The 43,815-nt window shown below is 50.1% G+C and carries 31 protein-coding genes and 1 tRNA gene; 9 read left to right on the top strand and 23 right to left on the bottom strand.

Annotated features, from left to right (window positions below):
* The 16 genes from leuS to V3U24_03575 form a co-directional block, all read right to left on the bottom strand.
* Positions 1 to 1,932, bottom strand: a 1,932-nt coding sequence (leuS, locus tag V3U24_03650) for a leucine--tRNA ligase (protein MEE9166544.1), incomplete at its 3' end; no start/stop codon positions are given.
* Positions 1,933 to 2,401: 469 nt separating this feature from the next.
* Positions 2,402 to 2,476 (bottom strand) — tRNA-Pro (locus V3U24_03645).
* 353 nt (positions 2,477 to 2,829) lie between these two features.
* The gene (locus V3U24_03640; GenBank protein ID MEE9166543.1) at positions 2,830 to 3,420 is read right to left on the bottom strand and encodes a VTT domain-containing protein; all 591 of its coding nucleotides are present in this window, start codon (positions 3,418 to 3,420) and stop codon (positions 2,830 to 2,832) included.
* A gap of 77 nt (positions 3,421 to 3,497) precedes the next feature.
* Complete coding sequence (locus V3U24_03635; GenBank protein MEE9166542.1) at positions 3,498 to 4,301, bottom strand: nitrilase-related carbon-nitrogen hydrolase; 804 nt, start codon at positions 4,299 to 4,301, stop codon at positions 3,498 to 3,500.
* A 7-nt stretch (positions 4,302 to 4,308) separates the two neighbouring features.
* A complete protein-coding gene (locus V3U24_03630) occupies positions 4,309 to 4,563 on the bottom strand; it encodes a hypothetical protein (protein ID MEE9166541.1) in 255 nt (84 codons plus the stop codon).
* A gap of 117 nt (positions 4,564 to 4,680) precedes the next feature.
* Positions 4,681 to 5,589, bottom strand: coding sequence for a metallophosphoesterase (locus tag V3U24_03625; GenBank protein ID MEE9166540.1), 909 nt, complete (start codon positions 5,587 to 5,589; stop codon positions 4,681 to 4,683).
* Positions 5,590 to 5,601: 12 nt separating this feature from the next.
* On the bottom strand, positions 5,602 to 6,498 hold the full coding sequence (locus V3U24_03620; protein ID MEE9166539.1) for a VIT1/CCC1 transporter family protein: 897 nt from the start codon (positions 6,496 to 6,498) through the stop codon (positions 5,602 to 5,604).
* Positions 6,488 to 7,882: a right-handed parallel beta-helix repeat-containing protein gene (locus V3U24_03615; protein ID MEE9166538.1), complete on the bottom strand. Its 1,395-nt coding sequence runs from the start codon at positions 7,880 to 7,882 to the stop codon at positions 6,488 to 6,490. Before V3U24_03615 ends, V3U24_03620 begins: the two co-directional genes overlap by 11 nt.
* Positions 7,879 to 10,095, bottom strand: a complete 2,217-nt coding sequence (locus V3U24_03610; protein MEE9166537.1) for a TonB-dependent receptor — start codon at positions 10,093 to 10,095, stop codon at positions 7,879 to 7,881. The genes V3U24_03615 and V3U24_03610 overlap by 4 nt, the downstream gene beginning before the upstream one ends.
* Positions 10,096 to 10,138: 43 nt before the next feature.
* Complete coding sequence (locus V3U24_03605) at positions 10,139 to 12,199, bottom strand: S9 family peptidase (GenBank protein MEE9166536.1); 2,061 nt, start codon at positions 12,197 to 12,199, stop codon at positions 10,139 to 10,141.
* Positions 12,200 to 12,480: 281 nt separating this feature from the next.
* Positions 12,481 to 13,500 (bottom strand): PorV/PorQ family protein, encoded by a 1,020-nt coding sequence (locus tag V3U24_03600; GenBank protein MEE9166535.1) that lies wholly within the window; start codon positions 13,498 to 13,500, stop codon positions 12,481 to 12,483.
* Between the two features lie 21 nt (positions 13,501 to 13,521).
* Positions 13,522 to 14,373 carry a hypothetical protein gene (locus V3U24_03595; protein ID MEE9166534.1) on the bottom strand — a complete coding sequence of 284 codons (852 nt, stop codon included), beginning with the start codon at positions 14,371 to 14,373 and terminating at the stop codon, positions 13,522 to 13,524.
* Positions 14,374 to 14,381: 8 nt separating this feature from the next.
* The gene (locus V3U24_03590; protein MEE9166533.1) at positions 14,382 to 17,573 is read right to left on the bottom strand and encodes a hypothetical protein; all 3,192 of its coding nucleotides are present in this window, start codon (positions 17,571 to 17,573) and stop codon (positions 14,382 to 14,384) included.
* A gap of 8 nt (positions 17,574 to 17,581) precedes the next feature.
* Positions 17,582 to 20,443 carry a TonB-dependent receptor gene (locus V3U24_03585; protein ID MEE9166532.1) on the bottom strand — a complete coding sequence of 954 codons (2,862 nt, stop codon included), beginning with the start codon at positions 20,441 to 20,443 and terminating at the stop codon, positions 17,582 to 17,584.
* Positions 20,444 to 20,620: 177 nt separating this feature from the next.
* Positions 20,621 to 21,307: a Crp/Fnr family transcriptional regulator gene (locus tag V3U24_03580; GenBank protein MEE9166531.1), complete on the bottom strand. Its 687-nt coding sequence runs from the start codon at positions 21,305 to 21,307 to the stop codon at positions 20,621 to 20,623.
* An 85-nt stretch (positions 21,308 to 21,392) separates the two neighbouring features.
* Positions 21,393 to 22,400, bottom strand: coding sequence for a CsgG/HfaB family protein (locus tag V3U24_03575; protein MEE9166530.1), 1,008 nt, complete (start codon positions 22,398 to 22,400; stop codon positions 21,393 to 21,395).
* Between the two features lie 348 nt (positions 22,401 to 22,748).
* On the opposite strand from V3U24_03575, the gene V3U24_03570 reads away from it, so the two are divergent.
* The 3 genes from V3U24_03570 (at position 22,749) to tal (ending at position 26,105) form a co-directional block, all read left to right on the top strand.
* Positions 22,749 to 23,318 carry a class I SAM-dependent methyltransferase gene (locus V3U24_03570; protein MEE9166529.1) on the top strand — a complete coding sequence of 190 codons (570 nt, stop codon included), beginning with the start codon at positions 22,749 to 22,751 and terminating at the stop codon, positions 23,316 to 23,318.
* Between the two features lie 73 nt (positions 23,319 to 23,391).
* A complete protein-coding gene (locus tag V3U24_03565; GenBank protein MEE9166528.1) occupies positions 23,392 to 24,735 on the top strand; it encodes a toxin-antitoxin system YwqK family antitoxin in 1,344 nt (447 codons plus the stop codon).
* A 410-nt stretch (positions 24,736 to 25,145) separates the two neighbouring features.
* Positions 25,146 to 26,105 carry a transaldolase gene (gene tal / locus V3U24_03560; protein MEE9166527.1) on the top strand — a complete coding sequence of 320 codons (960 nt, stop codon included), beginning with the start codon at positions 25,146 to 25,148 and terminating at the stop codon, positions 26,103 to 26,105.
* A gap of 82 nt (positions 26,106 to 26,187) precedes the next feature.
* Here the strand turns inward: tal and V3U24_03555 are convergent, their stop codons facing one another.
* A complete protein-coding gene (locus V3U24_03555) occupies positions 26,188 to 27,198 on the bottom strand; it encodes a hypothetical protein (GenBank protein MEE9166526.1) in 1,011 nt (336 codons plus the stop codon).
* A gap of 231 nt (positions 27,199 to 27,429) precedes the next feature.
* On the opposite strand from V3U24_03555, the gene V3U24_03550 reads away from it, so the two are divergent.
* The 6 genes from V3U24_03550 to V3U24_03525 all read left to right on the top strand — a co-directional run bounded on the left by V3U24_03550 (position 27,430) and on the right by V3U24_03525 (position 34,975).
* A complete protein-coding gene (locus tag V3U24_03550) occupies positions 27,430 to 28,335 on the top strand; it encodes a PP2C family protein-serine/threonine phosphatase (GenBank protein MEE9166525.1) in 906 nt (301 codons plus the stop codon).
* Positions 28,332 to 30,371, top strand: coding sequence for a glycoside hydrolase family 172 protein (locus V3U24_03545; GenBank protein MEE9166524.1), 2,040 nt, complete (start codon positions 28,332 to 28,334; stop codon positions 30,369 to 30,371). The genes V3U24_03550 and V3U24_03545 overlap by 4 nt, the downstream gene beginning before the upstream one ends.
* A 332-nt stretch (positions 30,372 to 30,703) precedes the next feature.
* Complete coding sequence (locus V3U24_03540; protein ID MEE9166523.1) at positions 30,704 to 32,344, top strand: D-aminoacylase; 1,641 nt, start codon at positions 30,704 to 30,706, stop codon at positions 32,342 to 32,344.
* A gap of 5 nt (positions 32,345 to 32,349) precedes the next feature.
* The gene (locus V3U24_03535) at positions 32,350 to 32,712 is read left to right on the top strand and encodes an Mth938-like domain-containing protein (protein ID MEE9166522.1); all 363 of its coding nucleotides are present in this window, start codon (positions 32,350 to 32,352) and stop codon (positions 32,710 to 32,712) included.
* A 242-nt stretch (positions 32,713 to 32,954) separates the two neighbouring features.
* Positions 32,955 to 33,677 carry a PPC domain-containing protein gene (locus V3U24_03530; protein ID MEE9166521.1) on the top strand — a complete coding sequence of 241 codons (723 nt, stop codon included), beginning with the start codon at positions 32,955 to 32,957 and terminating at the stop codon, positions 33,675 to 33,677.
* Positions 33,678 to 33,694: 17 nt separating this feature from the next.
* Positions 33,695 to 34,975 (top strand): CsgG/HfaB family protein, encoded by a 1,281-nt coding sequence (locus tag V3U24_03525; GenBank protein ID MEE9166520.1) that lies wholly within the window; start codon positions 33,695 to 33,697, stop codon positions 34,973 to 34,975.
* A gap of 58 nt (positions 34,976 to 35,033) precedes the next feature.
* Here V3U24_03525 and V3U24_03520 read toward each other — a convergent pair whose 3' ends face one another.
* From V3U24_03520 to V3U24_03495, 6 genes are all read right to left on the bottom strand, one after another.
* A complete protein-coding gene (locus tag V3U24_03520) occupies positions 35,034 to 35,669 on the bottom strand; it encodes a class I SAM-dependent methyltransferase (protein MEE9166519.1) in 636 nt (211 codons plus the stop codon).
* Between the two features lie 88 nt (positions 35,670 to 35,757).
* On the bottom strand, positions 35,758 to 36,279 hold the full coding sequence (locus tag V3U24_03515) for a periplasmic heavy metal sensor (protein ID MEE9166518.1): 522 nt from the start codon (positions 36,277 to 36,279) through the stop codon (positions 35,758 to 35,760).
* A gap of 129 nt (positions 36,280 to 36,408) precedes the next feature.
* Positions 36,409 to 38,556 carry a prolyl oligopeptidase family serine peptidase gene (locus V3U24_03510; GenBank protein MEE9166517.1) on the bottom strand — a complete coding sequence of 716 codons (2,148 nt, stop codon included), beginning with the start codon at positions 38,554 to 38,556 and terminating at the stop codon, positions 36,409 to 36,411.
* An 82-nt stretch (positions 38,557 to 38,638) separates the two neighbouring features.
* Complete coding sequence (locus V3U24_03505; GenBank protein ID MEE9166516.1) at positions 38,639 to 41,902, bottom strand: glycosyl hydrolase; 3,264 nt, start codon at positions 41,900 to 41,902, stop codon at positions 38,639 to 38,641.
* 499 nt (positions 41,903 to 42,401) lie between these two features.
* The gene (locus V3U24_03500; GenBank protein MEE9166515.1) at positions 42,402 to 42,935 is read right to left on the bottom strand and encodes a hypothetical protein; all 534 of its coding nucleotides are present in this window, start codon (positions 42,933 to 42,935) and stop codon (positions 42,402 to 42,404) included.
* A gap of 217 nt (positions 42,936 to 43,152) precedes the next feature.
* On the bottom strand, positions 43,153 to 43,746 hold the full coding sequence (locus tag V3U24_03495; protein MEE9166514.1) for a hypothetical protein: 594 nt from the start codon (positions 43,744 to 43,746) through the stop codon (positions 43,153 to 43,155).
* Between the last annotated feature and the right edge of the window lie 69 nt (positions 43,747 to 43,815).

Below are 43,815 nucleotides of genomic sequence, written 5' to 3'. Positions count from 1 at the left end.
CTTTTCGTCGACAAACATTTTCCAGAGGCGGTTCAGAAAACGGTAGCAGCCCTGAAGACCCGAGGTGCTCCACGGTTTTGATTTCTCCAGGGGCCCCATGAACATTTCAAAAAGCCTCATCGAGTCGGCCCCATACTCATTCACAATCTCGTCCGGATTGATCACGTTGTTCCTGGATTTGCTCATTTTTTGGCCATCTTCACCGAGAATCATTCCCTGGTTGAAAAGTTTCTTGAAAGGTTCACTCGTGGATACATATCCCAGATCATGCAGGACATGATGCCAGAATCGTGCGTAGAGCAGATGTAAAACGGCATGCTCCTGTCCGCCCACGTACAAATCAACGGGCATCCAGTATTGCTCCTTCTCTGGATCCCACCCCTTCTCACGGTTGTGAGGATCGAGATACCTGAGGTAGTACCAGCTTGACCCTGCCCACTGGGGCATGGTATTGGTTTCTCGTACACCCGGTTCTCCGTCAACGGTAATATTGACCCACTCCTCTGATGATGCCAGGGGCGACTCCCCCGTGCCAGACGGCTCATAGTTCTCGAGAGCCGGCAGCTCCACGGGTAAGTCCCCTTCGGGGATACCTCGCGCCTCACCCCCAACATGAACAATGGGAAAAGGTTCCCCCCAGTATCGCTGCCTGGAAAAAAGCCAGTCTCTAAGTTTGTAGTTGATCCGGTACTTCCCTTTCCCGGTCTTCTCCAACCAGCCGATGATTTTCTTCTTTGCCTCCTCCACGGAAAGTCCGTCAATGCTGAAGGAGCCGTCAGGGGTAGTGGAATTGACCACCTTTCCCCCCTCAATATCCTCGTACGCCTCCTTCCTGATGTCGCCTCCCTTTACCACTTCAACAATGGGAAGATGATACTTCCTGGCGAATTCCCAGTCCCTCTGGTCGTGCGCGGGAACGGCCATGATCGCCCCCGTTCCGTATGTCATGAGGACGTAGTCCGAAATCCACACGGGTACTCGGGCTCCATTCACCGGATTGATTGCATGTGACCCGAGGAAGACTCCCGTTTTCTCCTCCGCCAGATCGGTCCTCACTCTCTCTGATTTCCGGGCAGATGACTTCAGATACGCATCCACGGCCTTTTCTCTCTGACCAACCGTAAGTTTCCCTACCATCGGGTGCTCCGGCGCTAGCACCATGTATGTGGCTCCAAACAAGGTATCCGGTCGGGTGGTAAATACAATAAGAGAGTCACTTATGCTTGGAAGTTCAAAAACTACATCATCTCCCTCGGCACGTCCTATCCAATTCCGTTGAAGCTCTTTTACGCTGTCCGGCCAATCCAATTGATCCAGTCCCTCGAGTAGACTTTCTGCGTACTTTGTGATCTTCAGCATCCATTGGCGCATGGGAACTCGGTAGACGGGGTACCCACCTCGTTCCGATTTGCCGTCAATCACCTCCTCGTTTGCAAGAACGGTACCCAGTTGGGGACACCAGTTCACTGGAACCCTCGCCTCGTAGGCGAGTCCCTTCTTGAAAAGCTGAAGGAAAATCCACTGGGTCCATTTGTAGTATCCTGGATCCGTCGTATTGATTTCCCTGTCCCAGTCGTATGACAAGCCCAACATCTTGATCTGTCTTCGAAAGTTGGCGATATTCTTTGCCGTCGTTGACGATGGATGGGTTCCCGTCTGGAGGGCATACTGTTCGGCCGGCAGACCGAAGGCATCCCATCCCATAGGGTGGAGCACGTTGAGCCCGCACATTCTTTTATGTCTGGCAACAATATCAGTGGCTATATATCCGAGAGGATGGCCCACATGAAGACCTGCCGCCGATGGGTAGGGAAACATGTCAAGTACATAGTACTTCTTCTTACCTGGATCTTCAGCCGCATTGAACAGTCCGTTTTTCTCCCAGTAATCCTGCCATTTCTTTTCAATGGACTTATGATCGTATCTTGACATGATCGTTTCGGGCGTGAAACGTGCTAAAGGGCTCGGTTATATCCCATTGAAAGTGGAGAAATGTGAAGATGGAGATTTGGAGGTAGTAATGGAGTAATGCGAAAATGGAGAATTGGAGGATTGAATAACCAAGTTGTTAGAAGTCACTCCGCTCTCCACCACTCCAATACTCCATTACCCCAGTTCTCCAATACTCCATCTCTCTAACCCTCCAATACTCCAGCAAATCTATGACCGTCGGGGTGGGGAGATTCGAACTCCCGACCTTCCCGACCCGTCGGGACGCGCCAAATCCTGATAGGAAGTAGAGTAATGCGAAAATGGAGAAATGGAGAATTGAATAACCAAGTTGTTAGAAGTCACTCCGCTCTCCACCACTCCAATACTCCAATACTCCATTACTCCACTACCCCAGTTCTCCAATACTCCATCTCTCCAACCCTCCAATACTCCAACAAATCTATGACCGTCGGGGTGGGGAGATTCGAACTCCCGACCTCGTCGTCCCGAACGACGCGCGCTAACCAGGCTGCGCTACACCCCGATGAAAACTGGAGCAATGGAGGAATGGAAATTTGGAGAATCGAGTAATCCAATGCGCATACCTGGCTCCGGTTTTCCAATTCTCCAGCACTCCACTACTCACATCCTCCAATGACTCATTATGGTCCAGGTGCCTGGAGTTGAACCGGGGACCTTCCCGACCCGTCGGGACGCTACACCCCGCTTTAAAATGGAGTAATGCAAAAATGGAGAATTGGAGAATTGAATAACCAAGTTGTTAGAAATCACTCCACTCTCTACCACTCCAATAGTGCATCTCTCCAATACTCCATTACTCCAATTCTCCTCACAAAACTAATGTACAATTTAGACTGACTTGGAGACGAATGACAGTCAAAAGACCAATTTCACCACGACAAACCCGCCCAGGAGAAGGGTGGCGAAGGCGACAGCCAAGATGTTGAAATACTTTTCGATGAATTCTTTGACACGCTCACCAAGGAAGTAGATCAATGCCCCTACTGCAAAGAATCTAAGAGAGCGCCCAACGGCCGATGCCACGACGAATTCCACGAAATCTGCTTCCACGGCACCCGCTGTGATGGTGAAAACCTTATAGGGAATAGGCGTCATCGCTGCCGTCAAAACGGCGATGAAATTGTACCGGTGGAAGATTCCGCTCAATGATTCAAACTGGGCCTGGTAGCCATACAACTCAATAATCGGCGAACCCACCAATGCCATGAACTTCAGGCCTATAACGTACCCCCCTACCCCACCAAGAACAGAGAAGAGGGAGGTGTACGCGGCGTATTCAAATGACCGCCTGGGAATCGACACCGCCAGCGCAATCAACAACACGTCCGCGGGGACCGGGAAGAACGATGATTCCGCCACGGCAAGAATAATCAACGCGGGAACGGCGTATGGAGTTTCCGCCCAATGGAGCACCCAATCGTACAGTCTTCTCAACCATCTAAACATACTGAGTTACCCTTTCGTCGTACGAATTTGACAGGTGAGTTTTTGAGCCTGAATCAACGTGGAGAAAGAAACGTAGTTCAGTATATCTCAGGGCGTCTGTCTCTGAGGAACATGCGTCTCGCCGGTGAATCCGCTACGCGAGAAAGATCCAGGTCTGCGATCAATGTGTGCTCCTTCCCTGCCGGAGCGCGAGTGAGGACCGAACCCTCAGGGGAAGTAATAAAAGATTCTCCGGAAAACTCCATGTCGCCTTCCCTGCCCACGCGGTTCACTAATGCCCCGAAGTAACCGTTCTGAAAACAAGCGACCTGCAGCTCCGCTTCGAATAGACCCGACGGCCACTCGCCTGCCGTTCCCGCCTGGGGCACCACGACCAGTTCAGCCCCTTCAACTCCCAGGGCCCTCATGTACTCCGGATAATGGCGGTCGTAACAGATAGCAACGCCGACTTTCGCTGCGGAGGTATGATAGACGTGAACCCATCTGTTACCTGGCGTGTAGTAATCCTTTTCATAGAAGTTTTCGTAATCGGCAATATGAATCATTCGGGTGACACCGAGAAGCGTGCCGTCGGAGTCGATCACGGGAGAGGCATCGTAAGTCCGCTCACCGTCACTTTCAAATAGATTCAGGACAACAATGATCCCGAGCTCTCTTGCTTTCCTGGCGAAGATATCGGTGGTAGGTCCAGGAATGACCTCAGCCAGGCGAGTAACATCACCTGTCGCCGGTTTCCTGGGAAAAAAGGGATCAAAAGCAAGCTCGGCAAAGGCCACAAGATCAACCCCCTCACGTGCAGCTTCTTCCAGATGTTTCACACCCCGCCGGATGTTGTCTTCTCGGTGGGAGCCGGGAAATTTCTGAATGAGGCCGATTTTCACTCTGTCGTCAGAGAACTTTGAAAACCTTGTCTTTCTTCCTCGCTTTCTTGCTTACTTTCAATCCGATACTGTCCCCCTTTTTTGCTTTCAGAACAGTCTCATGTTCGATCTGCATCGATTCCACATCCTGTTTGAAATCCGTCGTATTGCCCTTGATGTGAATCGCGTCTCCTCCTTGAAGCTTACCTTTGGTGATTTCGACAATAGCCACAGATATTTTTGAGAAATAGTTGGAGATATAACCAATTTCTTGTTCTTCCATGATCAATTCCTCCCAGGTATCTGTTTGATAATAAGTTCAGCAGAAACAGACAACAATTCAACGAAATTCCCAGCCAAAATGTAGAATCGCCAGTACTGTCGAAACGGCTCTGTTGGCTCAATCTCCTTTCATCTTCACTTCTGTCGGCATCTCCTCGAAGGCATGGTAGTCGTGCTCAAGCCTGTCCGGGTAGACTTTCACAATGCGCAATCCCAGCGGGTCGTCGCCCAGTGCTGCCCCACAGGAGCTCGTCGTAATCAGTTCGAGCTCACCGTCTCTCAGATAGGCGTTGCGATGGTAGTGGCCGGAGAAAACCGCATCAAAGCCATATTTGTGAAAAAGACCAAGTAACTCGAAACGCATCTCTTTCGGCAGGTTGAAATAGCCCTCATCTTCATCGAGGCGATTAATACAGAGAGGGTGATGCATGAAGGCAATCTTATGGGAAAAATGGCCCTTCTCCACCCGCTTCAGCGTTTCGTGCAGCCAGGACATCTGTTCCTTCGCCAGATCAGGCGCACCGTTCGGATTCTTCATGAGGTTCGATTCGAGAACGATGAAAAAACTTCGCTTATGTTCAAAGGAATACCATGTCCGGCCAAACCTGTCCGAATACCAGGCTATGGTTTCACGTGTCGGTTCTGAAGAAACGTCATGATTCCCGGCCACATTATGAAGGGTGATCCCAGGATCTATTGTCGCGGCATTGTTGAGGTAGGCGGCGGCAAGAACGTCATATTTCTGCAGTTCCGCGGGATCATTCCACTTTGCCGGATCATTGTCAGCATGGATGAGATCCCCACAGACAACCACGAAATCCGGTCTGAGCCGGTTGACGTGCGAGATGGTCTTCCCCCAGTTAAGGTCATTCTCTTGATTGAAAAAGAGCTGAGGATCCGAGGCAACCACGAAAAAATATGGCGATGGAGCCTGGGCGAGGAGAAAAGAGTAACTCCAAAGAGCCAGGGAGGTGAAGAGAAAAAGGAGGCGACTGTGTCTTACTCTTTCAGTATTGGATGAACCCATCACGATTCGAAGCTACAGCTCCACACCCAGGATTCTCCTGATGAGGAATCCTATCCAGAACGTCAAGAATGCCACCCCGAGGCTGATGGTGGCCATTTCCACAAAACGATTTCTGAACGAGATTTCTCTCACAACAGAGACATAAAATGTAAAAACCAGGATCACAAGAATCGCATTGAAAATCGTAAAGGCAAGACAGAAAAAATAGTCGGAAAAGACCAAGTACGGGAAAATGAGAAATATCACCGTTACGATGTAGGCAAGACCGGTATAGACGGCGGCGTTCAATGGATTTCTGGCATCCTCTTCCGTTTTGGTGGAGAGGTATTCTGAGGCGGCCATCGAGAGGGACGCTGCAATCCCTGTAACCATTCCCACCATGGCAATAAGCCTCGTGTTCTGCAGGGCAAGCGTGAATCCCGCAAGAGCCCCGGTGAGTTCCACCAGTGCGTCGTTCAATCCGAGAACCATGGATCCCACATACCTGAGCCGATCCTCATCGATCAAATCTATCAATTCTCTCTCATGTTCGATTTCCTCCCGGACAAGCATCTCGGCCGACGGCATGATTTCCATCATTGCCTCATAATTCTTCTGAGCTCTCTCCTCCCCCCTTTCCATGAGCTTCAATCCGAAGGTGAGACCGAGTATTCTCGCGATGAGATAGTACTTCACGATCATCCACCTGTTGGGCTTCACATCCTCCCGGGAGTGTTCCTTGAGAAAATTGTAGTGTCTGAGCTCGTCAGAGGATATGCGATCGAGGACATCCCTGTTGTGGGCAACCATTTCCGATCGGGAGAGTTTTCCGTAAATGATATACTCAGTGATTTCAATCTTCTGAGCTTTCAGAATTCTCTGTTTCAGCGCGTCGTCTATCGGTTTATCTACCACCGCTTTACCATGCATCACCAAACAGTCCTCCGTACGCGCCCATGTCATTACTTGACCCGTCGGGATCGTTGTATTCCGGTGCGGGGTTGCCGGTATCGATGCAGGGAGAATCGTCCTTCAGATGAAAATCGGCTCCGCTGAAATCGACAAAACGTGGGTGAAGGGTATCGATGTTACCCATACCCTCTGTTTCACCGGCGATGGCGCTGTACGATGCGTTTCTCCAGAGGACACCTTCTCCACCTCCGTACCGGTAGGTCCCCCCTTTACCCACAATACTATTCATTATATAAATATTGCCTTTTCCCCGCGCCTGACTCCATTGATCATTATGAAGCCCCGATTCATTTCCAACGATCACGCAATTTACAATAGTCGGGCTGGACGTAGCATCGACGAGGATTCCTCCACCCCCGTTCAAGGCGTAGTTATTGTCTATGATACAGTTTGTCAGAGTCGGCTCACCGTGAATGGATAGACCGCCCCCTCGGTTGCCCGACCAGTTGTTAGTGATTCGGGAATTCCGGAGCCTGGCACGGTCATGAATGCTCACACCACCGCCGTTGCCGCCGCCTTCCCCCCAGAAGGGACGCTTGGTATTATCCTCAATCACGCAGTTCCTCAGCTCGGCGCTGTCACGAACCGTGACCGCCGATCGTTCGTTGTATCCATCCCCCAACGATATGTCAAACGTGTAGATCCCTGTAATGAGGCAGTCCTCCAGCCGGGCTGTGCCGTGCAGGTCTACCGAGCCCCGGGTAATGGTAAAACCGCTCAAAACTCCACGGTTCATGGAGAACACCGTGCCTCCACGCTTCAGCACAGTTTCCTCCCTTCCAGCTACACTCCTGATAAATACGTCTTTACCCAAGAATTTAAATGGATGAACGTAGGTTCCGGGGTTGACATAAATGGTATCTCCATCGTCGATAAAAGGTGTATTGTACGCTTCCTGCAGCGCCTGGTATTCATCAGGGACCACGATATGCGTCGTCCGGAGCTTAATGAGGTCTGTTTCAACCTCTCTGTAGTTTCCGCTGTTATCCTCAATTCGAACCTTGTACTGAAATGTCTCATCATCATCAATGGTATCTGTATAACTCACCACCAGTGGATTCACAATCTCTCTCCTTACTACCCAGTACTCTTTGGCGCTACCAACCGCAGTCCGGTAGACCGTAAAACTTTTGAAATCCGGAATGGTGACTTCCGTCCAGGTGAGCGTGATAGGAACGTCATTCAAAATCCGCGGACCTCCCTCAAAATCGTGATCGAGCTCGAAAAAATCCTCATCTTTCGACAGTTCCGGCATAAACGGATTATCACACGAGACCATGAGAACGCCCAGTCCCGACATCACCGCAAGAAGGCCGAATACCACTCGATGTCGTCGGGTCATAGTCTAGCCCTCAGCGTGAGTATCTGCCTGTATTCGTCGTAGTAGTTGAAGAAGAGAATGTCCAGTTCGGAGCTCTGGCCTTTTTTTTTCATTGACAGCAGGTTTCGTAACGTATAAGACAAGCTCAGATGCACACTCCCAATATTCCGGTTCACAGTAACATTGAGATTGGCATTCTTCCTCGGTTCTATGAGGCGTGAAAATCCTTTGCCGATGACAAATCTCTCTCCTTCCCTGAAGTGATCAAAGCTCACTGAAAGCCAGTCCAGATTCCAGTCCGCGGCCACCACATATCGATGATCAGGTTTATTGGGAAACAGGGTCAGATTTTCAATATTGAGCCTTATGGCACTCGCCTGCAGTCGAAACTTTCCGCCCCAGGCTGATGCTGCAAGACTAAGCTCAAATCCGTTGATATCTGCATTAGCTTCATTATATGGCACAGGGGGTTCCTCGAACCTCCCCTTCAGATCCTTGTAGCCGATCTTGTTATCATAGTTGTTTTTGAAATAGGCCCCCTTGGCTTCAAGCGCAAACAGAATGGGAATTGTTGGAATATCCACCAGAGCAACTTCAAGATTTATTTCGGAGGTGTTCAAGTATTCCGCTGCTAGAGGGGCGTTGCGCAGTGAATCCGAACTCGTATTTGCCTGGATGAAGAGATCGTTCAGAGTGGGCGGCCTGTGATTGCTTCCCTGCCCTGCAAACAGAGCATAACGAAACCTGTCGCTAAGACCTTCCATCCGAAAGCCAATCCGTTTGTTGAGAAACTTAGAAACTCCCCGCGCGGAATTTTGTTCGGGACTGCCACGAACACCGGACGCAGAAGAGGTCACCTGCTGCTGCCGACGATGGGTCACGATCCTGTCGAACCGGCCGCTTACCTCCACGTGAAAGCGAAGAAGCGCGGCCTCTTCGTTTTGATTCATCCAACGTGTCGCGAGAACTAATCCATCCGACAGACGTGACAGTTCGTTGTCGCTGTCCGTGTATGTGTTCCGGTCAGGGTTTCTGAACGTCCTGTCTGCCGTGAATGTCTGATCTTCCCTCTCTATCTGAAAACTGGCCTCCAGAATCCGGAGATGCAAGGACTTGCCAATCCTGTAAGAAACGGTTTTGTCGTCCAATTCCTGGTTCATGTTGACAAAAAAATTGTTCACCTCAAACCAGCTGCGATTCCCGGAGAACAGCTCCCAGCCACTGGTGCCAAGTATGTTACCGGTGTAATGGACACTTCCCACCGTTTGTTGATCTCCGGATGCAACTTTGCCCGAAGGATAGGTGAGGGCATTTTGCAGCCGATACCATCTTGCCCTTGTTTTTCCTTTCGAAAAATCCAGATCCCCTAATAGACTGCTAAAACCGGAAGCCGTGAGCGTTCGGCCTTCGTAGGCACGATATCGCCCCGAAAACCTCCCCCCAAATGCCAGAGGTCCCAAGACGCGGGAGCCGCCCACAGAAAGATCCAGATCATCGTCAAAAGAAAGTCCCTCCCCCCAGTCGAAAGAGAAATCGTTTTCAGCCAGGCTGTGGGATGACAGATTCAAGACCCCTCCGAGATTCCCCTGGCCAAATAGATAGGCATTTCCTCCTCTCAGCACCTCGATTCGGTCAATGGAATAGAGATCGATCTGTGAAAGATCCGCCACACCCGTATTTGCACTGTTGATTTTGACTCCATCTAGATAAACGGCCACTTCGTTGGCGTTACTCCCGCGAATACTCACCGTCTGCGCGCCGGAACTCGATTGATCCACATAGAGAGAGCTAATTCTCCTGAGGGCGGAGCCCACATCCCGCGCTCCCTGGCTTTCGATCGATTCAATTTCCACAACATCCATGGCCGTTGAGACTTCCCTTTGGGATCGGGTTCTCTCTCCGACTACGAAAACCTCCTCACCTCTCAGGATTTTCGACGCCAGTGAAACGGTCACTGATCCAGGAAATAGAATATCCATTTCTTTCGAATCATAGGCAATATGTGAGACTAGAAGGGTCACGGGGTATACACCTTCCCATTCAATCTTGAACCTCCCTTCCCCATCCGTCGTTCCTCCCTGATCAGTACCCAGAATCACTACGTTGGCTCCCACGATTGGCTTAGAAGTCTCACCATCCAGAACTGTACCCTCCACCGCTCCACTGGCGAAACCAGTTGTCACCATAAGGGCGGCAAAGGTTGAGAATGCCCGGATCAGTTTCGTTCTGACCAAGATTCCGCTTTTCTAGAATAGCCCAGGGTGAAAGCCTTTCACATCATTTGGTAATTTCCGCAAGATCGAGGAGGAAGGCATAGATGAACGCGGTATCCTCATAGCGCTTGTATCTACCGGTACGTCCCCCGTGTCCGGCTTGCATGTTGGTTTTTAAGAGGAGCCTATTGCCGTCTGTCTTCACTGCCCGCAGCTTGGCGACCCACTTTGCAGGCTCCCAGTATTGGACCTGGGAATCGTGCAATCCCGTCGTTACCAGAAGATTTGGATAGTCCCGGGCCACAACATTATCGTAAGGAGAGTAGGACAACATATAGTCGTAGTATTTCTTATCATTGGGATCTCCCCATTCGTCATATTCACTCGTGGTAAGAGGAATTTCCGAGTCAAGCATGGTGGTAACGATATCAACCCAAGGCACCCTGGCCACAACTCCGTTAAATAGATCTGGAGCCATATTAACAACCGCACCCATCAGCAATCCTCCCGCGCTCCCACCCATGGCATACAATTCATCTGAACTGGTGTACCCTTCCTGGATGAGATATTCTGCGCATGCGATGAAATCGGTAAACGTATTCTTTTTCTTCAACAGCTTCCCATCCTCATACCACGCACGTCCAAGCTCTTGTCCTCCCCGCACGTGGGCGATGGCATAGATGAAACCTCGATCTATAAGACTCAGTCTTGGAGAGCTGAAAGTCGCATCCATGCTTGCTCCGTATGAACCGTATCCGTACAACAGCAGTGGATTGCCGCCATTCTTCTTGCCTTTGCGGTAGACGATGGATATGGGAATCTCGATGCCATCATCCGCCGTAGCGAACAGACGCAGCGTTTCATAATTGTTGGAATCGAAACCACCCAACACCTCGTCCCGTTTCATCAGCGTCTTATCACGTGTCTCCATGTTGTAATCAAAGACGGAATTCGGTGTGGTCATCGAGGTATACCCGTACCGGAGAACAGGAGTATTCATGTCAGGATTATTAGCCACGTACGCCAGGTAGGCCGGTTCGCCGAAATCAAGATCATGTTCTTCCTCATCACTCCACGGTACGATGCGAATATGAACCAGTCCTTTCTTCCTCTCTTGGAGTACCAGGTGATCCCTGAAAAGGGTGAATCCCGACAAGAATACATCGTCCCGGTTCGGGATCAGCTCCCTCCAGTTTTCTCTGCCCGTTTTCTCCGTTGGTGTCTCCATAAGACGAAAATTCCTGGCACGGAAATTCGTTCGAATGTAAAACTTGTCCTGAAAATGATCCACATCGTACTCATGATCAGGCTCGCGTTTCAGAAACACCTTGAATTCACCTGAGGGATCGTCCGCGTCCAGGAATCTGTATTCATGACTCAGAGTCTGGAAAGAGCCTATCATCAGATACTTTTTCGACTTCGTTCTCCACACATAACTCGAAAACGTCTCGTCTTTTTCCTCGTACACCAGCTCATCCTGGGATACGTCCGTCCCCAGAGCGTGGCGGTATATCTGATACGACCGGAGGGTGAGGGAATCCTGTTTGGCGTAGAACAGAGTTTTGTTGTCGTTTGCCCACGCCAAGTTTCCGCTGACCTCTGTGATCACGTCCCCGTACGCCTCCCCGTTATCAAGGTTCTTGAAATGGATTGTGTATTTGCGCCGACCGATCGTGTCAACGGCAAAAGCGAGAATATTCTGTCCCGAACTCACTTCACGTCCTCGAACGGAACAGAATTCGTGTCCCCTGGCCACCAGATTGACATCAAGCATTATCTCCTCAGGTCCATCAAGAGAGTCCCGCTTACGGCAGTGGATAGGATACTCTTTTCCATCTTCGTACCTGTAATAATAGTAGTAATCATCCAGTCTGTATGGAACGGAAATGTCTGTCTGCTTGATTCTCCCTTTGATTTCTTCAAAGAGAAACTCCTGGAACTTCTCCGTGTGGGCCATGACGGCTTCGGTATACTCATTCTCTGCCTCAAGGTAGCTGATGACCTCTGGGTCGTCCCGTTCCTTCAGCCAGTAGTAATTGTCAATCCGGACATTCCCATGTTCTTCCAAACGTTTTGGACTGACCTTGCCAACCGGGGGTTTTTGTTTTGACGCTTCAGAGGCCATGACACTAAAGAATAGAATGACAGCGAAACTCAAACTAAAGACATGCATGATGACTCCTCCTTTTAAAGTATGTATTGGCAGGCAAACAGCGAGAGTGGATAAAACAGAAATATCGCGGCAGCTCTAACCTGTCACCGAAGGCTGCCTGTGGTGGGGTTAACCCCGCCTGTCTGACCGCCAGGCAGGCAGTTCCGAAAGTTATCGAAACATGTGGCCCGTGGAAGATTCCGCAGAATGCGGGGAAGGGTGATTAATTCACGAGTACTCATGAATTAATCAGGCTAAAACTTCACGCCCAGAGTGGTCTGGTGAACATAGCCCAATCTGGCAAAATCGACCAGGGCGTAGTCGAGCTGCAACTGGTTAGTTCCCATACTGAAGGATCCACCGAGACCGTAGGAAAGTCTTGCGGTATCGTATCCGGAGAAATATCCTGTCCTGATTGACACCATCTTGTTCCACTGGTATTCAATTCCAAAATTGCCCCTGGTCCCTGCGTCATTGACTTCTTCGTACTGGCTCAGCACCGTGACGCGGGAAACGTCACTGGAAAAGGTCTGGTTGGATCCACCAATGATGTCCACCGCCACGCCCGCCTGAAATCTCCATGGTAATGGCCAAGCTTCGGTCTTGAGTCTAGCCCCTCTGGCATCAGTAAATCCGGGCTGCTCCAGCGGTAGGAGGAGATCTTGACCTTCAAGTGTCATATCCGGTCCCAGGTTAGAGACGCTCATTCCCAGCTTCATGCCCCATATCCCTGTTTCGAGGACCGATCCGATGTCAACTGCCACTGCCTGTGCTGTCTCGTGCCAGAGGTCTTCTCTTACGTATTTGACCGTTGCACCGAGCATCAGCCACTGTGTCATGTACCTTGCATAGCTCAGACCCAGTGCATAGTTCATCACGCTGAATATTGCACCTGTCCCCTCAGGCTCATCAATCGTCGTCTCTTCAATTACCCCTGAACTGAGAACGATTGCACTGATACCAATGGCACCGCTTCCTCCCACCTTGGTGACAAAACCGAGGAAGGAATGTTTGATTCCCACGAACAAATCGAAATAGGAAACAGCCAAAGCAAACCTGTCGATTGCGGCGATCCCCGCGGGATTCCAGTGAAGGGAAGCCACATCCCCGTAGATTCCCGAATGCGTACCACCCAGGGAAGACGAGCGAGCGTCCACGGGGAACTTCAGGAATTGGGCTGCGGACGTGCCGCCCTTGGTGAATTCCCCGTCATCCTGACCGGCGAGTGGAGCCAGGACGGCAGCGGTAACGAACAGACATAACAACTTCTTCATTCTCTCGTTTTCTCCAGTTGGTTAGGGAGGCGAAATCGTGAGAAACTTGCTGGAAATGATTCTTCCGAAACGGGCTGAGTCCACCTGGGCAACAATCTCCACAGTAACCGGGTTCCCTGATACCGGAACAACATCAGAGTAGTAGAAGTCGCTGGCAATGCCCGAAACGCCAGTGGTAGCGGAGCCATAAGATAGATCCTTCTCGGGTGCTATGGACTTGAAGTAGCCATACAATCCCCCGCCGATTGCCGGGGAGCCGTTGTTCAGATTCACCTGGACGCCTTCCAGAGGCAGCTGGTCTTCATTCAGGATCGTTATGCGAACCATCGTGGAATCCGGCTTTGAAAAATGCTCCCCGGAGACCAGACTGTCTGTAGACATCCACTCCGGCTCCCCGGGATCCTTGAATTCGAGAACGATGTAATATGGAAACCCGGCAACTACGCTCACCGTTACCGTCTGGGGACCGAAGCCCTCCCCCCAGATCAATGTCTCAGAGATTCCAGGCTCCCGGGACCCATAGAAATTCAGACTTGCTTCACCATTGGCATCGGTCGTAACGGTAATGCGCCTGGCCACATCCCCGTTATCGAGGAAATATCCGTGGCGATCCGTGAGCAATTCCAGAGTATAAGCTGATTCAAAAGCAGCCATATCGTCACCGTTCGCTTGAAATAGCTTAATATCCCAATGTGATGAGTCCCTCCCTCCTGAGAGAATTGTGGATCTGTCCACGCTTATCTCCGCTTCCGCAGGCCTCAGGGTCTCCGTTGCGGGACCTGTAACGTCCTCTTCTCTTTCACAGCTCACCATCAAAAAGAGAGGAACAAACGCAAAAGCTGCAAGATATTTCAGTATCCTGTTTGAGATCACCGGACCTCCTACTTTATGAGAACGAATTTCCCAGTAGTTTTCTTTCCTCCGGGTAACTCAACGACGTACAGATACAAACCGTAGGCCACTCCTTGATTACTCTCGTTTAGCAGGTTCCAATGCTCCCTCGAGACTGATGAATTCCGACGCCTGATCTTCTTCACGAGCTCACCGGTCATGGTATAAATGTAAATGTCACATGTGGGTGGCAGATTCGTGAAGGCGAGCAGTTTCCGGTTTGCATTTAACTCCCAGTCCGCTCTCACAATGTAGGGATTGGGCACCACCCGTACCGCTTCCAACTCTTCGTCTTCGATCTGTTCCCTCATGGAAAATCCTTCAACCTCAAACTGAAACACATCTTCGGTCGTCAACGGTTTCTGCGTTCGAATCAAAAGCTCATCTCCAGGCGATGGAGGCCAGGCCGGAATATATTGATACTGGATCGTAGTGTCCGTGCCCACGACAACCGTATCTGACGGAGTCAGAGTCGTTCTCCAGGAAAGATTGTACACCCACGTGGGAACGGTTTCTCCATCTATCACCTCATTCAGCTCGAATTCAAACTCCCCTTCTTCCTCGGAAACATCGATTGAAGTGTCCAGAAGCGCCGTGGTCTTTTCTCGACCGAGAGTGACGTTGTAGATGGCAAAACTCATCATATCCGGCGACGCTGTTTCCTTGAACATCATACTGTAGTCCCAGGGTTGTCCCGACCCGGTGTCTGCCTCCACTAGGGAGCCAAACTCCAGATTGGTAGTATCCCCCTCCACGTGAAGCCACCTGTTCTCCAGGAACTCCAGAATGTCATATTCATTAATAATGAGCCGTAAACCGTTGAAGACCTCTCCCCCGTCATCTCCTTCCGTTCGATCACTTCCCTCAACGAGCAGATTGCCTTGGTCATCTGTGACGGAATAGAGAAGTCGTTCAGGGCTCGTGACGTCGTCAAATGTGAGAGTATAAGTATGGGTTTCAGAGGCGGCATCGGGATTCACTAGCAATAGGTCAATGGATCCTTTTCCGAGTGAGTCGGGATCAGGCGAAACTTCATAGACAGTTGGAGGTTCGTACCCCGGTGGTTTCCGGTCGGGCACCACTTCCTCCAGGTTTGATACGCTTTCAGGGTTGTTCCCTTTCGCATTCTCCAGATAATTTAATTCTGCCCAATTGTCCGGATTCAGTGATGTATCGTTTTCGGCACTTATGCCTCTATCGTAGGCCGTCACTGCATACCAGTATGTCACACCGTTCCTTACGTCTGTATCGGTCCATGAGTGCTGAAGGCCCGTGTTGGAACCCCGGTTCAAATAGGGATATTCGGGGTCCAATCCACTGATGGTATTGTCCAAGTCAAACTGAGCCATTGGCTCGAATCCCATTTCATTACCAAGTCCGTCCGTAATTAATTCACCCCACTTATTATTCGCCGGATGGACGGCTGTTCTGTAAATCTTATACCCTTCAAAATCTTCATACCGCGTGAGAATATCCACCGCAGATTCCGCCGCCGCATCCCAGTAGAGCCTGACCTCTCCATCGCCGGGAATGGCGGTTAGCGTTGGGGCTGGGGGCGGATCGGCTCCCAGATAGTTCAGATTGTACATAATCTGGGCCGCGCGGGCGTTGAGTTTGAGATCTTCCAGATTATCACCCATAATGAGGGCGAAGGAGAAAGTTGTGGATTCACCCGGGATTAGCGTGAAGGGTCCCGAACTCATAATGAAGACACAATCGAGGTCTGTCCACTCCTCCCTCTCCATGATACTGTAATCGTCAAAATGGGTGTTCAACTTGCCGGTCTCATCGGCGTGAAACCATGCATCATCCGCAGTGTGGAGAGAGGTCAACTCATAGACTGTCCCATCCCACATGGTGTCGGCCATGAACAGTTCGCCCTGACTCACCTTGAAATCGCCCCACTCTTCATTCTTAGTATCCCACAGAGTCGCTTTGCTACCTCCGCTGAGTAGTTTGTACTGCTCCCATTCCTGCAATTCGCTCTCAATAACACCCGGGCGATTCTCCCATCTGAACCAGTGCCAATCGGTTATACCCAGCTGCTCCCCTTCTTTAATATCAATCTCACCGTCACCATCGAGATCGATTTCCTCTGTGGCCTTAGGGGTTTCGAGCAACTTGATGCACGTATAGGCAATGGGACCGGCTCCCCCATAGGGAGCAGACTCCTGGTCGTAAATGTATCCCATATTGTACCGGTAAGTGGTATCGAGCTCGGGATCATACTCTTCCCGGAGAAACGCCATCCAGTCTTCGCGGTGGTTGATGGTTCCTCCTTCGTCGTATTCAGGGGCATCGACGTCGATATAAAATCCGAGATAGACACCTTTCAAGGTGTCTTGCCCCGTGTACACTATTTTCATGGGAAAAAAAATGAGGTCCTCCGCAAACGAGCGTCCATACCCGATGGCCTGAATGTTCATCTCAACACCGAGGGAATACCCCTGTGTTGGATCGTCATCCGCTTCGCCATACTTCAACCCCTTGTTATTCAAGTCGAAATCATTCATGACGAAGAACAACTCCTGGTCACCTGTAAACTCACCTTCAAGCTCAACATCGTCATCTGTCCGGGCGATACCATCTGGACCGGGATCCATGGCCCAATCTCCCGGCCAGCCTGTTTCAGGCCAGGTCAGCTCATTGGTGCTGGTTGCCATGAGGGGATAGTGGGGAGGAGATCCTCTGGCGGCCACTTCATCGATGAAGACATTACTTGAATGGTATTTCCCCTGGTGTCCATCAGCGGGACCCCAGTCACCCCCCACATCCGTTTCGGTAACGGTGGGACCCAAACTCATTGAATCTCCCTTGGCGGGGCTCCAGTACCTGGGTGTCCATGGGCCTTCCGGAACCCCAATCATCATGGAGAGGCTGGGGATGTAGCCATATCCTTTGTACCAGGCTCCGGGAAGGGCCAGGTAGATCTCTTTGTTCCATCCCCAAATACTCGCCAGGTTTCCACTGTTGTCGAGACCGTGCTGAATCTTTCCGGCATCGATGACGCCCACGGCATAATCGATACTGCGCGCCGCCTTTTCCAGGCGCCGCTTCTGGTCCCTCATCTTTTCCTTGCGGTTGGAGGATGCCCCCAGCTCAGAGGCATGCCAAACAAGACACATCAGGATATACAGTCCTATCCGTGCCATCCTCACGGGAAATGAGCCTCCTTTCATCATCCTAGCTCTCAAAACTCAAATCGAATTCCCATATCGATCTGTCGGCGGATATCGAAGAAATCGGGGCGATTGAACTGGGTGCTATAGCCGGAAGCGACCGGGTCGGGCTCGGTGGGACTTCCCGTCGAAGCCCAGAGCGTCAGTGGGTTGAGTAGATCAAAAAGATTCAGAATGCGGGCGAAGAGCTCAATCCTTCCCCACAGAACCGGAAACCCTTTCCGAATATCGGCGTCGACGCGTGTCCGGGGGGGAAAGCGGGCAGACATGGGTTCCCCGGCCCGGCCCCCCACCACGGGAGTGTAAGGATAACCGGTCTGATACGAAACTATGAAACTCGTTGAAAACCGCTCGAGAGGATAACGGTTGAAAAACTTGGGACCAAAATGATCTGGAAACTGGACAAAGAACCACGCGTCCATGACGTGTGTTTGATCGTACTGCATGAGAAGTTCCCGTTTCGCCTCCGTCTCCTCCGTTTCCGAGTTCCAGTACCCCGTCCAGGAATAGTACCGGTTCGCCTTTGCCACGGAATAGGTATAGTTTACTTTACCCATGAAATAGTCGCTGAACTGTTTTTCCACGGTCACGTCAACGCCTCGGGCGGTCCCGTGATCGTAGTTATCAAAATTGTAGTAGTTGTACAGACCCAGGCTGTCAGGATCAAAGCCGATAATGTTCACGGTCCCCGAAAGGCCCGTGATCGATTTCGTCCAGGCGGTGACGTCGACCGCCCAGAGTCGGCCAAACTGTTGCTTGAAACCGAATTCATACTGCATGGTCCTTTCAGCCTGCAGATGGGGATTTCCGATGAGAGGCCTTGGCGTATCCAGGTCCCGGGTGGACGCACCCACATAAAGGTCGCGATAAGAGGGAACCTGAAAGAAATGACCATAATTGAAGTGAAAAGTGGTTCTGTCAGTAACTCGGTAGCCGAAACCCAACCGGGGGCTTACCTGCCACTTGTGACGCCCACGCACCACTTTCGTGGTGGGGTCTTTTGGGTCGCTCCACAATTCACCCCGTGAGTCGGAGTAGTCAATTCGTCCCCCAATGTTCATAATAACTCGTCCCAGATCGAACTGATCCTGTAGATAGGCCGAGGCTTCCTTGGGATGCTCTAGGTAATTGTCCGCATAGGGGTTCTCGAGATAGGGGAGCTGGATTTCGCGGAAGTAGATATCGTATTGACGAAATTCAAACCCCGTCTTTATTTCGTGGCTTTTCGTAATCTGACTGGTTAGGTCACTCTTAATACCATATGACTGTTGAAAATCCCGGTGCCAGTATCGCATGAGTCCGCCGCGGTAGACGTACACGCCTCGTGAGGAATCGAATCCCACCGTGGCCAGAGGATTGTAAAATCCAGACGTGGAACTCGAGCTTGGATGATCCGGTTGATTCTCCACATAATGCCACATCTCATCCGGGTCATCCGGAGCTCCCACTCCGTCATTGTCATAGTCATTCCTGTTAAGCCCGGGACCAAATTCATCTGAGTGGAGACCAGGTATCCGGTAGGTGCGTGATTTCCAGAAACGGTTGAAGTTCAGCGTGTAGTACGTCTCGGGACTCAGCTGGTGATTCAAGGTAAGTCCTTGCTGTTCGGTTCTGTCCGACGTGATATGCCGGGATTTCATGGAATATCGATATGAATTCACGTAGTTCCGGAATTGCTTGTCGGCTTTCCGGTGAAGTATGTTGATCTTGATCGCCGGAAACGGGCTGTAGGTCAACTTTGCGGAATAATCCCACCTGTCATCAAACCCGAGCGCCTGCCAGCCGGTAGAATTGTCAAATGGATGGGACCTCCGCTCTTTTCCGTAAGCGAACGTGTAGGTCGTGTCCCCCACGCGCTCGCCAAAGTTCTTGTCAGTGGGGTCGGAGATAAGGGTGGAGTCGTAGGTAATATCATCGAACTCAAATACCGAATAACGTTTGAATCGCTGTTCACCGGAGAGAAAGAACGAGAGTCCGGGTATTCCCGGTACAGGTCCCCCGATGGAACCGAGAATATCGTGATAATCACGCAGGGCATCAGGAGTCGAAATGGGCTTGAGCCCTTTCCCCCGGCCATCGATATCCGCCCAACCGCTTGAACTCACCTCAAGGGAAGTGTGAAAGCGGCTGCGTCCCTCTTTGGTCACAATATTTACAACCGCGGCCTGGGCCTCGCCGTACTCTGCCTTGAAGCCTCCCACTTCCACCTTCATCTCCTCGATGGCAGCTCGATTGACAAAAGTGCCCATTCCCGCGTAGATGGCATCCTCAACGTACATCCCGTCAACCAGGTAGGCAATCTCCCCGCTTCGGCCACCTCGTACGTGTGTCTGGTCAATCCCCCTGTCTTCAAACCCGGCCACTTTGTTGAACGATCCTTCCACCTGGGTTACGCCTGCCTGAAGCCGGAGAATTTCCTGGGAACTCGTTACAGGCATGACCTTGATTTCCTCAGAGCGAATAGAGATAGTCTTGTTGGTCACCCGCGGCTCAATAAGAGGTCGCCTCGCCTGTACAATCACGGTCTCGAATTCAACCGCCGCTATCTCAAGCTGGACGTGTACATCCGTTGTTCTATCGATCCATACCTTGACGTTCTGAACTTCCGTGGTTCTGTATCCCACCATGGAAAGGGAAAGGGCGTACGTTCCCGGCGCGATATTCGAAATGAAGTAGTAACCGGTGAGATCAGTGGCAGCTCCGCGTTCCGTTCCCGAGACAACGACATTGACTCCAACGAGCGGATCACCGGTTTTCCTCTCCTTTACCGTCCCCTGAATCTTTCCTGTCGTCCCTGCCATGAGTGTCTCGGCGACCAGGGACACAAAAATGAGCGATACTCCGAAGACGCGCAATTTGAGAAGTGATCCCATTATGGCTCCTCCTGGTTCATGTTCTTCCCTGACCCCTGATTACGCAAGGGAAATCAGGAAGCGTTCTACCATGTCAAACGTTGCACCCCAACTGCCACAGCTTTTTTGAGGTTAACCTCAGGAGAAATATATCATATTAACGGAATTTTTTCAACCCCATTATCCAGGAGCCGGTCGCTACCCAAACGTACGCTTGAACTGAGAATAGTCGAAGATTTTCAACCTTCGTCCGCGACGCTGGATCATACCCTCTCTTTCGAACAGCTTCATCGTTCTGGACACTGTCTCCCGGGAAGTACCTGCCATATTGGCAATATCTTTGAGATAAGGAAGACCATTGACTTCAATCACCCCTTTCTGAATGACGCCGAGTTCCTCAGAAAGCCGGAGAAGCGTCATTCCGATGCGATGCGCCGCATCACTTAAGGATAATCCTTCAATCTGCGCGTCAATTTTCCTTATTCTCCCCGCCATTTCCGCAAGAAGGGAGATTGACACCCTGGGGTATTTTTCCAGGAAAGCCAGAAAATCGCCCCGCTTTAGAATCAACACCTCGGAATCCTCAAGAGCCACTGCATTGGCTGATCTCGTCTCTTCATCCAGGAGGGACATCTCCCCAAAGAATTCGCCCTCGCCCAAGATGGCAAAGACGACCTCCCTACCGTCGGCACTCAGACGATTGATTTTGACACTCCCCTTGCTGATGGTAAAAAAGGTGTCCCCCATTTCATCCTGCATCAGGATCATATTATTCTTCCGGTAGAATCGTTTGCTCATTCTGTCGAGAAGCTCTTGCAAAACTGCCATGGAAAGATCGATGAAAAGAGGGACGCTTCTAAGGAGTTCTATGTCGCTCGTGTTCACTGGAGTGAAATGAATAGAAAACGATTCAAGACTTGCTTCCGGTTACCGCCATTGACGCGGGAAAAGCCAACCTGAATAATTCAGGCTAAAAACCAATATTGATGAATGGCATGAATGGAATACCTCCACTCACGGGATTGAAGTTCAGTACGCCGATCTGAACTCCTCTCAAATGATCACTTCTGTTAATGACTCCAATTTGAACACCGTAAAGTCTTTCGCAGGTGTTCAGGAGACCCCACTGAGCACCGTACACCTTTCCGCTCTTATTGTAAACGCCGGTTTGGTAACCTATTACAGTGTCGTTGATTTCATTAATGAAGCCGTTATCGAAGCCGAACAGATTCTCATTCTTTCCGTAGAGTAGGGTGATCCTCAGACCATAGATGTCAACACGAGCAGGGACGAGTTGAAGAGGATAAAGGACGGAGAATTGAAACGGAGACCAGCTCATTCCCCACGCGGTGGTGATTTCTTCAATTTCCCCGTGGTCAGAAGTAAATGTACGTGAGATCGAGGTCGTGACTTTGTCGAAAGCCGCCTCGAGTTGATGGGAAACATCTTCAGATTCTTCATTCATGGACCGGGATGCAGTGACGGGACCCTCACCCGCCAGTTCTCTTCCGACGTCTGTGATGACCGGGAGGAGTCGGTCAATTGTTCCCTTATGATCGCGGGTGACCGCCCTCACAATTCTGGCTGTCTCCACGTCAAACAGACGCACATCAACGGCGAAGCTTTGGCCAAGCCTCCCCACCGTGCCACTCACCATTTTCATGGCACCGAGAATCAGGCCAGCCTGCACCAGACACTCTTGCGAAATACAACCCGTTTGCTGAAACCCCTGTTCTCTCATGATTTCTTGCATCTGAGACCGTTCCACCACCTGGTATCGACCATCCTGAACAAGAGTCGACCGCAATCGTTCAGTCAATATCTCTGATTCATGAGTCGATATTCCCTTACCTTCCAGGGGAAGAACGGCGATCGTGGTCAAAGAGTCCGGGGGCGGAGTGCCGGAACTCACGGTTTCTTGCCCCGAAAGAAATGAAACAAAACCTGAGAAAAGAATAGATGAGATGAGGACTTTCATGATTTCCAGTTCAAAGCTGACTCCCCTTTATTTGAACTGATTTGCATTCACTCCACAGTCTTGGTGTTTTCCTTCACCACTGGCCTATGAATCGAACACGCTTCTGTAAGGAACGCCTCACAGCGGAATATACCAAAAGTAACTATTTCTTGGCCCACAAGCAATATGAGTAGACTTTTGTATCCTGAATTAGCATTCATGGGGGAAATAGAGGAAGGGACCAGCCAAATAAGGACAGGTGAATTGCAATTTGACAGTTACCCGGCGTTTGATTACCTTCTGACAAGTGTCTGAAGAAGTCAAATCCTCCCTGTCTGAAACAAGGACATATCCGATTCTTCGTCAAACGTGAAACCGGCAGAACTCAATACCTATAGAGAAAACTTCCTTGAGAACTTTCCTCGAATTCACATGAATACGACCCCAGGAGACGCGCTGTTTCTCAGGATCCTGGTAACATTCATGAACGCCAAGCGGGGAGCGGAAATCGGTTCGGCCAACGGTTACGGTTCCATCCACATGGGAATGGCATTCGAACTGACGGGAGGTCATCTCTATACGATGGCCATCTCAGGGGACATGGTAGAGGAATGCCGCGAGAACCTCCGGAAGGTCGGCCTCGAAAAGTCCGTGACCTGCCTCGAAGGAGATGCTCTCGATGTGATTCCCACACTTGACGGAGAGTTCGACTTTGTGTTCATCGATGCGGCCAAGCGGGACTACTTCAAGTACTTCAAGCTCCTGGAACCGAAGCTCAAGCGACGTGCCGCAATCGTAGCGGACAATGTCATCATCCATGCCGAGGAGATGAGAGAGTTCATTCAGACCGTGGAAAATGATCCAGCTTATGATATGGTCGTCATACGAGCCTCCGAGGAGAAGGGGGACGGAATGGTCGTGATCCTCAAGAAAGAATGAAATCACACTCCCTCCCCGGTCTGTCTCAAGGAGATAAGGCCCATCCATTCAGTAACCTCACTCCCCTGCCGGTTTGACTTTTAAGAGAAACCGGCCCGAAATCTCCTTCTCGGCGATTGCCATTCTACTGCTTGTCTTATTGTTTTTCCAAACCGGTTGCGCACCGAAAATCATAACGACTGAAACCGTCCACGACGGGCTTCGGTCAAGTATCAGCTATGATGTAGACGACGGCGATTCTGCCGTGGTAAAGATGTTGACATTTCACAGGAACGACCGGCCATGGGAAGAGATACACTACGAGTCAGGCAATTTCCACGGCGGATATCAGTTGTGGTATGAGAACGGTCAACTGAAAACCGAACAGTACTACAAAAAGGGATTCCCTGTCAAGAGGTGGACCTGGTGGGATCAAGAGGGAAGAATGGATTCGGTGAAGCATTTCTCCAGAGGGAAACTCGACGGCGAAACGATCGCCTGGAGGAAGAATGGACGTAAAAAGAGAGTGGTGCGGTACCGCGAGGGATTCTTGAGCGGGGCGTCAAGAGCATGGTTCCCAAACGGACAGATTGAATCCCTTGAGGAGTACAAGGCAGATAAGCTCCACGGTAAATCGAGAGAGTGGGCTGAGAACGGGAGACTGCTCGAGGGAAAACTGTTCAGGAACGGGCTTCCGCACGGCAAGTGGAAATGGTGGAACGAGTTTTCCAAACTGGACTCACAAAAAGTCTATCACGCCGGACATCTTCATGGTCTGTCAAGACGCTGGTACGGAAGCGGAAACCTGCAATCTGTCGAGAGATACAGAGCAGGAAAAAGGGAAGGCAGGTCCACTCTCTGGTATGAGGATGGAACGAAAAAGCTCCAGACGGATCTTAAGGATGGCTTGAGACACGGCAAGTCTGTCAAACGGTACTCGACAGGAGTGACCGCCTCTGAATTTGAGTATGTCGAAGGCCTCAGGCACGGAGACCAAATCAGATGGTCACCCTCGGGTCAGATGCAGGAGCACGCTATTTTCCTCTCCGGAAAGCCTCATTCCGCGATTAAGTGGCATCCGACGGGTATCCTGAAGAACGTGACCGCGTTTTCGGAGGATGGACCTTTCTGGACAGTAGCATGGGATCGTCATGGAAGGAGAATCGAGCCCGGGAGAAGAAGAGACTCAACCGAAACGGTGAGAGAATGGTACCCCAATGGCCGGGTTTCGAGGGAAGTGGACTACCAGCAGGACGAGAAACATGGAGTGGAAGTTCAATTCGATGTGAGCGGAAAGGTTCAAAGTCTCACCGTATTCATCAAAGGGATTCCCGTTCAGGAAATGACGTGGTCCGAAAGGGGAGATGAACTTACTGAACGGGTCTTTCAGGACGGCAGGCCACTCTGGACACGGGAATTTGTTCAACCTAACAGGTGACCTGCTGATGACTTGTATCACTAATTCGCCTTTACTTGACAATGTCATTGTATGGCTTTTGCGATACACTTGCATAAGACAAAATCACAGATTCCAAATAACAAACAAATTCCAAATTTCAAATCCCAAATAACAAAGAAATCTCAAATCACGAACTGCAATTTTCAAAGGGTCTTTTTTTATATGAACATCATCAGCGGCAGATTTGGAATTTGGTGCTTGGATTTTGTGATTTGACATTTCTCCGTCATTTGGTGCTTTATTGCCGGTCGTTGACCTTGAAAAGGTCGTTGCAATTCCCAGTTGGAACAAAGAGAATTGGTTCGAAAATTTGACCCGGGTGTCGTTTCATTCAGAAGGTTCCAGGAAAATCTCGGACAAAGCGAGAGTATCTGAAAGGTGTCATGACTATGAACAAGCTCGATCAGTTAAGACAAATGACCACCATAGTTGCGGATACAGGCGACATTGAGTCCATCGGAAGATACAAGCCGTCCGACGCAACGACAAATCCTTCCCTCCTTCTTAGGGCGGCGCAAATGAGCCAGTATCGCAACCTTGTCACATCTGCCATCAAATACGGCAAATCAAGATCACGTATTCCGGAAGAACAACTGCGCCACTCAGTTGACCGTCTTTTCATCAATTTCGGAGCCGAAATACTCCATATCATACCGGGCCGCGTATCCACTGAAGTCGACGCGAGACTCTCCTTCGACACCGACGCCACCGTGGACCGCACACGTGAGATCATGGAGCTTTACGAAGAAGCCGGGATCGGACCGGAAAGGGTGCTCATCAAGATTGCTTCCACGTGGGAAGGGATAGAGGCTGCCAGGCGCCTCGAAAAAGATGGGATTCGCTGCAATATGACGCTGCTGTTCAGCTTTGCCCAAGCCGTCCTTTGCGCCGACGCAGGAGTTACGTTGATATCACCGTTCGTTGGAAGAATTCTTGACTGGTATCTGAAGAACTCGGGTGTGGACAACTTCCCACCCCATGAGGACCCCGGTGTTAAATCGGTTCAGACGATCTACCATTACTTCAAGAAACATGAATGCGAAACCGTTATCATGGGGGCAAGTTTCAGAAACGTGGACGAAATCCTTCAACTAGCCGGGTGTGATCTGCTGACCATCAGTCCTTCACTCATGGAGGAACTTCAGAACTCTGAGGGAAAGGTACCAAGGAAACTCAACCCTGAGTCTTCCCTAGATCTTGGGGGAGAAAAAATGAATCTGGATGAAAAAGAGTTCAGGTGGATGCTCAATGAAGATCCCATGGCAACGGAAAAACTCGCGGAAGGCATAAGAAGATTCTCGAGAGACACCGAAAAACTTGAGAAATATGTAAAAGAAATGTTTGATTAGATTCAGAAAATGGTAGATACAAGAATCACCGCAAGTTGTACTTGAGATAAACGCCTGTTCCTCAGTGATTGCGTCGGAAACGTCAACCTTCAGAATATCGAATGAAACGGAAGAAATATAGAATGACTCTCACAGATTCTCCCAGGCGAGAAATGAAGCCGAGCTTGCTCGACAGCTCCCCATGTTCATAGGCATGCGTAATCAGGAGGCTGCTGTTGTTTAACGCATCGGCCAAACGAATCGATTCAGTGAACGGGGTCATGGAATCTTCCGCTCCGTGCATAATGAAGACTCTGGTAACAATCTTGTCACACCACGTCTTCGGTGATAAGCTCTCAAGTTCGGATTTGAACTGCTCCCAGAACAGATTGGTGATCCTCACGATTTCCTGGGACGCTCGGGCATGCAGAATGCCGTCAACGAGCTCCCGTTCTTTCCCCGAAATCCTCTTGGTGTGTTCCTCCACGTCGTCCATAAGATCCTGCACGCAAAGTTGCAGGATTCTTTGAACATTGCTCGTGTTGTACCCCACATCCACCCTCCGAAGATAATTGTAGAACAGAACCACGAGTCCCCATTCATGCGGCTGGACGCGTCGCTTCTCGCCATTCGCTCTCATTTCTCCCGTCGCCAGGAATCGAAGATAAGTCTCCATGCTGTAATATGTGCTGTAGACAAAAATCGACCTGGGAGGACGCGCCTGAACACGTTTGTCGAGGCTTGCCTTCAAGCCAAGAGCACCGCTGAAACTTATGCCGCTCATTGTTATCTTATCTCCTGAAAGGCTTTTCGACCTCAAGAGCCATTCATAGAAATGTACAATCCATTCGATACCTTCCTCAGAAAGACTAATGTCCTTAAAAGGGGGGATTCTCGGGATGAAAACTTGGAAATCGGCGCCTGCCATGGCTTCGCCAACCGCTCTTAGGGCCGGATGAGCCTCCGCCATTGGAGATGCTCCCGGATAGATGATAAGCGTATGACGGGAAGGATTCCTGGAGTTGAAAATCTTTACTGGTACGTTTTCGCCGTTGGGTCCCTGGTAGAATTCGTCCGTTTCGGTCACACCTTCCGGTCTTGGCCCGTGCGACATGATTAATCCCCTGACCAGCCGAAATACTCTGTATAAATCACCAAAATAGCTCATGTCAGGTTGGCTGCATGACCGCCAAATAAGGTCTGCAGTGGCTGGAATCTAGGCACAGACGGTACTTAAGACTCCATGATTTCGGTGAATACGAGCACTCGTATTTTGCTCTTATGGGTCGTTTTTTCGCACCAGGAATCACTAAATTCCACTTTCTCCCAGGGCTGGAGGACAACGATGAAGAACCAAGCTATGGATTACCTGAGACAGGAGCTGGAGAATTTCGAGACAATCTCCAAAATCCTGATCAACCCTCCCGGGAGCATTCCGCGGCTTGAACATATTGATATTTATGGAGACTGCGTGCCGCTGCACGGCGATGTTGGAGGAGACCACATGATCTTTGTCGATTTCAACAACAGATACGATATGGACACAAGAATAAGAATCGCCAGAGAAAAGGGTAAGAAAGAAGTGGAAGAAAAACTGCTCCTGAATACTTCAAGAGCCGGAATCCTCATCCTGGACGTGTCAGGACATAGTATCACAGACGCCTATCTGGCCGGGAGACTTCACGACGCGTTTCTGACGGGCGTTCTGTATGAACTCCACAATTATGGAGAGATAACGGCTCGTCTGTTCGAGACGTTGAACACGAGATTCTACGATTCCCTGACCATAGACAAGTATTTGACACTCCTCTACGGCGAGATTTCGGAGGAAGGCACGTTTCGATTCATCTCCGCGGGTCATCCGGGTCCAGTTGTCTTCTCAAATAAATACAACAAGATAATAGAAATGAGCGGGGATCGACTCGTTACTTATCCTCCATTGGGTATGTTTCCGTCCGAAGACGACATAGACAAAAGGCGCCATTTCAGTCAGATAGGATATAAGGAAAAATACACAGTCAACGAGATTAACCTCATGGGGGTGGGCGACATCATTGTTCTGTATACAGACGGATTGTCCGAACACCGCAGAAACGGTGAGGAGTACTTCCCCGGCAATCTGGAAGAGATATTGAGGAGAACGAAAGATCTCGCCTCACGGGAGATCTTTGATGCGGTGAAAGGAGACCTCGCCAGGTTTGCTCCACCTCAGGACGACCTGAGCTACGTGGTCATTAAGAAGACGGCATGATGTATCTCAACCGTCCAGAGTCACAGGGAGGTTCCCGCTGCCTGGCGACCCTCATGGTTCTTCTTCTCTCGTTTGTGGGCATTCCAGTGTTCTCTTTGGCCCAGCACGATTTGCTCATCGATCTGGGCACACACCAGGACTTCAGAAGTAACCGAATCTCATCTTTCGACACGACAGGGGGAAACCGGGATGCCGTTGCCCTTGATCCCGGGGAAACGGCCGTGTTGGCAGAAATTGAAGGCCCAGGGGCAATTCATCATATCTGGATAACAGTTTCTGCGGAACCATTTTACGGCCGGAAGATTATCCTCAAGATGTACTGGGACGGGGAGGAAACTCCCTCCGTTGTGTCTCCCGTTGGAGATTTCTTCAGTGTGGGTCACGGCCTGGACAGAAACCTCAGTTCTCTTCCAATCAGTTGCTCGTCATATGGGAGAGCGAGAAACTGCTACTGGTACATGCCCTTTCGAAAATCAGCGAGAATCACCGCCACCAACGAAGGATCGAGAACGGTTGGCTCTTTCTATTACTACAGAGAGCTCCCGAGACTATCTGCCCGCACGCCCTATTTTCACGCTCAATACCGTCAGGAAACTCCCTGCATTCCCGGCGAGAATTATCTCATACTTGACACTGCTGGTAAAGGACATTACGTGGGTTGCAACTTGAGCATCCTTCAGCGGGCAATGGGATGGTGGGGCGAAGGTGACGATATGATCTACATAGACGGTGAAAAGATACCTTCCTTGCACGGGACAGGTTCCGAGGACTACTTTTCTGACGCTTGGGGCATGCGTGAGGACGATAACCTGTTCTACGGGTGTCCTCTCCAGGAATCCGATTTTCAAACTGGCTCTAAAGCCACGGTCTACCGCTTTCACATTCCGGACCCCATACCGTTTGAGGAATCCATCAGGGTAGCCATCGAGCATGGACACGCCAACAATCGGTCGGACTATTTCTCATCGGTGGCCTACTGGTATCAGGATGAGCCTCACGTACCGTTCCCTCTACTTGCCGCTGCCCCCGATCGTCTCCCCTTTGCCCTTGAATCCTCATGGGAAATGACTCTACCGACCTGGAAAGAGGTAAGCGTAGAAAAGATGACACGATTCGAGGATTCGGAAACGGGCATGACCTACGAAGCCACAAACCTCTACCATTTCCTGAGTTCATTCTACAACCAAAACGGCACAAGGTACCCTGTGCTCATGACCGACGGTGCCGACGTGGGGGACAAATGCCGGGTAGCCGTACCAGTCGATGTGGGAGAGCAATACAATGTGGACCTCTTTTTTCTCAGAGGCAAGAGAATGGGATCATTTGAAGTGGAGGAAGTTCGGTCAGGAAAAGGTACCTCACCATTCGAATCGAAGCCCTTTCAAGGGTTTTCCCGCGAAGAGTCGATAGAAGTTCTGAAGGTAAGAAACGTGTTCCTTCATGCTGGTCTCAACACGTTGGTTCTCAACATTACGGGGAAGGACCCAACCTCTCAGGGAACGGAAGTCGGTTACGTGGCTATGACTCTTTCCCCCTCTTCCCCCCGCTATGTCACAGACTGGAACCTTTTTGGACCTTTTGAGGCCCCCGATATGACATTCCTTCAGGTGCCTTATCCTCCCGAAAGTCAAATAGATCTCCAGAAAAAATATCCGGGTGCAGACAGCACTGATGTGTCGTGGGAGGTGTTTCAGGCCGGCCCATCCGGTTACATCAGGCTTGACAATCTCTTTACGCGGAATGAAAGATCAATCGTTTACGGACTTGTCTATCTCTTTTCTCCGGATGAACGGAAAAGCCAGATACTCCTCGGAAGTGACGATGGTGTTCGTTTATGGCTCAATGACGTCCTTACTCACAATAATCCCGCATACCGCGGCGCCTATCCAGATCAAGACAGAGTGGATGTGCTACTAAAGAAGGGTTGGAACAAGCTGCTGGTTAAGATACTCCAGGGTGCCGGTGGCTGGGGATTCTATGTCCGGTTCGTGGATCCTGACGGCGATCTTACCTGGACCACCCAACCTCCCCCCTGAGCCAAAAGGGAAGCGATCATGCGTCGCCTGAAGTGACAGAGTGTTCCAAGGAATCCGGCGGACATGTGTTCATCTGTTCGAGAACCGACAAATCCCCACACTCTAACACCTTAACACTCCTTTCTCCTTCGCGTTCTTCATCCCTCCGGAGGAGACCCTGCGGGTCACAGGGACTCCCTTGAAGGCGGCGAATCTCATCTCAAGATCCTTTGGAAGATCCTGCGTATAATTCAGGAATCTGACTGGATTGAATCGATTTTTGTTCCTAAAATTCATGTGACCAACGAGAGAGATCCATTCCCATGACATCCAGAATCTCACGTCGGAAATTCGTGAAGATCGGATCCCTTGGCCTCGCGGGGACGGCCTTGGGGATCAAAATCAACAGCCCTTTCGATACCATCATAAGAAACGGGACCGTCATTGATGGGTCGGGAAAGGATTCGAGACCAGTCGATGTCGGCATCAAAGGCGACACGATCACAGCGCTGGGTGATCTGGAAGGAGCAGGTGCCGATCGAGTCATCGATGCCGCGGGACTTGTCGTGGCGCCCGGCTTCATCGACATACATACCCACACCGATGTTGAACTCCTGGCTAATCCCCTGGGAGAAAGCAAAATACGCCAGGGAGTGACCACCGAAGTGTCAGGCAATTGCGGGTCTTCTCCGTTTCCCCTTGATGAAGACGATCGCACAGAGTTGGACAAAAGATGGCGGAACCGATTCGGCACAAACGTTAGTTGGCACGATCTGGAAGGGTTTTTCACACGGCTTGAACTATCTGAACCCTCCATTAACTATGCCACCTTCACAGGGCACGGTTCCCTGAGAGGTGCCGTCGTGGGGAAGAATGACGTACCGGCCAGCCCCGAGCAGTTGGCTGAAATGAAGCGGCTCCTTGCCCAGACCATGGAAGTGGGAAGCCTGGGCCTCGCAACCGGTCTTGAATACACACCCGGTAGCTACGCGGGAACGGAAGAATTGATTGAACTGGCAAAAGTTGCAGCCGCGTATGACGGTGTCTATGCCACGCACATGCGCAACGAAGATGACACTGTTAAGGATGCCATTCAGGAAGCGCTCCGGATCTGCCGAAGGGCGGAAGTCTCCACGCAGATCTCCCACCTGAAAGTGGCCAATCAGGGAAACTGGCATAAGATCGACAGCGTGTTGGAGTTGATCTACAAGACACGGGAGACCTTACCCGTGGAGGTCGACCGGTACCCCTATGTCGCATGGGGAACGGGACTTACCACGTTCCTCCCTCTCGAATCCCGGCAGGGGGAAACGGAGCAGGTCCTTGAACGTCTGAATGACCCGGAGCATTCTCCCAGGATTAGGACCTTCGCCGAATCCCGTGCGTTGAGGATCGGGGGCTGGGATAAGGTCATGATCAGTTACTGCGCCAGTGAGCAAGGGAAAAAATACCAGGGGAAGACCATCCTCTCCTGCGCCGAAGAAGCCGGACAGGAACCGGTGGATTTTGCCATAGGTCTGCTACTTTCCGAAAAGAATCAGGTTGGCATTGTGGGATTTGCCATGAGCGAGGAGAATCTTGAGAAAGTCCTGGCATCACCTTTCACAATGATTGGCTCCGATGGCAACGCTATCGCCCCCTACGGCAAGCTGGCTGCAGGGAATCCCCATCCACGATTCTATGGAACATTCCCGCGAGTTCTTGGCAAGTATTCTCGTGACGAACAAATAATTGGTCTCGAAGCCGCAGTGCACAAAATGACCGGCATGCCGGCTGCGAAGCTAGGTCTGGCAGACCGGGGAATCCTGATGAAGAAAAAAGTCGCGGACATTACCGTCTTTGATCCGAAAACGGTTATCGACCGCGCAACCTTCGAGAACCCGCATCAGTATCCTGTGGGGATCGAATATGTCTTTGTCAACGGAAAACTCACCATTGAAAAGGGAAAACATACTGGGGCCAGGCGTGGTAGAATTCTTCGTCATAAGAAATGAAACCGATGAATTCACCTGCAATCGAACGTCTATCCTGGGGCCGTTTGGACGTTGAGGGTACTCTCCATTTCAAGGATGCCAAACTGTATCCCGGAGGAGGCCGGGAATGGGACTGGAATGAAACAGGAACCCGACACTCTCCAGGAATTCAGGTCAAAGACGTGGAGGAACTCCTGGTAAACGGCGCCCGAGTTGTGGTGCTTTCGAGAGGAATGCTTGGGCGTCTGGGCACACAACCTGAGACTCTTCGTTTCCTCAAAGAGAAGGAGATCACTGTGCATGTTCTGAAGACCGACGGGGCGGTCCGGTTGTACAATGAACTTCGCGAAAAGGAATCCGTCGGCGGCCTCTTCCACTCGACATGCTAACCTCATTAATTCAGCAGAAATATATCTCTATGTTTAAAGTCTAATTATTTCTGAATGTACACACATTCGATAATTGCTGATGAATTATTCATGCTAAAGATCTTGAACTGGTCAAAAGCGGCTGGGTTGACTATATTTTGTCCCGGTGTGTTCACTATTTCAAGTCCCTCAATTCAATGAGTTGGGCCAACTGACCAGTGGTCTTTTCCCCTTGAGTTGATCCTGAGGAGTTATCCCAGGGTGTGAGAATCAAAAGGGATCATCAGATGTCCAAGGCCTTTGTCAAGCCTTCCTGGCTTCTATTGGGTATTGTCCTAGGCGTCTACCTCCCCTCCTGTACGATAGAGGAGCCTGAGATAACGGCGGAACTGGTGGGAACCACCGTGGACGTTCCCGTTCATAAACCTCTTCAGATCGCCTTCAGCGATCCGGTTGATGACTTCCCTGATGTTTCGTTCGCACCCAGTGCGGACATCGAAAAAATGATTCTTAACGCAGGTGACGACACACTCACACTCACGTTCTCGAATCCCCTTTCGAACGAGGTCGCATACGAAATCGGTCTATCGGGAAAGAATATCGTTACGGATTCACTCTACTTTACAACGATCGCCACGGTGGATAATGTAGAGAACGATTCTTACGAAGATGCTCAACCGATGGAGTCGGACAAAAAGTACGGTGGTCTTATTAATACGATTTTTGGTGAACCGGATCAGGACTGGTACAAAATGCAGGGAATCGCCGCCGGAGGGATGATCTCTATCCTACTTGATGAACTGGACGAAGACCTGAATCTCAGTCTCTTCAATCCCGATGGAACGGAGCTTTCAGCTTCATCGAACACTGGAAATACCAGTGAAACGATTGAGATTGCCGCTGCCCAAACCGGAACGCACTACATAAGAGTCTTCACGACACTCTCCAATCCCAGTTCCTACTATCACATAACCACCGAATTTTGAGGCGACCAAAAAGACTTGTGAACGACTATCGCAACCTTCAGACCGGTGCCCTAGCGGTCCTACTGATCTTCATGATTGGGTGTGCCGGCTTCACCCAGCATGGCCGGCTGGAAAGCAGCGCTCGTGAGGCATACGCTGGGGGTGATTATGACACGGCGGTTTTCGAATGCACCCGGTCACTGAAATTGAATCCGGACTATGAAAAGGCCCAGATTCTCATCGGGAATGCTTTCAGGGCCGCCACGCAAGCCCACGCCGCAAGGCTCGCTGGACTCGAAGCTTCGTCCTCAAAGTCCAGGTGGGATGGAATTGTCCAGGAGTATGAGGCTCTCGTGAAAATCAATCAGGCGGTTAGGGAACTTCCCACGCTTAAGGTGAAAGAAACAGGTGAGGTAATCGAGTTCGAGACCTCAGACTACACTCAACACCTGGTTGAAGCAAAAACCAACGCGGCAGAGGCTCACTATCAAGAAGGATTGAGTCTGCTTGAACGGGAAGGTGTCGACGAGCAGCGAGGTGCTGCCCTGGAGTTTCGTCTGGCCACCAGTTTCATTGAGGATTATAAGGATGCGGCCGAACTGTACGAAAAGGCAAGGCAAGCAGGGGTAAAGAGAATGGCCATCGTTCCCTTCGAAGACAGGAGCGGTAAAGAAGGAAGATACGGTGACTTACCAGGTCTGGTAGTTGACGAAATTGTGACGGAATTCATGAATGATCCTTCCTCCATGGAGTTTCTGGAACTTGTTTCGCGGGAAGAACTGGAAAATGTGATGGAAGAACACCGCTTGACTCTCGCAGGCATCGTGGACGAAGAAAGTGCCGTACAGTTGGGAAAGATACTCGGCATCCATGAGATTTTGACGGGAAGGATTACTCAGGTCATCTATACTCCCACCACAACGCTGGAAAAAAATGTGGAGCGGGAAGCAAGGATCGTGGTGGGTAAGGAAAAGTACAAGGATAGTAAGGGGAATATCCGCACGAAAGAAGTTTATGAAAAAGTCTCTGCCGTTGCGACGATCTATACGCGAACCGCAGCCGCCAAGATTACCGGGTCCTTCCGGATCATAGATGTAGAAACAGCCAGGCTGAAAAAGGGCGAATCTTTTGAAGGAATATCAAGCTTTGAATACAGATGGGCGACGTTTAAAGGGGACAGGAGAGCATTGGACTTTGGGACCATGGTTCTTCTGAGAAGAAATGAAAAGTCCGCCCCCGTTGAGGGGGAAATGGTGAACCGGGCGACAAAAGATCTCTCCAATTCACTGTCGAGGACTCTGAAACGGTACACCATGTGAGTCGAGTTCGGTAGGGCCGGCCAGCTCATCACAGTAATAGGAACGCCGACTCGGCCATCTACTGTGAGGCCAACAAGAATAGCCCCAGGTTACCGCCGCTGACTATCTTTTTCATTTCAACGGAAAGTCTGTGTTCAGCTACCAGAGCAGGGACTCCTTTGTTAGCCATAAACTGGCGATAATTCTTGAAATGCTCAGAACCGGCGGCAATTTCTGCGCATGTGATGAAGCTTTTGAGCAGCCAGCCTTTCGGAAATCTGAGAGGACCGGCGTGATAATCCACAACCAAAAGCCGGCCATCTTTTTTCAGAACCCGCCTTGACTCACTAACAAGCACTGAACGAATTCTGGAGGAGATTTCGTGCAGTACCAGTGACACAACGATCAGGTCGAATGATCCTTCTCCATATGGCATTCTTGACGCATCACCCACGCAAAGGTTTGCGTGGTTACCAAGTTTTTGCCGGGCCAAGTCAATCATGGCAACTGATGGGTCAATTCCGAAAACCTCGCAACCAGCCTTCTGGTAAACATCCAGTTGCGATCCTGTGCCACAACCCATATCGAGAACAAACATCCCTTCTCTTGGAGGAAGCATTTTCACACAAAGACCCCTCAGACCGGTGTTGAATGGTTCGAACAATGTGTCGTACCATTTTGCGCTGTTACGATAGGGATCCTTATTCACAACCACAGTAGAATAGACCGCCTGATCAGTCGAATGGTGCGCAGAGGTATGCAATGTGCATCTGAAAACCGAAGAACAATTACGCCTGCTTTTCCTACATTCCCTTTCCTTTATGCCCATGGAGCTTCTTCAGTTGTTCAGAGGTCAGCATCTTCCGGGCATCCAGGCCTGCATGGACATGAGCCTTCTGCATTTTCGTTCGAAGTTCCCCGATCTTCTCAATCTTTGAGTCAACGGTTTTGACATTCACCTTGTCCTCTCTGAGAAGATCGTGGAGTTCTATTTCCAGGATTCCCAGATCTGCCTTGGTTCGTATCATCCGCTTTTCAGTTTCGCTCTTCAAAGCCCTGAGCTTGGACACCTGCTCATCCGTAAGACCCAACTCATCTTTCATCCCGAGGAAAAACTTGTCTCCTCCATGATGCTTTTGTCTCATCATGTACTTGTGTCCCATTCCCGTCTGATGCTTTTCTCCTTTCATAGACGTGTGGGACATCATCCCCTGTTCGTGGGTACCTTTCATCGTTCCTTCCTGGGCGTCTGCCGAATTTGCCATAAGAACCAAGGCACCCAAGGTTATCACAGGAATCATCCATGAGGGCATTCTCTTTGACATTGCTACCTCCTGTTCTCTTTTCTGAATAGCGCTTTGCTCACTCATTCAGTTTATAGTTTCTTTCGTTCTTCTTCAACATCTGAATTTCCGGAATCCAAACCTGCATCACTTCGGTTTACCATGGTAGCATTACTGTCCAACCTGGCTCTTCACACCAAGCTGCCAGAACAGAAAACTAAGCCACCTGGTGGTGTCCTCAATCTGCTTGCTCAGTGGCCGTCCGCCGGAATGTCCTGACTTAGTGTCGTAGTACAGCAAGACAGGATTGTCTGATTCAGTCGATTCCTGGAGTAGCGCCGCCATTTTGCGAGCGTGGAGTGGATCGACGCGCGTGTCCGAATCACCCGTGATGAACATCACTGCCGGATACTCAATTCCACTTTTTACCCGATGATAAGGCGAATAGGCATAAAGATATTTGAACTGTTCTGGATCATCCGTTGAACCATATTCAGAGATCCAGAAGGATGCAACCAGAAACTTGTGATACCGGACCATATCGAGAAGCGGATAGAAACAGGCCACGGCCCTGAAGAGATCAGGACGCTGAGTCAGAGCGGCACCTACCAGCAAACCCCCATTGCTCCCGCCTGAAATGGATAGTTTCGTTGGACTTGTGTATCCTTTTTCAATGAGCCATTCAGCGGCGGCGATGAAGTCGTCGAATACGTTCTGCTTGTTTTCCAGCATTCCCGCTTTGTGCCACTCCTCTCCGAACTCTCCCCCCCCACGCAAATTAGGCCGAGCGTATACACCGCCATTCTCAACCCATATTGCGGCCGTTGACGAAAACCACGGAGTGAGACTTGTGTTGAATCCTCCGTATCCTGTCAACAGCGTCGGGTTTGATCCATCAAGCTTCAGGCCTTTTCTGTGCACAAGAAACATCGGGATTTCCGTTCCATCTTTGGAAGAGTACCAAACCTGATTGACTTCGATATTGTTACTTTTGAGGGGAACGTCGTACTTCGCCCATACTTCTTGATTCCCTGTCTCGACATCATAACGGTAGATCGTCGGAGGGATGTGGAAGGATGAATAGTAGTAGAAGGCTTCGTTACTCTCCCACTGGCCGCTCACCCAGCCCACCGAACCAGGATCGGCAAAGGAGATGTCCCTCACATGGCGACCGTTCGGCTCGAAGACCTTAACATACGAAGCGACGTTCTCAAGATGGTTGACGAATAGTCTCCCACCAGCAGTGGAAAACCCCTCTATGATGGCATCCGTCATGGGGATAATCTCTTCCCACTCGGAAGGATCTCGAGGAATATCATTTATATCAACGGCCAGGATTCGGTCTCTGGGGGCGTTCCAGTTGGTCTGTAGGTAGATTCGATCACCTCCAATTTCCCCGCTGAATCTGGCATCGATGTCATTAACGACCGCTATGATCTGACCTTTTTCAGCCACATTCTGGTAATAAATCTCGGTTTTGAGTCCCGCCGATCCGTGCCAGACAATGATGAGCAGGTGCTTTCCATCCTCGGAAAGATCAGCCCACAGGATCTTTTCCGGACCGTAACCCTCTCCAAAAATCTCCGTGTCACTGGCAGGGTCTGTTCCCATCCCATGATAGTATACCCTTGGGCCCTCTGCCTCATGACGAGTATAATAGAAACCCTCATTGTCCGGCGTGATGGAAATCCCCCAATAACGAGCTTTGGACAGTTCATCCGGTAAATGCTCACGCTTATCCACATGCAAGAAACGGATCCTTACCTCATCTTCTCCACCTTCACGAATAGCGTAAGCCAGAATTGTTCCGTCTTTCGACACATCCCGCATGCCGACACTTGTTGTGTTGTCGGGACTCATCCCGTGAGGATCAATTAGCACCTGGTCTTCGCCTTTAAGTCCTTCTCGGATGTAGATAACGTAAAGCTCTTGATCGCTCATTCTCTTGATGAAGAAATAACGACTGTTGCGCACCTGCGGGCTGCCGGTCACATCTATTTTCATTAATTCTGCAAGTCTTTTTTGGATATTATCGCGCCGCGGTAAAGAATCGAGAATAGGTTTGCTGTATGCATTCTGTTCATCAATCCATTCTCGCGTTTCCGGGCTCTCCTGGTCCTCCAGCCACTGATAAGGATCAACCACTTCTACGCCGTGGATTATCTCCTTTACATTATCTTTCCGGGTCTCAGGTGGTGTCCCGGGCGTCGGGACTTGTGCCCATCCTGTTCCACACAAAAATAACGTGAGTAGTAGGATTGACCGTGCGCTCTCACGTACCGGACATTTCTTCTCTCTTGATTTACTTTGACAAGGCATTTTTGATATTCCCCCTTGGTCCGGCCGCATTCTTTGGGCAACTTCTGGGGAGCAGGTCAAGCAGGTTCCTTTCAATGTCCAATCAATATTCAGGAATAGCCTGTCCTTCTATCCAGGGTGCTCCGGCATCTCTTAGCGCTTTTTCTACCCTTGGCAATTTCACATCCACGATTTCTTCCAAATCTTTCCTCAACTCCTGAAATTCGGCAGCAGCAATTTCCAGGCTGCGCCTATGCAATGGTGCCGGGCCATATGTAGAACCAAAGGTTCCCAAAGAGGCCACGTTCTGTCGACCGGCAATTGTTGGTTTGGTTTTTTCTCCAATTTGCCGTTTTGAACGATTACCATTTAATCGCTCATCAATCTCCATCAACGATCGCTTCAGCTGATGCAATTCACTATCCAGGTTGCCCGGGGCTGCCGGTGTCCGGGTCAACGCTTTTTGTAACAAGCTCACTCTTTCGATGGCTTTACTCAGCTTCCGTGAAGCAGCTGTGGTGGACTTGTTCAGCCTCTCGGTCTCCTTCCAAAAAGAAGCGGTTTCCTGCGGGTCTTTGCCGGCCAAAGCACCTTCGTACATCCTTTCAACTCTAAAGTGCATAGACTCCGACAAATCGGTGATGACGCCGTCTTCTTGTTTGGAAAGTGTAACGGCATAATCCCCCGGAGCAACCATGGCACCTATATAGCTGCCCTCAATGTCAGCCACATTACTGATCGCGTCTGTCGCCGGATAGCGCAGATCCCAGGCTATACGATAAAAGCCCTTTTGGTTAACACCTTCAATCCGGCGAACCACGTAATCTTCATTATCTTTTACCGTTAACCAGATTTGTGGCGCTTCCTCCCTTCGTTCAGCTTCAACTTCGTCCCAGCCCGGGAATTCCAATTGCTGCTTCTTATCGAGCTGTTCTTTTTCCTTTTTCTGACGGATAGCCTTTTGGGTTGTTAGTGCATCCTTCAGATAGTATGTGAAGACGGCACCGAAAGGTGGGTTAGGGGCTGTATATTGGGACGCACCTTGAATGACACTAAGTTGTCGCGGAATATACCACCAGGTTTTGCGGGGTTGGAACAAGGTGGCTTCCTGTTTCAACTGTTCTTCCGAAATGTGACGCAGAACGCTGTAGTCATCGAATACATAAAAGCCGCGACCAAAGGATGCACCAACCAGGTCATTTTCGCGGCGCTGGATGGCGAGATCGCGAAACGAAATGGTCGGCACCCCACCGCTGAGTTTCAACCACTTATCTCCTCCATCAATGGTGAAGTAAATGCCAAACTCGGTTGCGGCGAAAAGCAGGTTAGGTTCAAGGTGATCCTGTACCAGGCGCCAAACCAGTGTACGATCAGGCAGGTTTCCTCTTATAGACTTCCACCTTTTGCCACGATCCGTGCTCTTTAGCAGATAGGGATTGAGATCACCGAATTTATGATTGTCGAGGGCGATGTATACTGTATTTACATCGTGTAAATCGGCCTTTATGTCGTTGACGAAGGCGGTTTTGGGTACGTTTGGAAATCTGCCCACTTCCACCCTGCGCCAGTTTGTGCCCCCGTCTTCACTGATTTGAACGAGGCCGTCATCCGTTCCCGCATAAATCAGGCCTTCCTGTAAGGGTGATTCGGCCAGTGAGGTGACGGTGTTGTAGGTCGACATCGCCAGAAGGTCCCACGGGGCGTCCCAGCTCCAGGTTTGTCCCATAATCTTGAGTGCGATACGTTCCTGGTTGCGGGTCAGATCACCTGAAATAGCCGTCCAGCTGTCACCACGGTTCTCGGAACGCCATACGCGATGTGACGCGAAATATATACGGGTGGGCGAATGCGGACTGACCAGAATCGGAGAGTCCCAATTGAATCGTTCATAATCTTCACCGGCTTCCGGCTGCGGTTGTATCAGAAGAATCTCACCGGTGGTAACGTCAATGCGGGACAGAAAACCTTGCTGGGATTCAGAATAGACGATATCCGGATTGCCAGGTTCCGTCGCCGGCTGATGCCCGTCACCTCCAACAGTAAGAAACCAATCCGAGTTTAGAATACCGCGCGTCCAGACCGTACGTGAAGGACCACCCTGAGTGGAATTATCCTGCGTGCCACCGTAAATGTTGTAGAATGGTGTGGCATCATCCACTGCGACTTTGTAAAACTGGGTAACCGGTAGATTGGCTATGTAGCGCCAGTTTTCTGCCAGATCAAAACTTTCATACAAACCGCCATCTGTTCCCACCAGCAAGTAATCCGGATCATCTGCACGGAACGCCAGGGCATGATTATCCACGTGCTTGAATTGTTCCTTCATGCGGGTGAACGTCTTGCCGCCATCGTTTGAGACCTGGATTCGGACATCCGCCAGGTAGATCCGGTCAAATTGATGCGGGCTGGCGTAGAGCTCCTGGTAATAATGAGGGCCTGTACCACCGGAAACCGCATCAGATTGTTTTTCCCAGGAATGACCGCGATTGGCGGAACGGAAGACACCACCAGTTCGGCGATCCAGTTCGATGGCAGCATACAAGACATCAGAATTCTGCGGAGAAATGGCCAGACCAATTTTGCCCATATTGGAACCCGGCAAACCGTCGCTAAGCTTCTCCCAGGTTTCTCCACCATCGCCTGAACGGTGAATACCCGAACCCGGACCACCACTCATATAGGCGGCGACATTACGGTGACGTTGCCAGGTAGCGGCATAGAGCTGATCCGGATTCCGCGGATCAATCAGAATGTCCGTTACACCTACCCATTCATCATCGCCTAACACTTTTTCCCATTCTCCGCCACTGTCACTGGTCTTGTAAAGTCCGCGATCACCACCTTTTGACCATAATGGCCCCTGGGCGGCAACCCACACGATATCCGAATTATCCGGATGCACAATTATTTTCGAAATATGACGTGATTCTTTTAGACCTAAATTCTCCCAACTGACACCACTATCGATGCTGCGGTAAATGCCGTCACCATAACCCACGTGTCGACCACCCACGTTTTCACCGGTACCTACCCAGATAACAGATGGATTCGAAGGATCTGGCGTGATACATCCTATGGAATAAGATGGCTGATCATCAAAGATTGGTTGCCAGGTGGTGCCGGCATTATGTGTCTTCCAGACACCGCCGGAACCTACCGCAACGTACCACTGACTGGGATCATCGGGATTGATAGCAATATCGGCAATGCGACCCGACATGAAAGCCGGCCCTATGCTGCGTAGTTTCAGTCCGGCAAAAGTGCCATCAGATAATAGATCGTCTTCATCTTCATTTTGTGCAGAGAGTGCGTTCGACATGATTAAGACTAGAAAACCTAAAATGGTCAACCTGGTCACTAAGTTCATCGCTTGGCTCCCTGAGTATGTCATGTTGAATGCTGCTTGTCGGATACAAGTAGCACGGAATTATGGTCAAATCGATTATCATTAGCCTTGAAGTGACTGTTAATCAAGAAGTACCTATTGTTCATAAAAGCACGGATTTCACACATGTAGCGAATTGATGTCCGGAAACATCCAACGTGGTGAAAAAGTCACATCCTATCTCATACCGCGAAATGCGGTTCCAGCAAATGGAAAACTTGCATGAACTGGGAAATCTGAAATGCTCACCACCGATAGAATTTACAACCCCGTTATTCTAACGCAACAAAAAAGCCCAACATGTGAGACAGGGTGTAGGACTAGCTAATACATTCACAATTCCCATTCTAAACGGCATTAAGCTGCCCACGCACCTATTCGAATCTGTAGATGTGGTTCAAAAAACGTAAGTCCAAAGTAGTAAAGACGGCATTTAACAGTACAGACAGGATGGAAACTCTTTAACGCGATTACGAATAATCTATGAGGCAAGTAAACCCATCGTTGTCAATAGAATCACCATTGAAAACGCCATTCCAAGAGTAATGTTAAGCCATTTTTTCTCTGGATGATTTACCCAAAAACAAATGACGTAAGACAGTAACAATGATTGCAATACAGTCTCCCAGAGTCCAACTAGTTGATCCCAAATTGGAAATGTTGTGTAGATCATTCCTTCAATGGATCCGGATGTAGGGCCAAAAGTTGATAAAATACCAACAATGACTAACATCAGCCACATTATGATCCACCCATTTTTTCTTCCAAAGAATACGTCACTTAACAAGAAAAATACGATTCCAAATAGCAAACCTCTTATAGGTTGGAATAAAGGACCGGCCATGACCATTGCATCATCAGTTTGTCGCATAATATATCTAAGATCGGTTTCAGCAAATGTGGTTTCGTAATCCATTATTATGAAAGCCAGAACACCCATGACAAAATAGGTGACCGTATGAACCACAATTGTTTTAACGGTGATTCCTAAAAATGTAACTTGCCTGTCATTCATTGTAGTGTCCTCTTAATAAGGTGAATCAGTATTGTGAATTATGTATGCCAAGGGGATTTAGCAGTGTCCAATGGAAAAGGCATCAACGAATCTGGATCGTGGGCAGTATCGGTGTTTTTATGACGTCCACCGTCGCACTGGTGGAAGTTTGGTATTTGTTGTGAGATGAGAAGAAAAAATGGACCCGGGGAATCAGCCATCTTTTCTCCCGTAAGTTCTAAAATACAACGAGCTGCCCTTCGTCTCTCTTGAACGGCATTCTCAGATAACCCTGTCCAAGCTTTTCAGCCTCCGAGCCAAGACTTTCAATCAATTCAGGCGGAACGTTCTCTTGCTGGACCAAGAGGTATGGAATCACCTTGTATGTTCCTTTTGGCAAATCACAAGCACTCCACAAGAAGATAATATTCCATACTTTTTGCTCAAGAGTGACTCTTTCACGCGCCAACCTCCAATTTGGATCGAAATCCATAGCTCTCAGGAAATTATCGTCTTCATCCAGTATGATCAGGCCTGTTCTCTTGAGTACTCTGTTTTGCACTCTCTTGAGTGATTTCACGAAGAGAGGCCTTGACGTAGCCTTTAGCGAAACTTTAACAGTCACAGGTTTCTTATAATCCTCCGGGATTCCCTGAGGGGAAACGTCTGTAGTGATATCTAGAATCCTGGAAAGATACTTGACATCATTTAACTCACCCCTGCCATTGATATCGCCTGCTGATCTTGCCACTTCCCCATTCAAAATAACTACCTTCGATGAATCGAGCCGGTAATTGGCCACATAGTAATGGAGATAGAAATCTTCATTCACTCCTTCTCCTGTTCCCTCACTCCCGGGTGGAGGAAGGTCAAGCCGAAAGTCACCGTTCTCATCTGTTCT

It is taken from the genome of Candidatus Neomarinimicrobiota bacterium, assembly GCA_036476315.1.
Classification (GTDB): domain Bacteria; phylum Fidelibacterota; class Marinisomatia; order Marinisomatales; family S15-B10; genus JAZGBI01.
Note: the sequence above shows the minus strand (reverse complement) of the source record. Positions and strands in the feature narration are given on the sequence as shown.

Excerpts from the sequence above, each read along its gene's own strand:
- V3U24_03640 (MEE9166543.1), bottom strand. The coding sequence starts at position 3,420 with ATGTTTAGATGGTTGAGAAGACTGTACGATTGGGTGCTCCATTGGGCG.
- V3U24_03630 (MEE9166541.1), bottom strand. The coding sequence starts at position 4,563 with ATGGAAGAACAAGAAATTGGTTATATCTCCAACTATTTCTCAAAAATA.
- V3U24_03625 (MEE9166540.1), bottom strand. The coding sequence starts at position 5,589 with ATGGGTTCATCCAATACTGAAAGAGTAAGACACAGTCGCCTCCTTTTT.
- V3U24_03620 (MEE9166539.1), bottom strand. The coding sequence starts at position 6,498 with ATGCATGGTAAAGCGGTGGTAGATAAACCGATAGACGACGCGCTGAAA.
- V3U24_03615 (MEE9166538.1), bottom strand. The coding sequence starts at position 7,882 with ATGACCCGACGACATCGAGTGGTATTCGGCCTTCTTGCGGTGATGTCG.
- V3U24_03605 (MEE9166536.1), bottom strand. The coding sequence starts at position 12,199 with ATGGCCTCTGAAGCGTCAAAACAAAAACCCCCGGTTGGCAAGGTCAGT.
- V3U24_03600 (MEE9166535.1), bottom strand. The coding sequence starts at position 13,500 with ATGAAGAAGTTGTTATGTCTGTTCGTTACCGCTGCCGTCCTGGCTCCA.
- V3U24_03590 (MEE9166533.1), bottom strand. The coding sequence starts at position 17,573 with ATGATGAAAGGAGGCTCATTTCCCGTGAGGATGGCACGGATAGGACTG.
- V3U24_03585 (MEE9166532.1), bottom strand. The coding sequence starts at position 20,443 with ATGGGATCACTTCTCAAATTGCGCGTCTTCGGAGTATCGCTCATTTTT.
- V3U24_03575 (MEE9166530.1), bottom strand. The coding sequence starts at position 22,400 with ATGAAAGTCCTCATCTCATCTATTCTTTTCTCAGGTTTTGTTTCATTT.
- tal (MEE9166527.1), top strand. The coding sequence starts at position 25,146 with ATGAACAAGCTCGATCAGTTAAGACAAATGACCACCATAGTTGCGGAT.
- V3U24_03555 (MEE9166526.1), bottom strand. The coding sequence starts at position 27,198 with ATGTCGCACGGGCCAAGACCGGAAGGTGTGACCGAAACGGACGAATTC.
- V3U24_03550 (MEE9166525.1), top strand. The coding sequence starts at position 27,430 with ATGAAGAACCAAGCTATGGATTACCTGAGACAGGAGCTGGAGAATTTC.
- V3U24_03545 (MEE9166524.1), top strand. The coding sequence starts at position 28,332 with ATGATGTATCTCAACCGTCCAGAGTCACAGGGAGGTTCCCGCTGCCTG.
- V3U24_03535 (MEE9166522.1), top strand. The coding sequence starts at position 32,350 with ATGAATTCACCTGCAATCGAACGTCTATCCTGGGGCCGTTTGGACGTT.
- V3U24_03515 (MEE9166518.1), bottom strand. The coding sequence starts at position 36,279 with ATGTCAAAGAGAATGCCCTCATGGATGATTCCTGTGATAACCTTGGGT.
- V3U24_03510 (MEE9166517.1), bottom strand. The coding sequence starts at position 38,556 with ATGCCTTGTCAAAGTAAATCAAGAGAGAAGAAATGTCCGGTACGTGAG.
- V3U24_03505 (MEE9166516.1), bottom strand. The coding sequence starts at position 41,902 with ATGAACTTAGTGACCAGGTTGACCATTTTAGGTTTTCTAGTCTTAATC.
- V3U24_03500 (MEE9166515.1), bottom strand. The coding sequence starts at position 42,935 with ATGAATGACAGGCAAGTTACATTTTTAGGAATCACCGTTAAAACAATT.